This window comes from Bradyrhizobium sp. Y36, from assembly GCF_002531575.1.
Classification (GTDB): Bacteria; Pseudomonadota; Alphaproteobacteria; order Rhizobiales; family Xanthobacteraceae; genus Bradyrhizobium.
On the sequence record NZ_NWTI01000010.1, the window covers coordinates 1 to 57,671 of the forward strand.

Genomic DNA, 57,671 nt, shown 5'->3' on the forward strand with positions numbered 1-57,671 from the left:
ACCGGCGTGCACAGCGTGAACACCGTGATGTTGCAGTTCACCGGACCGAACGTCGCCTGCGGCGACATTCCGCCGCCTTGCTGCATGCCGCCCTGCTGCATACCGCCCTGTGGCATCCCGGCCGCCTGACCGCAGACCGGCGTGCACAGCGTAAAGACGGTAATGTTGCAATCGATCGGGCCGAATGTGGCCTGCGGTGAGGTTCCGCCGCCTTGCGGCATGCCGGCAGGCTGTCCGCAACCCGGCATCATCGTATAGGCTGGATACATCAGAAGATTCCTCCCTGTCCAAATCCCGGTCCAAATTTTTCGATGGTGGGTGTGCACGCCCGCAGTGACGGTCGCTTTGCAACACTTCGGTCTCACCGGCGTCTGCGGTCGCACGGAGGCCCGCAACACAGAGACAACCTTTGCGCGAATTGGTCAAGTGTATCTTTTTTACGGTTCAACCTGTGATTAGATCACGATTTCTCGACGAACGTGCGCGCGACCATCCACGGGACGAACAGCTGGCAAAAAACACCCCTGCGAGGACGGAGCAAAAAAAGCTGATCTATAGGGATTTTTGCGCCACGCTGCCTCGATCTCGCGGCATCACAGGGCAACGCCCCGGCAGGGCGGGCAAATTCTTGAAAGCGGCTCGAGATTCTCAGCCGGGCCGTACACCGATTGGCAAAATTTGGGACAGGACTGCTTATCAATTACAGATTGTGTCTGTGCGATGACAATTCCACTTGTCAACTCGACCACTTCACATGCGTCTAATTGCCCCGGAGCACGTCCCGGTGCTGCCGTTGCTCGCCAGCGGTACAGAAAACCGCAACTCTCGATGCAACGCTAATGCGCCGGTCACACCGCGCAGTAGCGTTCCTGGATGTCCTTATCCGCCAGCAGAGCCGCGGCGCTGCTCTCGTGAACCACTTCGCCCTGGTCGATGATCACGGCGCGATCTGCCAGGCGTAGCGCCCATTCGACGTTCTGCTCGACCAGCAGCAGCGTCTTGCCCTCGTTCCGCAGGCGGCGGAACAGCACGCCCATCTCCTCGACGAGCACCGGCATGATGCCTTCCGACGGCTCGTCGAGCAGGATCATCCTTGGTCTTGCAATCAGCGCCCGCGCGATCGCCAGCATCTGCTGCTCGCCACCCGAGAGCGTGACGCCCTCCTGGTCGAGCCGCTCCTTCAGGCGCGGGAAGGTCTCGGCGATCTCCTCGATCGCGGCGCGCTCCTCGATTTCGCGGCCGGCGGCGACGAGGCCGAGCCGGAGGTTCTCGCGCACCGACAGCCCGGGAACGATGCGGCGCTCCTCGGGCACGTAAGCGAGGCCAAGGTGGAAGCGCTGATGGGCACGCAGCGGCAACAGCTCCCTACCTGCAAAGCGCACGCGCCCCTCGGCCTTCGGCATCAGGCCCATCATCGCCCGCAAGGTCGTGGTCTTGCCGGCGCCGTTGCGGCCGACCAGGGCGACCACCTCTCCCTCCTTCACCTGCAGCGAAATGCCGTGGAGGATGTGGCTCGCGCCATACCAGGCGTGGAGGTTCTCGATGTCGAGCAATGCGGTCTCAGCCATAGCCTTCACTCTGTCCGAGATAGACCCGCCGGACTTCCGGATTGCTCCTGATCTCGTCGGGCGCGCCGTCGGCGAGCAGGCGGCCGTGATGCAGCACCACGACGCGCTTGGACAGGCCCAGCACCATTTTCATCTTGTGCTCGACCAGCAGCACCGTGCGCTTTTCGGCGAGCCGCTCCAGCAGCGCCACCATGTCCTTGGTTTCCTCCGGCCCCATGCCGGCGGTCGGCTCGTCGAGCAGCAGCAATTCCGGCTCGGAGACCAGCGCGATCGCGATCTCCAGCGCCCGCTGCTGGCCGTGCGACAGGAACTTTGCCAGTTCGTTGCGCTTGCCGAGAAGTCCGACCGCATCCAGCGCCGCATCGGCACGCGCATGCAATTCGGTCAGCCGGGCGCGGTTCCGCCAGATGTCGTAGCTCACGGTCAGCGCCTGGGCTGCGACGCGGACATTCTCGTGCACGGACAGGTCCGGAAAGATGTTCGTGATCTGGTAGGAGCGCGAGATGCCCTGATGCACGAAACGGTGCTGCGGCAGGCCGTTCAGCTCGTGTCCCCTGAAATGCAGCTTGCCTGATGTCGGTGTCAGCGCGCCCGAGAGGATGTTGAAGAAGGTGCTCTTGCCGGCACCGTTCGGCCCGATGATGGAGGTGAGCTGGCCGGCCGCGAACGACACGCTGATGCCTTCGAGCGCGACGAAGCCGCCAAAGCGTTTGCCGATCCCTTCGGCGCGAAGCAGCTCGCCGCTCATGGCCGCGCCTTTCCGATGCCGATGACATCCAGCAGCGTGCCCCAGATGCCCTTGGGCAGGAACAGCACGAACAGCACGAAGATCGCACCGACGAAGATCTGCCAATGCGGCGTCCAGAGCGAGATGACGTCCTCCAGGATCAGGAAGCTCGCCGCGCCGACGAAGGGGCCGAAGAAGCTGCGGGCGCCGCCGAGCAGCACCATCATCACGATCATGCCGGAGGTCTGGTAGTGCAGGATGTCCAGCGGCACGATCGACAGATGCAATGCCAGCATGCAGCCGCCGAGCGAGGAGATCGCCCCCGACAACATGAACACGACCAGCTTGCTGCGCTCCACGTCATAGCCGCAGGCCCGCGCGCGCTGCTCGTTCTCGCGAATCGCCTCGATGACGGCCCCGAATGGCGAGTTCAGGATGCGCGACTGGAACCACATCGCCAGCGCCGCGAGGACCATCAGCACGTAGTATTTGTTGACGGGGTCGAGGAAATTGACCTGCAGGCCGAACAGGCTGATGCGGTCGACCGTGAAGCCGCGCAGGCCGTTCTCGCCGCCGGTGAAGGACGCCGCCTGCAGCGCGACGTAATAGACCAGCTGGGCCAAGGCCAGCGTCACCATGGAGAAATAGATGCCGCGCGTGCGCGTCGAGATGACGCCGATCACGGCCGCAAGGCAGGTGCTGAGACCGACGGCGATGGCAACCGCGGCAAACCACGGCACACCATAGCGGCCGATCGCAATGCCGGTGAAATAGGCGCCCGCGCCGAAGAACGCCGCCTGGCCGAACGACAGCAGCCCGGTGTAGCCGAACAAGAGATTGTAGCCCATCACCACGACGCCGTAGATCAGGACGTTGACGGCCAGCGCCTTGGACGGCAGCAGCCAGGGCAACACCGCCAGCACGGCAATCGAGAGCAGCACGCGGTGGTCGAGAACCCGGCCGAACCCTCCCGGCGCAGGCTTGGCGATGACCTCGCCGCTCGGTGGTGACGTCACGCGGTCCTCCCTCTCACGCCGAACAGGCCTTGCGGGCGGATCAGCAGCACCACGGCCATCAGCGCGAACATCACGATGGTCGCCATTTCGGGGGCAAACAGCGCCACCAGGCTGATGGAGATGCCGACCATCAGGCCCGCGACGACCGCCCCGACGATCGAGCCGAGGCCACCGATCACGGTCACCACAAACGCTTCCGCGAGCACGAGCGAGCCCATCTCCGGATTGACGCTGCGCATCGGCCCCGCGAGCACGCCGCCGAGCGCGGCCAGCCCGACACCGAGCCCGAAGATCGCAAGCCAGACCCGTCCGATATCGACACCGAGCACCTGCATGATGACGGGATCGCGCGCGCCCGCGCGCACGATCAGGCCGATGCGCGTCTTCTCCAGCGCCAGCCAGAGCGCCAGCAGCACCACCGCGACCAATACGATGACGAACAGCCGGTAACGCGGAAAGAAGCCGATGCCGAGATCGAGCACGCCGATCAGCTGCGGCGGCGTTGGAAACGGAATGCCGTCGCTGCCGAACACGATGCGCACGCCCTCCACCAGGATGTAGCTGAGGCCGAAGGTGAGCAGCAGCGGATCGTCGATCGAGCGTCCATAGAGCCGGCGGATCAGGACGAACTCGATCAGCATGCCGAAGGCGCCGATCAAGATGGGCGCAAGCAGCAGCCCCCACCAGAAGCTTCCGGTGAGCGACGCCAGATACAGCCCCGCATAGGCGCCGATCATGAACAGCGCGCCATGGGCGAAATTGACCACGCCGAGCATGCCGAACACGATCGTCAGCCCAAGCGCAGTGATCACCAGGACCGCCCCAAGGGCGATCCCGGAGAGAAGCTGCATGATGATCAGCGACAGATCCATCGTCACAGGTCTTAGGTCGCGTGGCCGAGCTCGCTGCAGCTGCGCAGCATGTCGTCGGAGCCGGTGTCGTTGGCGAGAATGGCGAACAGATCGTTCTCGCCAGCCATCGCCGCCTTCTTCTTGGACTCCAGCACCAGCACCGACTGCACCGATTGATGATCGCATTTGCGGTAATGCTGCGGGCCCTTGGTCAGGTCATATTGCAGCTTCTCCAGCGCATCGACGACCTTGTCGGTGTCGGTGCCGCCGGCGGCCTGCATGGCGGCCAGCAGCGATCCGACGCCGGAATAGCCGTAGGCGCCGTAGTCGGTCGGGATCGCACCGCCATTGGCAGCCTTGAACGCGGCGTTGAAGGCGGCGGCCGACTTGCTCTGCGCTTCCAGGCCCCAATAATAATTGGCGCCGCCGACCACGCCCTCGAACACGTCGGGACCGACTGCGAGCCGCTGGTTGTGCAGGATGACCGGGACGACGATCTTCATCTGCTGCTTGACGCCGAAATCCACGGCTTGCTTGATCGCATTGGCCTGGTCGCGGCCGAAATTGGAGATGCAGAGCACGTCAGGCCGCATCGACATCAGGCGCGGCATGAAGGTGGAGTAATCCGCCGCGCCGAACGGATGCAGGATCTCGCCGACATTGTCCGCGCCGATCGCAGCCTGCGCGCGCTTGAACCCGCGCAGCATTTCGTGGCCGTAGGCATAGTCCGCGACGAGATGGGCGACCTTCATCCCCTTCTTCAGCGTCTGCCGCGCCACCGCCGCCGTCGTCATGTGCGGGTTCAGGGCTTCATGGAAGGTGTACTTGCTGAAGTCCTTGGCCTCGTTGATGGTGTCGGACTGGCTGATCGAAACATAGATCACGCCGCGGGCGCGGGTGACCTCGTTGACCGCGAGCTGAACGGCGCTGGAGAGCGCGCCGACCACGGCGTGAACCTTGTCCTTCTCGATCAACTCCAACGTACGGGTCGCGGCTTCGCCGGCATTGAGCTTGTCGTCGCGGACCAGGAGCTCGACCTTGCGGCCGCCGATGCCGCCCTTGTCGTTGACGAGCTTGACGGCGAGCTCGGCGCATTTGACCTGATCCCGCGCTTCCGCGGCGAACGGGCCGGTGAGCGGCGTCGGAAAGCCGATACGGATGGTCTCGTCAGCGGCGCGGCCCAGACGGGGCATGGCGAGCAGCGCCGCGCCGGCCGAGAGGCCGGCAAGCGCGGTGCGGCGGGATATCTTCGACGTTGAGCCGGATTTGGACATGATTTCCTCCAATTGTCTTTTTTCTAGAAACGCTTCAGGGCTTTCAGGACTTTGGCGGGCGTGATCGGGATCGAATTGATCGTCGCATCGAAGGGCGCGAGCGCATCGTTGACGGCGTTGAGCACGCAAGCCGAAGCCGCTGCGGTGCCGGCTTCGCCAACGCCTTTGGCACCGAGCACGGTGTCGGCGGTCGGCGTCTCGACATGGGCGATGACGATGTCGGGCATCTCCATCGGCATCGGCACGAGATAGTCGGCGAGCGAGCCGTTCATGAGCTGGCCGGTGTCGCTGTAACGGCATTCCTCGAACAGCGCCGCGCCCAGGCCCTGCACGATACCGCCGCGGAGCTGCTCGTCGACCAACATCGGGTTGATGACGCGGCCACAATCCTCGACGATGAAATGCCTCAGGAGCTTGACGAGGCCGGTCTCGACATCGACCTCCAGCGCGCAGCCCTGGATGCCGTTGGTGAAGGCAAACGGATAGCCCTGCGGCGCGAAATGGTGGCTGACGGTGAGCTGCGCCTGCGTGCCCGGCGGCAGCGTGTCGGAACGGAAATAGGCGATGCGCGCGATCTCGGCGATCGGCAGGCGCGGCTTGCGCGTCACGGCATCCACGACCTCGCCGTCGACGATGTCGAGCGCCGACGGCTGCTCCTGCAAAATCAGCGCTGCGATCTCCAGGATGTTGCGCTTGAGCGCGCGCGTCGCCTGCAGCGCCGTCTCGCCGCCGATGCCGGCGCCGCGGCAGGCCCAGGTGGCACCGCCATGCGGCGTCACCTCGGTATCCCCCGTGATGACCTTGACGCGCTCCTGCGCGATGCCGAGCTGATCGGCCACGATCTGGCTGATGATCGCTTCGGTGCCCTGCCCCTGCTCGGTGACCGAGATCAGGCAGCGCACCTCGCCCGACGGCGTCAGGCTGAGGATCGCGCCGTCCTGCGAGGAGATGCGCGCCCCGCCGACGCCGTAGAATGCCGGACTGGGATTGGTGATCTCGACGAAGGTCGCAATGCCGATGCCGCGGTAGACGCCGCGCTTGCGCAACGCGGCCTGCTCGGCACGCAAGCCGTCATAGTCCATGATCTCATGCAGGCGCTTCAGGCAGGCCTGATGCGACAGCGCCTCGAAGCGGTAGCCGGTCGGCGAGGTCTGCGGATAGGCATCGTCGGGGATCACGTTCTGCCCACGGATGGCGAAGGGATCGAGGCCGATCTTGCTTGCGGCCATGTCCACCAGCCGCTCCGTGACGGCACAGGCGATGGGATGACCGACGGCGCGGTACTGGCTGGTCTGTACCTTGTTCTGGAAGATCACCTCCAGCGTGGCCCGATAGTTCTTGAACCGATAGGGCGCGCCGATCAGGCGGATCACCTGGTTGCCCTCGACCACGCTGGTGCGCGGGTAGGTCGAGAACGCCCCGATCGCAGTCAGGTCCTCAACGTCCATCGCCAAAATCTCGCCCTTGGCGTCGAGCGCCATGCGGGCGCGGACGCGGTGGTCGCGGGCGTGAATGTCGGAGACGAAGGACTCCATGCGGTCGGCAACGTATTTCACGGGCCGGCCGAGCAGGATCGAGAGACCGACCACCGCCATGTCCTCGTGATAGACGTGCAGCTTCATCCCGAAGGAGCCGCCGATATCGCTGGCGATCACGCGGACACGGGCTTCAGGGATGCCGTAGTGCCGCGAATAGAGATCCTGAAACTGATACGGTGTCTGCGTGCCGTGATGCACGGTCAGCATGCCGGCAGCGGGATCATAATCCGCAACGATCGCACGGGGCTCCAGCGTCACCGCGGTGTGGCGGCCGAACGAAAACTCCTCCTCCACCACATGAGCCGCATGCGCAAAGGCGTCGTCCACGGAGCCGCTGTCGAGCTGGCTGCGGAAGCAGGTGTTATGGGCGCTGCCGGGATTGATCAACGGACCGCCGACTTCGCGCGCGCTGTCGATATCGACGACGACGGGAAGGTCCGCGTAGTCGACCTCGATCAGCTCCAAGGCGTCTTCCGCGATCGCCCGGCTCTCGGCCACGACGGCAACCACGGCCTGCCCGGCCCAGACCACCCGATCCAACGGCAGCGGCAATTGCGGCGCCGAAGTCATGCCCTTGAAGTGATCGAGCGTACCGGTCCAGGGCGCGCAGATCCCGGCGAGATCCGTCCCCGTGGCGACGAGATGCACGCCTTCGAGCGCGCGGGCCTCGTCGGCATGGATCGCAACGATCTTCGCATGCGCATGCGGGCTGCGCAGGAACGCGGCATGGAGCATGCGCGGCAGCTTGAGATCGCTGACATAGCGCCCGCGCCCGGCCAGCAGCCGCTTGGCGTTGGGCCGCGGCACGGAACGGCCGATATAGGAATTCGGGCGATCGAGCGAGGTCAGCGGCGTGCTCATGCTCCGCCTCCGCCAGCGTTGCGCGCCTTCGAGCGTTCCTTGGCCACCGCATCGATGGCATCGACGATGGCCTCATAGCCGGTGCAGCGGCAGTAATTCCCCGACAGCGCGTCGCGGATCTCCTCGCGGCTCGGCTGCGCCACCCGCGACAGCAGCTCCTGCGCATTGACCAGCATGCCCGGCGTGCAGAAGCCGCATTGCAGCGCGTTGCGGCGATGGAATTCAGCCTGCAGGTCCGCGATCACGCCGCGCTCCGACAGCCCTTCGATGGTGTCGATCCTGGCGCCATCGGCCTGCACTGCGAAGACCAGGCAGGAATGCACGGCGCGGCCGTCGAGCTGAACCAGGCAGGCACCGCAGGCGCCCATCTCGCAGCCGGCATGCGTGCCCGTCAGCTCGAGCTTGTCGCGCAGGCAATCGACCAGCGTGTCGCGCGGCGCCACCTCGCAATTCACCTTGCGGCCGTTGACAATGAGGCGGACCCGCACGGTCTCGTCGGCCTCATCCAGCAGGGTTTCGCCGAGGCCGTTCATGCGTCCTCTCCGAGACGTCCGAGCAGGCGGCCCAGCAGAACACGAGCGAGATGCAGCCGCATCGCCGGCGGCACCTCGTCACTCTCGGGCGGCGCAAGATCGCCTTCGAGCGCGCCCTGCGCGGCCGCGATGCGTTCCGCATCGAGACCCGATCCGATCAAGGTCGCCTCGGCGCCCTTCACACGGGTCGGCGTATTGCCGACCGAGAAAAAGGAGATGCGGACGTCATCGATGCGGCGGCCGGTCAACGTCGCCATAATTCCGCAGCCGACCAGCGCATAATCCCCTCGTCGCCGCGCCAGTTCGTCGAACGCGAAGCGCTGATCGGCCTTGAACAGCGGGATGTGGATTGCGGTGATCAGCTCTCCAGGCTGCAACGCCGTCTCGAACAGGTCGATGAAGAAATCGTCGGCCTTGATCCGCCGGCGGCCTGAGGGGCCGGCGATCTCGATCTCGGCATCCAGCGCCAGCGTCATCGCCGGGAATTCGGAGGCGGGATCGGCGAGCGCGACGCTGCCGCCGAAGGTGCCTCGGTTGCGGATCGCGGGATGCGCGACGAAGGGCGCCGCCGCTGCGAGGAGCGGCGCAAACTCGGCAATCAGCGGCTCGCTCAGCATCTCGCAATGGCGCGTCAGCGCGCCAATGCGCAAATGGCCGCCTTCGCGCCTGACGCCACGGAGCTCGTCGATGTGGGTGATGTCGATGAGGAGCCGCGGCGCCTGCAGCCGCAGCGACAGCGCCGGCACGAGGCTCTGGCCGCCGGCAATGAAGCGCGCGTCATCGCCAGCGCGTGCGTGAGCATCCAGCGCCTGGTCGATCGTGGTCGCACGAAAATAGCTGAAAGCCCTCGCCTTCACTACCGTTTCCTCAGAGATCCATCGGCTCATCAGCCGGGATGCCAGATTTGTAACCATCTGGTCTCAAAATCCTGACACGGCGCCCGAGGCCGGTCAACAGGAAATGACCATTTGGTCACAAATGCGCCTTGGGCTATGAAGGCTTTGACACCCGCGATTCAGCGACGAAATGGCCCGAAAGACGCAGAAAACGGCAAAGCGACCGGTTCGGAAGCGGACCGAGACAGGCAGCAAGTCCGCGCCAAAGCGTCGCAACATGCGCGCCCCCGACCGCGAGCGCGCGATCGTGGAGGAAGCCATCCGCTTCTTCGCCGAGCGCGGCTTCGAGGGCCAGACCCGCGAGCTCGCCAAGCGCATGGGCATCACGCATTCGGCGATCTATCGCCACTTCCCGAGCAAGGAAGCCTTGATCGAACGGGTCTACCAGGAGGTCTATCTCAGCCGCTGGTCGGCCGATTGGGGCCCGATGATCCGCGACCGCTCGCTGTCACTCGAAGCGCGGCTCACGCGGTTCTATCTCGACTATGTCGAACGCGTGTTCGAGTACAATTGGGTCCGGATCTTCGTCTTCTCGGGCATGAAGTCGTTCGGCATCACCAGCCGCTATCTCGACATCGTCCGCCGCGAGATCATCGAACCCGCGGCGGCCGAGTTGCGCTTTGAGCTGAAGCTGCCCGACGCGAAGGCACATGCATTGAGCGAGCGCGAAACCGAGCTGTTCTGGGGCCTGCACGGCCGCATCTTCTATCTCGCCATCCGCAAGTTCATCTACGAGACGCCGATCCCGCCCGATCTCGACGCCATCGTCCGCGACGCCGTCCAGACCTTCATGGACGGCGCCAAGACGACCATGCCGAAACTCCTGGTGAGCGGCTAGCTACTTCGCAAGACTCGGCAGATCGAGCCCCTTGTCGCGGGCGCAGTCGATCGCGCTCTCGTAACCGGCATCGGCGTGGCGCATGACGCCGGTGGCGGGGTCGTTCCAGAGCACGCGCTCGATCCGCTTCGCAGCCTCGGGCGTGCCGTCGGCGACGATCACCATGCCGGCGTGCTGGGAATAGCCGATGCCGACGCCGCCGCCATGATGCAGCGAGACCCAGGTCGCGCCGCTGGCGCAGTTGAGCAGCGCGTTCAGCAAGGGCCAATCGGACACCGCATCCGATCCGTCCTTCATCGCTTCGGTCTCGCGGTTGGGGCTTGCCACCGAGCCGCTGTCGAGATGATCGCGCCCGATCACGATCGGCGCCTTCAACTCGCCGCGCGCCACCATCTCGTTGAAGGCAAGGCCGAGGCGATGACGATCGCCGAGACCGACCCAGCAGATCCGCGCCGGCAAGCCCTGGAACTTGATGCGCTCCTTCGCCATGTCGAGCCAGTTGTGCAGGTGCTTGTCGTCAGGCATCAGCTCCTTGACCTTGGCGTCGGTCTTGAAAATGTCCTCGGGATCGCCCGACAGCGCCGCCCAGCGGAACGGCCCGACGCCGCGGCAGAACAGCGGACGGATATAAGCGGGCACGAAGCCGGGGAAGTCGAAGGCGTTCTTCAGGCCCATGTCCTGCGCCATCTGGCGGATGTTGTTGCCGTAGTCGAGCGTCGGAATGCCCCGCGCATGGAAATCCAGCATGGCTTGCACATGCTCGACCATCGACGTCTTTGAGGCGCGCTCCACGGCCTTCGGATCGGAGGCGCGCGTCGCCTCCCAATCGGCGAGCGTCCAGCCCTTCGGCAAGTATCCGTTGATCGGATCATGCGCGCTGGTCTGGTCGGTGACGATGTCGGGCCTGACGCCGCGGCGCACCAGTTCCGGGAAGATCTCCGCGGCATTGCCGAGCAGGCCGACCGAGACCGCCTTCTTCGTCTTCGCAGCTTCGTCCATGATCGCGAGGGCTTCGTCGAGCGTCGCAGCCTGTCGATCGAGATAGCCGGTGCGCAGGCGCATCTCGATGCGGCTCGGCTGGCACTCGACCGCGAGCATCGAGGCGCCGGCCATGGTCGCGGCCAGCGGCTGCGCGCCGCCCATGCCGCCGAGGCCGGCAGTGAGGATCCACTTGCCGGCGAGGCTGCCGCCATAATGGCGACGGCCGACCTCGACAAAGGTCTCGTAGGTGCCCTGCACGATGCCCTGGCTGCCGATGTAGATCCAGGACCCCGCCGTCATCTGGCCGTACATCATCAGGCCCTTGCGATCGAGCTCGTTGAAATGGTCGAGCGTCGCCCAATGCGGCACGATGTTGGAGTTCGCGATCAGCACGCGCGGGGCGTCGGCATGGGTGCGGAACACCCCGACCGGCTTGCCGGACTGCACCAGCAGCGTCTGGTCGCCGTCCAGCTTGCGCAAGGCCGCAACGATCCGGTCAAAGCTCTCCCAGTCGCGCGCGGCGCGGCCGATGCCGCCATAGACCACGAGCTCGCTCGGACGCTCGGCGACGTCAGGGTCGAGATTGTTCATCAGCATGCGCAGGGGCGCTTCCGTCAGCCAGCTCTTGGCGCTGATCTCGCTGCCACGGGGCGCGCGGATGGTGCGGTCGTTGTCCAGTCGGCGGTTCATGCGGGCACCTCTTTAGTCAAGTCTTGGAAACGGATCGGATGAAAGCGCCGCGATCGCCGCGGCCGGCAGCGCGCCGACTTCAATCAGCGCGGCGGCCTTGGCGAGATCGCCGGCCATGTAGCGATCGGCGCCAAGCGCCGGCACCTGCTCGCGAAGCCTGGCGATGACGGCGGCGAGCGGCGCACTGGTCGCATGCGGCGCGCGCAGCGTGATGCCTTGGGCGGCGACCAGAAGCTCGATGCCAAGGATGGCGGCGAGATTGTCGGCCATGTCGGCGAGGCGCCGCGCCGCATGCGCGGCCATCGAGACGTGGTCTTCCTGATTGGCGCTGGTCGGCGTCGAATCGATCGAGCAGGCGAGCGCGCGCTGCTTGTTCTCGGCATAGAGCGCGGCCGCCGTCACCTCGGCGATCATGAAACCGGAATTGATGCCGGGATCGGGGGTGAGAAATGGCGGCAGGCCAAAATTGAGCGCGGGGTCGACCAGCGTCGCAATGCGACGCTCGCTGATCGCACCGATCTCCGACAGCGCCAGCGCGATCGCATCGGCAGCGAACGCCACGGGCTCCGCATGGAAATTGCCGCCGGAGATGATCTCGCCGGTCTCGACCAGCACAAGCGGATTGTCCGTGACGGCGTTGGCCTCGACGATCAGCGTGCGTGCCGCATGCGTGATCAGGTCGAGCGCGGCACCCGCGACCTGCGGCTGGCAGCGCAGGCAATAGGGATCCTGCACGCGTTCGTCGCCGTCGAGATGCGACAGGCGGATGTCGCTACCGTCGAGCAGCGCGGTCAGCGTCGCGGCTGCGGCGATCTGCCCGGCATGGCCGCGCAGCGCCTGGATTTCCGGGCGGAACGGTGCCGTCGACGCCATCGCCGCATCGACCGACAACGCGCCGGTCACGAGCGCGGCGCGGGCCAGCCCAAAAGCGCGCAGCACGCCGGAGACGGCATAGGCCGTCGAGAACTGCGTGCCGTTGATCAGCGCGAGGCCTTCCTTGGGGCCGAGCGTCAGCGGCGCCAGACCCGCGACCGCCAGCGCCTCGCTGCCGGATACGATTGTCCCGTCAACGATGGCCTCCCCCTCGCCGATCATCACCGCTGTCATATGCGCGAGCGGAGCGAGATCGCCGGAGGCACCAACCGAGCCCTGCTGCGGCACCAGCGGAGTGACGCCCCGTGCCAGCATGGCCTGCAATTGCTCGATCACCTCGCGGCGCACGCCGGAGGCGCCGCGTCCGAGCGAGACGATCTTCAGTGCCATCATCAGACGGACGATCGGCTCGGGCGTCGCAGGACCGATCCCGCAACAATGCGACACGATCAAATTGCGCTGGAGCAGCGCGGTCTGGTCGGGCGGGATGCGCTTTGACGCCAGCTTCCCGAACCCGGTGTTGATGCCGTAGACGGGAGCGTCGGCTTGTGCCGCCTTCGCAACAATCTCCGCAGCTGCCTCGACGCGCGGCCAGAACGAGGCATCGAGCACGACGGGCGCGCCAGCGAGCACGCGCGCGAGATCGTCGAGACTGACCGTTCCCGGCTTGACGACGATCGCTGCGCCCTGATCCGTCACTGCCCCCTCCAGACACGACGGTGCAGCGGATTGAATCCGATGCGATAGACGAGTTCGGCGGGCCGCTCGATATCCCAGATCGCGAGGTCGCACCGTTTCCCGGCTTCCAGCGTGCCCGTCTCGTCGAGCACGCCGAGCGCCCGCGCGCCTTCGCGGGTGACGCCGGCAAGGCATTCGGCGACCGTCATCCGGAACAGCGTCGCGCCCATGTTCATCGCCAGCAGCAGCGAGGTCAGCGGCGAGCTGCCGGGATTGCAGTCGGTCGCGAGCGCCATGTGCACGCCATGCTTGCGGAACGCCTCGACCGGCGGCTTCTGCGTCTCGCGGATGAAGTAGAAGGCGCCGGGCAACAGCACCGCGACCGTTTCGGCTTTCGCCATCGCGGCGGCGCCGACTTCGTCGGTATGCTCGAGGTGATCGGCGGACAATGCCGAGAATTTCGCAGCGAGCGCAGCACCGCCGAGGTTGGAGAGCTGATCGGCATGGAGCTTGACAGGCAGTCCGAGGCCCCGTGCTGTCTCGAACACCCGGGCCGTCTGCTCGGCCGAGAACGCGATGCCCTCCATGAAGGCATCGACGGCGTCAGCGAGGCCGGCCTTTGCAACAGCCGGCAGCATCTGCTTGCAGACGAGGTCGATGTAGCGATCCTTGTCGCCGTCTGCCTCCACCGGCAGCGCATGCGCCCCGAGGAAGGAGGTTCGGATGGCAACCGGCCGCTGGCGACTGATGCTGCGCGCGGCCGCGAGCTGCCGCATCTCGGTCTCGGTATCGAGGCCATAGCCGGACTTGATCTCGACCGTGGTGGCGCCCTCACCGATCAGCGCATCGAGCCGCGGCAGTGCGCTCGCGACCAGTTCGGCTTCGCTTGCCTTGCGCGTCGCGGCCACCGTCGAGACGATGCCGCCCCCGGCGCGCGCGATTTCCTCGTAGCTCGCGCCCTTGAGGCGCAGCTCGAATTCGTGCGCGCGATTGCCGCCGTAGACAAGATGAGTGTGGCAATCGACGAGGCCGGGCGTGATCCAGCGTCCTTCGCAATCGATCCGCTCATCCGCGTCCGCACCAGCAGGAAAATCCGCCTCTGCGCCCGCATAGGCGATGCGGCCGCCGCGCGCGGCAATCACACCTTGTTCGATCTCGCCGAGATCAGGACGGTCAGCCTGCATGGTGGCGAGCCGGGCATTGTGCCAGATCCGGTCGAAGCGCTCTGCCATGCCACTGTCCCCTGGTGTGGGATGCTTGACTTATATGTCTAGACATATAATCGTAAGACGGTTCTGTCCAGCCGGCGTGTCATCAATCATGTCCCGACTGCATTTCGCCTCCGCGCTCCTGCCTTCGGGCTGGGCCAATGACGTGCAGGTGGTGATCACCGCCGGCGCGATCGCGGCGGTGACAGCGGACGTGCCCCCCGCTGCTGGCGACGAGCGCCACGCCATCGCGCTTCCGGGACTTTCGAGCCTGCATAGCCACGCCTTCCAGCGCGGCATGGCAGGACTTGCCGAGCAGCGCGGCGACAGCACCGACACCTTCTGGACCTGGCGCGAGACGATGTATCGCTTCGCGCTCGCGATGACCCCGGACGACGTCGCGTCCGTCGCGACGCTGCTTTACGTCGAGATGCTGGAGCAGGGTTTTACCCGCGTCGGCGAATTCCACTATCTGCATCATGACCGCGACGGCTCGTCCTACTCCGATCCCGCGGAGATGGCCGCGCGGATCGCGCAGGCGGCCGAGGCCTCCGGCATTGCGCTCACGCTGCTGCCGACTTTCTATGCGCATGGCTCGTTCGGCGGCGCGGCGCCGCACGACGGCCAGCGCCGCTTCATCTGCTCGATCGATCAATTCGCCGCGCTGATGACGGCATCGCGCAAGGCGATCGGCAAATTACCCGGCGCCAATATCGGCATCGCGCCGCACAGCTTGCGTGCGGTGACGCCGGACGAGCTCGCAGCAATCATTCCGTTGGCCGAGGGCGGGCCGGTGCACATCCATGCCGCCGAGCAGACCCGGGAAGTCGAGGATTGCCTGGCCTGGTCGGGCCGGCGTCCGGTGCAATGGCTGCTGGAGCACGCGCCGGTCGACCGGCGCTGGTGCCTCATTCACGCGACGCACATGACGGATGAGGAAGTTGCGGGGTTCGCGAACACCGGTGCGGTGGCGGGTCTCTGCCCCATCACCGAAGCGAGCCTTGGCGACGGCATCTTCCCCGCACGTGAATTCCTCGCCGCCGGCGGCACCTTCGGCATCGGCACCGATTCCAACGTGCTGGTCGGCGTTGCCGACGAGCTGCGGCAACTCGAATACGGTCAGCGCCTCAAGCATCGCCAGCGCAACGTGCTCTCGCATGGTGCAGGCCGATCAACCGGCCGTACGCTGTTCGATCACGCGCTTGCAGGCGGGGCACAGGCCCTGGCGCAGACGCCGGTCGGCCTCGTCCCCGGCGCGCGCGCCGATATCGTCACGCTCGACGCCACGCATCCATCGCTGGCGGGACGGGCGCACGACGCGCTCATCGACGGCTGGATCTTCGCGGCAGGCGGCGTCGCGATCGATTGCGTCTGGGCCGGTGGCGACAAGGTCGTCGAAGGCGGACAGCACAGGCTGCGCCAGGCGGCGCGCGAACGTTTCAACGCGGCGGTACGGAGGCTCATTGCATGAGCCTTGCGACTGACACGGGCGATCAGCCGACGCTCTACAAGCGGATCCGCGCCGACATCGAGAAGCGCATCCTGACCGGCGAGTGGCCGCCCGGCCATCGCATCCCCTTCGAGCACGAGCTGGTCGCGCGCTACGGCTGCTCGCGCATGACGGTGAACAAGGCGCTGTCGGAGCTCGCCCAGGCTGACCTGATCGAGCGGCGGCGCCGCGCCGGCTCCTTCGTGCGGCGCCCGCAACATCAATCGGCGGTGCTCAAGATCGCCGACATCCGCGCGGAGATCACGGCGCTCGGCCGCGCTTACGGCTATGAGCTGATCGGCCGCAAGCTGCGCAGTGCGACCACCGCCGACCGCGACCGTCTCGGCGTCAAGAAAGCCGGCAAGGTGGTCGCCATCACCTGCCGCCACAGCGCCGACAACGTGCCGTTCGCCGTCGAGGACAGGCTGATCGATCTGTCGTCCGTGCCTGACGCCGCGACCGCGGATTTCTCGCGCGAGCCGCCCGGCTCCTGGCTGCTTCACCACGTTCCATGGACCGAGGCCGAGCACACGATCAGCGCCATCGTCGCGGACGATCGCATGGCGGACGCGCTCGCGATCTCCGTCGGCGCCCCCTGTCTCGTGATCGACCGCTACACCTGGCGCAGCGCCCGCACCATCACCGCCGTGCGCCTGCTCTATCCCGGTGACTCTCACCGCCTTGTCGCGCGATTCAAGGGAGGCTGAGAGGATATGTCGGCACAAATCGTGCAAAGCTTCGGGCAACGGTCCATATGGACCGACATGAAGAGATCAACAGGACGTCAATCCATCGATCGGCAGAGGACGACAATCATGCGTAGTTCGACAGTATTTGCGACAATCATTGCCCTTTCGGCCGCCACCCCCGTGCTCGCCGACGACGTCAAGGTCGGCGTCGGCATCTCCGGATGGACCGGCTTCGCGCCGCTGACGCTGGCGAAGGAAGCCGGCATCTTCAAGAAGAACGGGCTCGACGTCACCATCAAGAAAATCCCGCAGAAGGACCGGCATCTCGCCGTCGCCTCCGGCGACATCCAGTGCGCGGCGACCACGGTCGAGACCTGGATCTCCTGGAACGCCAACGGCGTTGCGACCAAGCAGATCTTCCAGCTCGACAAGAGCTTTGGCGCCGACGGCATGGCCGTGCGCAACGACGTCGCCGCGATCAAGGACCTCAAAGGCAAGACCGTCGCCGCCTCCGCGCCCGGCACCTCGCCTTATTTCGCGCTGGCCTGGATGCTCAAGAAGAACGGCCTCACCGTGAAGGACGTCACCGTCGTCAACCTCGAGCCGGCCGCCGCTGCGCAGGCCTTCGTCTCCGGCCAGAACGACGCCGCGATGACCTATGAGCCGTACCTCTCGACCGTGCGTGCCGCGCCCGACAAGGGCAAGATCATCGCGACCACGCTGGACTATCCGATGGTCATGGACACATTCGGCTGCACGCCGAAATTCCTGACCGAGAATCCCAAGGCCGCCAAGGCGCTCGCCGACAGCTATTTCGAGGCGCTCGACATGATCGCCAAGGATCAGGCCAAGGCCTACGAGATCATGGGCGCCGACGTGAAGCAGACCGGCGAGCAGTTCGGCAACTCGGCGAAATATCTGCGCTGGCAGGACAAGGCCGCCAATCAGAAGTTCTTTGCCGGCGACTTCCTGACCTTCAACAAGGAAGCCGCCGACCTCCTGCTCGAGATCGGCATCATCAAGGCCGCGCCGAAGGTCGAGGACCTCTTCGACGCGAGCTTCATCAAGTAAGTCACTTCAGGAGCTGCCGGCTCCGCCTCGCGGCGGGGCCGGTACGTCTGTTCACCGCCCGGATACTTGCCGATGCGTCCCCTTGATCCCGTTACATCGAAGCAGCGCGTGGCCTATGGCCTTGCGTTCTTCGTGGTGTTCGTCGCCCTCTGGTCGTGGGCGACGTTTGGCGGCTATGTGTCGAAGACCTTTCTCGCCAACCCGCTGACGATGGTGCAGGAAGGCTATGACCTCCTGGCCAAGCAGGGTTTTGTCTTCGACATCGGGATGACGATCTGGCGCGTCGTCGGCGGCTTCGCGCTCGCCGCGGTCATCGCGGTGCCGCTCGGCGTGCTGATGGGGGCCTACAAGCCGGTCGAAGCGTTCCTCGAACCGTTCGTCTCCTTCGCGCGCTATCTGCCCGCCTCCGCCTTCATTCCGCTCCTGATCCTCTGGGCCGGCATCGGGGAGTTGCAGAAGCTACTCGTCATCTTCATCGGCTCTGTCTTCCAGGTCATCCTGATGGTCGCCGTGACCGTCGGCGCCACGCGGCGCGATCTGGTCGAGGCCGCCTATACGCTCGGGGCGGGCGACCGCGGCATCATCCGCCGCGTTCTGCTGCCCTCCTCCGCGCCCGAGATCGCCGAAATCCTGCGGCTGGTGCTGGGCTGGGCCTGGACCTACGTCATCGTCGCCGAGCTGATCGGCTCCTCCTCCGGCATCGGTCACATGATCACCGACAGCCAGGCGCTGCTCAACACCGGACAGATCATCTTCGGCATCATCGTGATCGGGCTGATCGGCCTGCTCTCGGACTTCCTGTTCAAGGCGTTCAACGCCTGGCTGTTTCCGTGGAGGCTCGCATGACGATCCTCAAGGTCGAGCAGGTCTCGCGCACCTTCCCCGCACGCCACGGCAACGCGCCGACCAGGGCGCTGGAGCCGACCGACCTCGTCATCGGCAACAACGACTTCGTCACCATCCTCGGCCCCTCCGGCTGCGGCAAGTCCACACTGCTGCGCATCGTCGCCGGGCTCGACCGTCCGACCAGCGGCCGCGTCACGCTCGACGGGCGCGAGGTCACCGGCCCCGGTGCCGAGCGCGGCATGGTGTTCCAGTCCTACACTCTGTTCCCCTGGCTCACCGTGCGCGAGAATATCGCGTTCGGTCTGCGTGAGCGTGGCGTGTCCGAGGTGGAGCGCCACAAAGTCGCCGACGCCCTCATCCGCCAGGTTGGGCTCACCGGCTTCGAGAACCACTGGCCGAAGCAGCTCTCCGGCGGCATGCAGCAGCGCACGGCGATTGCCCGCGCACTCGCCAACGACCCAAAGATCCTGCTGCTCGACGAGCCGTTCGGCGCGCTCGACAACCAGACCCGCGCGCTGATGCAGGAGATGCTGCTCAGCATCTGGGAGCGCGACCAGAAGACCGTTTTGTTCGTCACCCACGACATCGAGGAAGCCATCTTCCTCGGCAGCCGCGTCATCGTCATGAGCGCGCGCCCCGGCCGGATCAAGGCCGAGATCGTCGTGGACCTGCCGCATCCGCGCTCCTACAAAATCAAGACCACGCCGGAATTCGTCCAGCTCAAGGAGCGGCTGGTCGAGGAAATCCGCACCGAGGCACTGAAGGTCGCCGAACATGCCTGACACCAAGCCGCGCGCCGACGGACAGCGCGTTCTCGCCGACCTCAACGCGCTTCGCGCCATCGGCGCCTACAAGACCGGCGTGCACAAGCCGACCTTCTCCGAGCCGCACAGGCTGTCGCTGGACTGGCTGGTGCGGAAGCTGCCCGACGCCGGCCTCACTGCGGCGATCGACGGCATCGGCAACGTGTTCGGCACCAGCACGAAGGCTGGACCGAAGCTCCTGGCCGGATCGCATCTGGAAAGCCAGAACTATGCCGGCTGGCTCGATGGTCCGCTCGGCGTGGTCTATGCACTCGAAGCGGCCCGCGTGCTCAACGCCGATCCCTCGCTCAACGGTGCGGTCGAAGTCGCCGCATGGTGCGATGAGGAAGGTCATTTCGGCAGCTTCCTCGGCTCGCGCTCCTATGTCGGACAGGTGACCGAGGCCGAGATCGACGCCGCGCGCGACCGCACCAGCGGCCGCACCATGCGCGACGCGCTCGCCGATATGGGGCTCGCCGGCCGCCCGCGCATCGGCGTCGAGCCGGGCCGCCACGTCGGATACCTCGAGGCGCATATCGAGCAGGGCGACACGCTCGAGAGCGGCAAGCTCGCGATCGGCGTCGTCACCTCCATCGTCGGCATCTGGCAGTACCGCATCAATTTCACCGGCGAACAAAATCATGCCGGCACCACGCGCATGGCGGTGCGCAAGGATGCCGGACTGACACTGGCCAAATTCTGCGTTGCGATCGATGAACGTTTTCCGGCCGCGTGCGGTCCCCGCACGGTCTGGACCACCGGCCGCATCACGCTCGATCCGGGCGCGCCGAGCATCATCCCCGGCGGCGCCGAGATGCTGTTCCAGATCCGCGACGACAATCCGGCCGTGATCGCGCGGCTGGAGGAGCTGTTGCGAGCCATGGCGGCCGAGGTCAGTGCGAGGGGACCCTGCTCGGTCAGGGTCGACAAGATCCGCACCGGTGCGCCCGCCATGATGAACCCGGGTATTCAGGATGCGATCGACGCCGCGAGCAAGGCTCTGGCCGGCGGACGCTCCATCCGCATGCCCAGCGGCGCCGGCCACGATGCGCAGATGCTCGCGACCGTCATGCCGGCCGGCATGCTGTTCGTGCCGTCGATCGGCGGCATCAGCCATCACTGGACCGAAAACACCGCGGACGCCGATATCGTCACCGGCGCAGAGGTGTTCGTCGATGCCTGCCGGCGGATTCTCGGCGGCTGATGCCAGCCATGTCTCGACCGGCTCGACCGCGATTGCCGCGGTGCGCCTGCTGCAGGCCGCGATGCTTCGGGTTCGCGCGGTGGACGGATGCCCGCTGTTCCAGCGTGGCGCGGGCAGCTCGATACCGCTGGCGGAGACACAACCTTCCCTGATTGGTGGGGCGATTGCGAGCATCGGCCCCGTGGCCAGCGCGAGGCACGTATCTTGAGCAGGATCGGGCAAAACCCGACCGCTTTGGGAAAGACGCCGGTCGGGCCTCTTGCCTAGAACATGGCCCGCACGTGCGAGAAGGTCCGCCATGTCCAAGAGCCCGAACGGTGCCGCAACGCCCGCCTCGATCGTTGACGCCCTGAAGGCCGTCGCCGGCAATCCGTCAAAGGTCCGCGCGAGCTTCGCCAAGGGCTCGTGCGTTCGCGGCACCTACACCCCGTCGGACCGGGCCGGGGAAGTCACGCGATCGCAGAGTTTTACGAAACCATCGCGCGTTCTGGCGCGCTTCTCGGTGGGCGGCGGCAATCCTGCGGTCGCCGACACCAACAATCTGGTGCTGCGCGGTTTCAGCTTCAAGCTCGGCGACGACGATCACCGCTCCGACATTCTCGTGGAGAGCGCGCCCGTGCATTTTGCGCGAACGCTGGACCAGATGCAGGCTTTCCTCGAGGCCCGCATCCCGGGGCCGGACGGCAAGCCTGACATGGCGAAGGTCAAGGCCTTCTCGGCGGCCAACCCCGAGACGCTCAATCAGGCGAGTTACGTCGCCGCACGCCGGCTGCCCGGAAGCTTTGCCGGCACGACCTATTGGGGCGTGCATGCCTTCCCGGCAACGAACGCGCAAGGCGAGACGCGCTTCATCAAGTTCAAAATCGTCCCGACCGGCGGCGAGATCACGCTGAGCGACGACGAAGCGAGGGCGAAGCCGGCCGACTTCCTGCATGCCGAACTGGGCACACGCATCGCAGCGGGCCATGTCCGCTTCAACGTGATGGCCCTGCTCGACCGCCCCGGCGATCCCGTCATGGATGTGACCATGCGCTGGCCGGATGAGGATAGCCGCGACGAGGTGCGGCTGGGGACGATCGTCATCACGGGATTCGAACCGGGCCCGGCCTGCGACGCCTCCATCTTCAATCCGGCCAATCTCGCCGACGGCATCGGCCACCCACCGGACGAGATCTTCGCGGCGCGGGGCGCGGCCTACGCCATCTCGCTCGCCAAGCGTCGCTGAGGACGGAAGCCCCCCGAATTCACGTTTCGCCGCTCGGAGCACCGAGCGCCTCGCGGCGCCAGAGGGCCGGGCTGACGCCGGCGATCGACGAAAACACCCGCGTGAAGTGACTCTGGTTGGCGAACCCGGCCGAGATCGCGATCTCCGACAGCGGCAGGTCGCGGACGGTCATCAATTGCTTGGCGGCCTTCACGCGCTGATGCAGCAGCCATTGGTGCGGCGGCAGGCCGACGGAGATTCGAAACGCGCGCGAGAAATGGCTGACCGAGAGATCGAGCTCGGCCGCGACCTTCTGCAACGACAGCCTGCCGCCAAGATCCGACTCGAGCCGCTCGCAGGCGCGCTTCGCCTGCCACGGTGCGAGACCGCCGCGCGCGAGCGCGGACGTGCGCTGAAGCCCGCCATAGGCCTGGGCGACGTGAGCGGTCAACCCGAGCATCATGTGGTCGATGAAGAGCTGGTTGGCCTCGTCCGGCCTGCGCAGGCCTTCCTGCAGCGACGCACCGATGTGGCGAATGATTCCATCATCATGCCCGACGCCGGCCTGGCAGTCGAGCTCGTCGACCCGCGGCACTTTGCTCTCTTCGGCGATGCTGTCGAGCGCCGAACGCGGAATGTAGAAAAACAGCGAATGGAACGGCTTGTCGATCACATAGCGCGGATCGCGCGTGAGGTCGTAGAGATAGGTCGTGCCGGCGCGGATGTCCGACCTCATGATGCAGTTGCCGCGCTCCCACAGCTCGCAATCCGGGTAATCCTGCAGCTTCAGGCTGACGAGGAAGGCGTCTTCCGCGGTGAGCGATCCCGACAGACCCCGCACCGGATGATCGTTCCGCGTTTCGGTGACCGCGAGCTCGGCGCTGCGCAGCGAGCGCGTGACCAGGGCAGGCGGCGCCTCCTTCAGGTGCAGGAATTGCCCGAGCTTCGATCCGTAGGCGCCTGCCTGTGCCATTCAATGAGTCCTTCTGTGGAAGTTCACGTGCAGGCCACAGCGTCCTGCGATTTGTGGAGCGGTATTATCCGGCATCCGCAAATGACTGTCCACGCGGCACACGTTGCGAGCACGATCGCCGCGATGCTCGCGTCCCGCGCAGCGGGACGATTTCACAGCAACTTCAACAGGATCTCACGACGCATTGGTTTTCGGCATCCATCACGCGTTTTCACAAACGCACGACAATGCGGCGCGACCTGTCGTCGTACCGCAATCCGCTAGAACGATGTTCCGCCACCGAACCTGAACTCCTGGACGACGTCGTACTTGCCCTTGGTGATCGGCACGGCATAGTCGAAGCGCAGCGGTCCGAACGGGGAGGCCCAGATCAGACCGACACCGACCGACGATCGCACCGTGTTGCCGTCGTCATATTGCAATCCACAGGTCGGACACGCCTTGGTATTGACCTCGCCCGTGGCCGACCACGAGGTGGGCCCCTGATAGCCCCAGAGCGAGCCGGCATCGGCATAGACCGCGCCTTTCAGGCCGACCTCCTTGGGCAGGAACCAGAACGGCATCTGCAGCTCCGCGGACGCGCCCCAATATTTCGTGCCGCCGAGCGCATCGCCGTTGGAGCCGTAGTTGTAGTAGGTGATGTCGCGCGGACCGATGCCGTTCGAGGCGAAGCCGCGCACCAGGTTCGGCCCCATCTGGAAGTGGTCCAGCATGCGCAGATCCTGGTTTCCGAGCTTGCTGAGCAGGCCGCCCTGGAGATGGATCACGCTGACGATCTCGGAGACGAGCGGCGTGTAGTATTTGGTGTCCAGCGCGGTCTTCAGATAAGTGACATCGCCGCCGACTCCGGCGAAATCCTGCCGGAAGTCGACCAGCAAGCCATCCGTCGGATTCTTGGTGTTGTCGAGCGTGTTGTAATTCAGCGTGTAACCGAGCGCCGAGGTCCAGGTCGCGCCGTTCGCCAGCTCCTTCCGGACCGGCAGGCTCGACTCGCCGTCGCCGTAGCAGCCGTAGCCATAAACGCCCGAGCTCGTCGAATTGGTCGGGTCCACGCCGCCCAGGACGTTCTGGATGTAGGCCGGAGTCGGATTGAAGGCCAGCGAGGTGTTGGAGGCGTTGTTGTTGCAGTTGTTGTAGGCGCTGGCGAGCGTGATGCTCTGCTGATAGAGCGAATAGCGCAGCTGGAGCGAGAGGTCTTCGCGCAACGCAAGGCCGATGCGGGGAGAGAAGCCGAGGGTCGTCACCCCGTAACTCGTATAGCTATTCGACTTCTGCTGCTTCCAATAGGTGTCGAAGCCGAGCGCCATCCGATAGTCGAGCAGATAGGGCTCGACGAAGGACAGCGATATGCCGCGCGAATATTGGCCATAGCTGACGGAGGCCTTGGCGTAGAGTCCCTTGCCGAGCAAATTGCGCTCGGAGACGGAGACTTCGGCGAGCGCCCCGTCGCTGGTGGAGTAGCCGCCCGAGATCGAGAAGTCGCCGGTCGATTTCTCCTCCATCTCGACGACCAGGATGACGCGGTCGCTGGAGGAACCTGGCTCGGTGACAATCTTGACGCTCTTGAAGTAATCGAGGTTCTTCAGCCGGCGCTCGGCGCGGTCGACCAGCGCGCGGTTGTAGGCATCTCCTTCCGAAAGGTCGAATTCGCGGCGGATCACGTAGTCGCGCGTGCGGGTGTTGCCGCGCAGGGTGATGCGCTCGATATAGGTGCGCGGGCCTTCGTCGACGTTGAACACGATGGAGACGGTGTGTGCCTCGAAATTGCGGTCGCCGCCGGGACGGACCACGGCAAAGGCATAGCCGCGGCGCGAGGCCTCGATCTGCATCTCCTCGGTCGACTTCTCGACCTGTTCGACGTTGTAGAGTGAGCCGGCACTGACCCGCGAATAGCCGCGGAGCGTAGCCGTGTCGAAATTGGCAATGCTGGAGCGGAACTCGACGGAGCCGATGCGATATTGGGCGCCCTCCTCGATCTTGAAGGTGACGTTGAAGCCCTTCTTCTCCGGATCGTATTCGGTGAGCGCGGCGACCACCTGGACGTCGGCAAAGCCGTTCTTGAGGTAGAAGCGGCGGATCAGGTCGCGGTCGGCTTCGACGCGGTCGGAATCGTAGATGTCACCGCTGGTGAGGAAGCTCAGCAGGTTCGATTCGCGGGTCTTGATGACATCCCTGAGGCGATAGGACGAGAACGCGCTGTTGCCGACGAACTCGATCGACTTGACACCGGTCTTGGCGCCCTCTTCCACCGTGAAGACGAGATCGACACGGTTGTTCGGCTGCTCGATGATCTCAGGGGTGACGCGGACGTCGTAGCGGCCCGAGCGCCGGTAGATTTCGGCGATGCGCAGCGTGTCGGACTGCACCAGCGCGCGCGAAAACGTCCCGCGCGGCTTGGACTGGATTTCCGCCGAGAGTTGCTCGTCCTTGATCTTCTTGTTGCCCTCGAAGGCGACGCGGCCGATCACGGCGTTCTCGACGACCGACACCACGATGCGGCCGCCGGTCCGATCGATCCTCACGTCCTGGAACAGGCCCGTCCCGATCAGCGCCTTGAGCCCGTCATCGATGGCGGGTTGATCGAGGCGGCCGCCGGCCGAGGGCCGGAAGTAGGAGCGGACCGTTTCGGCCTCGACGCGGCGGTTACCTTCAACCACGATCGTCTCGACGCCCTGCGCCGCCGCCGGCTGCGGCAGCAGCACAACCGAAATTGAACCCGCAACCGATAAAACACCCATCGCCACCGCGATCAGCAAGGCCCGCAACACCGACATTCCACACCTCAAGAGCACCTCCTGCTCTGAAACGGGACGGCTGTGGCCGTGATGTGGCTTTGAGATTGCTGGACTGTTTCCGGTCGTTGAATTTGATTGGCGGATCCGCCGCGTGGGCGCGATCGCCATGACGACCGCGCGTGCCTTCCGGCGCGCATGGCCGGCGCCCCGGCCCCTGGCGCGCAGTTCGGCCGCGCGAGCGCACAGCAACATCGCGCAACGCCTGAATTCTTTACAGCCTCTTAAGCCGGTGCGAGAGGCGACCGCATCAGGAATTCGCATGGGGTATTTGCCGATGAATGCGCGTGTCGCGACCACGACCGTACTGGTCGCCCTCCTCGCCTCGACCTTCTCCGCGCAAGCCGCAACCACCGGCAAGCGCGATCGGCAACGGGCGACGTCCAACGCCGTCTACGAATATGGTCCGCGCGGCCCCAACCAGTCCTACCAGTCCGGTCCCCGCACGCGCATCTATGTGAGCACGCGCTCGTGGCTGGACGGCGGGACCGAAGTGCTGCCCGGCGAGCGCAAGTTCACCGACTATGCCACGCCGCCAGGCACCTCCTTCGCGCGAAGCAACAACAACCGGCCGCTCGATCGCCAGCCGCTGAGCCCGGATTCGGACCTCGGCGGATTTGCACAGAGAATTCCAATCGCTTGGTGATCGGATGCTCGTGCGTCCCCGGACGCAGGATGAGGCGGCAGCGGAATTCTCCGACGTCTGCTCGCAGGATGGGCCAGACACGGCTTCGCATTCTCGCGGCTTCATTCGCCCGAGCTTTGCTGAATCTCCACCCTCCAAATCCTAGAGGGCGCAGGGAAGGCCGGGTGCTCAACCAGCACCCGCGGTCTGCTGCGCAATAGGCACACGCAGAAGAACCGCACAGCAGCATACAGGTGTGGCCGATCACGCGGCCTTCCCTGCGCGATGGTCGGACGGCTTATGCCGTGATCTCCCGGGAGCCGAACTTTCCCTCTGGCCTCCCTCGCCGTTCGAATTGGATGATGCCGTCTGCCCGGTTGGGCTCGCGCACATCTTCGATCCGGCTTGACCGTAGCAACGACGGCCAGGACCACACGGTTTTGCCGTACGCGCGTTCGCTGGTCACCATGTTATCTCCCGGCCTTGTCGACGTTGCCGGAAGAACATGGCGAGACGAACTCAACAGCGCCGCTCGTCCGCGCGCGGGTGTCGGGCTCACAGGGACTACCCGCCCTGCCCGTCCCATCTCGCGCCGACGCTGCCGCGTCCACCGCAAGCCCGGCTCGCGAACATGACGACCACACGATCGCCCCTCCTGGTGAGCCGGGATGGGCAACTGATACGACAAAACCGAATTTCGGTAAAGTGGAATATTTTGACGCGCGGGGCTTGACGCGGCGGCGAAACAGGGTCCGACGTGCTGCGCGACGGGACGCCGAGATGCCGCGCAACATCTGTTTACATTCAGCAACATTCAGGCTGCCGAAAGGCCACGATCGGGCGGCTAGTGGGGCCTGTTCGAACCAACCCTTCCGGGCGTCGCGGGCATCGCCCGTGCCCGGCAAGGCCCATGGATCTCAGCCGATTTGATGCCGTTACCCTTGTTCGCTGCCGTTCCCACGCCAACCGCAGAGGAGAACCATCACCCGACGCCGCCCCTGCTGCGCGCCCTTTCGCGCGCCGGATCCGCCTGCATCGCGCTGGCGCTGGGCGTGACATTGGCCGGCTGCGCCGTCGGCCCGGACTATAGCGGACCGCCACAGCTCGACATGCCCGCGCACTGGAGCGCCCAAACGGCGTCGCGCCGGCAGACCGGCACGCTGGATCGCTGGTGGCTGCGCCTGCGCGATCCCCTGCTCGGCCGCCTGATCGAGCAGGCCGTCGAGGCCAACCCCAGCGTCGCCAAGGCCAAGGCGGTCGTGCGCGAGGCGCGCGCGACGGTGCAGCAGACCGGCGCCGGCCTGTTTCCGTCGGTCAGCGGCTCGGCCTCGGTCACCGACAACAAGACCAGCGCGGGCTCCGCCTCGGCGGTCGCCGACACCGCGCCCTACACGCTGCACCAGGCAAGCTTCGATTCGAGCTGGGAGCTCGACCTGTTCGGCGGCACGGCGCGCAGCATCGAGGCGGCGGTGCGTGGAGAGCAATCCGCCGAGCAGGATCTGCGCGACAGCCTCGTCACGCTGATCGGCGACGTCGCCGCCTATTACGTCGAGGCGCGCGGCTACCAGGCAAGGATCGCGCTGGCGCAGCGCACCGCGGTCTCGCAGCGCGACACCGAAAAGCTCACGCGCAGCAAATACGAGGCCGGCAGCGGCAATGCCGTCGATCTCGCCAAGGCGACCGCGCAAGCCGCGAGCACCGAAGCGAACGTCCCGACCTATCGGGCAGCACTTGCCGCCGACATCCACCGGCTCGGTATCCTGCTCGGACGACCGCCCGACGGTGTCGCCGCGCTGATGGCGCGTCGCGCTCCGGTGCCGGCCCCGCGCATGCCGCTGCCCACGGGACTGCCGGCCGATCTGCTCATGAGCCGTCCGGACGTTGCCGGTGCCGAGCGCAAGCTGGCGCAGGCCACCGCCAAGATCGGCGCGGCCGAAGCCGACCGCTATCCCGCGATATCGCTGACCGGCTCGGTCGGCACATCGGCACTGCGCGCCGGCGACCTCGCCAAATATTCCAGCGTGAGCTGGTCGGTCGGGCCTTCGGTCACGGTACCGGTGTTCGACGCCGGCAAGCGGCTGGCCACGGTGAGGATCTCGGAGGCACAACGCGACCAGGCGTTTGCGACGTTCCACTCCACCCTGCTCACAGCGTTCGAGGACGTCGAGAACGCGCTGGTCTCGCTGTCGCAGGAACACATCCGCGCGGCCAAGCTGACCGAAGCGGCGAAGAACTACCGCGAGGCCGCAAGGCTTTCGCGATCGCTGTTCGAGACCGGCAGCGCCAGCTTCATCGACGTGCTGGACGCCGAACGCTCGCTGTATTCAGCCGAGGATTCGCTGATCCAGAGCAAGGTGTCGGCGGCGAAGGACTACATTTCTCTCGCCAAGGCGCTTGGCGGCGGCTGGTCCGACCCGGTCGACACATCGACGCCTGTCATCGTGGACAGCAACACAGGACCCCATTTCCGGGAGACGGTGAAGTGACCGACATCATCACCGCCCAGCGACTGAAGATCGCCGCCGCCCTGCTTGCCGTCATCGCAACCGGCGTCGTGGCGGCCACGCGTTTAACCGGCACGTCGAGCAAGGCGCAATCCTACATCACCGCGCCGGTCGTCGTGAGCGACCTGCGCGAAGAGGTGCTCGCGAGCGGCACGCTCAAGCCGGCCCGGCTGACCGCCGTCGGCGCCCAGGTGTCGGGCCGGATCACCGCGCTCAACGTCCGCGTCGGCGACAGCATCAAGGCCGGCGACGTCATCGCCCAGATCGACCCCGTCACCAAGCAGAACGATCTGCGCAACTCCGAGGCCTCGCTGAAGAACTACCGGGCGCAGAAGGTCGAGAAGGAGGCCGCGCTCGTTCTGGCCGAAGCCAACCTCGCGCGCCAGCAGGCGACGCTGGCGCAGCGCGCGACCTCGCGCAGCGATTTCGACAGCGCGGATTCGACCGTCCGGCAGACCCGCGCCCAGATCGCGGCGCTGGAGGCGCTGATCACGGGTGCCGAAGCCAGCGTCGAGACGGCGCGCGTGAACCTCGACTACACCCGCATCACCGCGCCGATCGACGGCACGGTGCTGGCGACCGTCGTGCAGGAGGGGCAGACGGTCAACGCAGTGCAGTCCGCGCCGACCATCGTCGTGCTCGGCCAGCTCGACACCATGACGGTGCGGGCCGAGATCTCCGAGGCCGACATCGTCAAGGTCAAGCCGGGGCAACAGCTCTATTTCACCATCCTCGGCGACCAGGACCATCGTTACGAAGCCCGGCTGGATCAGATCGAGCCCGCGCCCGAATCGATCAAGAGCGATGCCAGCTTCTCCTCGACCACCACCAGTTCGACATCGAGCTCGAGCTCGTCGAGCTCCACCAGCACCGCCATCTACTACATCGGCGTCTTCAAGGTTCCGAACAAGGACCTCGCGCTGCGGACCTACATGACCGCCGAGGTGCACATCATCACCGGCGAGGCCAAGCGTGTGAAGGTCATCCCCGCGCTCGCGGTGATGCGGAAATCCGACGGCCGCAGCATGGTGCGGACGCTCGCAGCATCCGGCGACGTCCGCGAGCGCGAGGTCAAGACCGGCCTCAACGACCGAACCACGGTGGAGATCAAGTCCGGCCTCGACGAGGGCGAACGCGTGGTCACCGGCGAAGCCAACGAGCAGACCGCATCGCGCGGCATGCCCAGCGGCCCACCCGGCGGGGGAGGTCCGTGACATGACCGGTCCGATCATCGATCTCCAGAACATCCGCCGCGAGTTCGTGGCCGGGGAGAGCGTCGTGGTGGCGCTCGACGATCTCTCGCTGAGCATCCAGCCCGGCGAGATGGTCGCGATCATCGGCCAGTCGGGATCGGGAAAATCGACACTGCTCAACATCCTCGGCTGCCTCGATCGCCCGACATCGGGCGCTTATCGCGTGGCCGGCAAGAACGTGGCGGAGCTGGATGCTGACGCACTGGCGGCGCTGCGGCGCGAGCATTTCGGCTACATCTTCCAGCGCTACCACCTGCTCGGCGATCTCTCCGCCGCCGCGAATGTCGAGATCCCCGCCGTCTATGCCGGCGTGAAGGCGCGCGAAAGACGTGCACGCGCGAATGGGCTGCTGGAGCGGCTGGGCGTCGGCACGAGGGGCGGCCATCGCCCGAACCAGCTTTCCGGCGGCCAGCAGCAGCGCGTTTCGATCGCGCGCGCCCTGATCAACGGCGCGGAAGTCATCCTGGCGGACGAGCCGACCGGCGCGCTCGACCGGCGCAGCGGCGAGGAAGTGCTCAAGATCCTGAAGGAATTGCATCGCGAGGGGCGAACGATCATCATCGTCACCCACGATGCCGATGTCGCGGGCCGGGCCGAGCGCGTCATCGAATTGCGGGACGGCCGGATCGTCGACGACCGCCGCACGCAGGCCGCGGATGCGTCGGATACGGCTGTCGCAGCGCCGCGGTCATCTTCGGCCGGCCGCATCGGCTGGACCGGCGGGTTGCACCGCCTCCGCGAGGCCTCCCGGATGGCGCTGGTGGCGATGGCCGCGCACCGGCTGCGCGCCTTCCTGACCATGCTCGGCATCATCATCGGCATCGCGGCGGTGTCGTCGGTGGTCGCGCTCGGCAACGCCTCGCAGCGCAAGGTGCTGTCGGACATATCGAGCCTCGGCACCAACACGATCGAGGTGTTTCCGGGCAAGGACTTCGGCGATGCCCGCGCCGGCAAGATCAAGACGCTGGTGCTGGGCGATGCCCGCGCGCTCGACCGGCAGGACTTCATTGCGGGGGTCACGCCGACGGTCTCGACCAGCACGACGGTGCGTTATCGCGGCAACGAATCCAACGTGCTGGTGAACGGCGTCGGCGAAAGCTATTTCCAGGTCAAGGGCGCCAAGCTCGCGAAGGGACGCCTGTTCGACGCCGATGCGGTGCGCAACATCGAGCGGCAGGTCGTCATCGACGACAACACCCGCAAGACCTTCTTCGCCGACGACCAGACCTCGGGGATCGGCCGCGTGATCTGGCTCGGCAAGGTGCCGTGCCGCATCGTCGGCGTCATCGCCCAGCAGCAGGGCGGGTTCGGCTCGAACCAGAACCTGTCGGTGTACCTGCCCTACACCACCGTGCAGGCGCAATTCACCGGCGATCGCGCCCTGCGCAGCATCCTGCTGCGGATCAGCGACGAGGTCTCGACCAATCTGGCGCAGGATGCTGTGACCACGCTGCTGACGCAGCGGCACAACACCAGGGATTTCGTCATCCTCAACACCGACGACATCCGCCGCACCATCACCAGCACGACGCAGACGCTGGCCTTCCTCGTGGCCGCGATCGCGGTGATCTCGCTGGTCGTCGGCGGCATCGGCGTGATGAACATCATGCTGGTCTCGGTGTCGGAGCGGATCAGCGAGATCGGCGTGCGCATGGCGGTGGGTGCGCGGCGCAGCGATATCCTGCAGCAGTTCCTGGTGGAGGCGACGCTGATCTCGTCCATCGGCGGCATTGCCGGTATCCTGATCGCGATCCTGCTCGGCACGGCGATCAACATCGCGATGCCGGGATTTCAGGTCACCTATTCCATGTCATCGATCGGCGCGGCATTCCTGACCTCGACCGGGATCGGGGTCGCCTTCGGCTTCTTCCCCGCCCGCCGCGCCGCGTTCCTCGACCCCGTGGTGGCTTTGAGCCGTGACTGATTCTAGGATTGCACCATGACCGTAGTTCTTCGGACGCGACAATCGTCCGCCAATCGGCCAACGATCGGCATCCCCGATGCGGTACCCGTCATGACCAATGGCACGCAAAACATCCTGATCGTCGAAGACGACCAGCAGACCCGCGACCTCATCTCGCGTTACCTGGGCGAGCATTCGTTCGCGGTCGGCGCGGTCACGAACGGCAAGGAGATGGACCGGTATCTGGGGCAGAACAAGGTCGACCTGATCGTGCTCGACCTGATGCTGCCGGGGGAGGACGGGCTCAGCCTGTGCCGCCGCGTGCGCATGGAATCCATGACGCCGATCATCATCCTCACCGCAAAAGGCGAGGACCTCGACCGTATCCTCGGCCTCGAGATGGGGGCCGACGACTATCTGCCAAAGCCGTTCAATCCGCGCGAGCTCGTTGCCAGAATCAACGCCGTGCTGCGCCGGCAATCGAGCGGGCGTGCGACCAGCTCCGCGGCAGCGCGCCTCAAGTTCCACGGCTGGACCATCGATCTTCGCTTGCGGGAATTGCGCGACCCCGAGGGCGCGCAGGTGCCGCTGACCAGCGCCGAGTTCGATCTGCTGCAGGCCTTCTGCGAACGCGCCGGCCGCATCCTCACCCGCGACAATCTCCTGAGCATGACGCGCGGCCGTCCCGGCGGCAGCTTCGGCCGCAGCATCGACGTGCTGGTCAGCCGCTTGCGCCGCAAGCTCGACCGCACCGAAGAGACCTCCGTGATCAAGACCGTCCGCACCGGCGGTTACGTCTTCACGCCGGTGGTGGAGGAAGCATGAGCCGCGCCGCCGACGTCCTCGGGCTGTTCAGCTTCAGGCGGATCAGCGGCCAGATCGCGGCGCTGGTGCTGGTGTCGCTGGTCCTGATCCATGTGCTGATCGCCGGATATTTCCTGCTCAACCGGCCGAAGCTGCTGACCGACACCCCGGTCGAGCAATTCGAGTTGATCGCGCGGATCATCAGCAATACGCCCAGGGCCGAGCGCGCGCTCGTCCTCGACAGCATCAGCCGGACCTTTCCCGCGCTCAAGCTGCAATTGCGCGATAGCGTCTCGACATCCGTTGCGCCCCTGCCGGCGCGAACGCCGCTCCCCGTCCCCTCCGCACTCGGCGGCCGGGCCGAGTTCATTGCCGGCTCCGGCGCGCAAGAGGACCGGGTCTGGTTCTATCTTGCGAGCGACGACGTGCTCGAAGCCACGATCGGATCGCCGAGGATGCCGGCCTTCGTCAGCGGCCTGTGGACCTCGACGCTGCTGTTCCTGGTGGCGAGCATCACGCTGCTCGGCGTCTGGGCCGGCCGCGCGCTGTCCTCGCCGCTGTCGGCGTTTGCGCGCGCGGCGGAGAATTTCAGCCTGAACCGGACCTCGCCGCCGCTGCCCGAGAACGGGCCGGAAGAAATCAAGTCCGCAGCGCGAGCGCTGAACCGCATGCACGAACGCATCAGCGCGCTGATGAACGACCGGACGCGGATGCTCGCCGCCATCAGCCACGACCTGCGCACGCCGATCACGCGGCTGCGGCTGCGCTCGGAATATATCGAGGATCCGGCGCAGCGGACCCAGACCGTGCGCGACCTCGACCAGATGCAGTCGATGCTGGAATCGGTGCTCTCCCTGTTGCGCAGTGAGAGCCCGGTCAAGCCGACGCTGGTCGACGTCGCCGCGCTGCTTCAGATGGTCAGCGAGCAGTTTTCCGATTGCGGCTACGGCGTGAGCTATTCCGGCCCGGACAGGGCCGCCTTCGTCCTGCGACCGGACGAGATCATCCGCGCGGTCACCAACCTCGTGCAGAACGCATCGCGCTTCGGAACCGAAGTCGAGGTCACGCTGTTGGCGTCGGGGGATCAGCTCGTCATCGAGGTGTCCGACAACGGACCGGGCATCCCCGACGAAAGGAAGGCGGCGATGCTGGAGCCCTTCGTGCGCGGTGAGGACGCCCGCACCATGGACGAGACGGCTGGATTTGGCCTCGGCCTGTCGATCGCACAGGCGATCGTGACCGCGCATGGCGGAACGCTGCAGCTGCTCGACAACGCGCCCAAGGGCCTGCGCGTCCGCTTGCAGCTCTCGGGCGTCGGGCGCGACAATTCGAGCGCGCCTTCGTCATAAACGCGCGGCATTCCTCGGGCTTGTCGATCGTCCTGCCCAGCTTCTCCCCGGAGTTCCCATGTCTTCTGCCGACCGGCCGGCGACCCGCCTTGCGACCCGGCTCGCCTTTCTCGTCGCCGGCTTCGGCATCTCGTGCTGGGCGCCGCTGGTGCCGTTCGCGAAGACGCGGCTCGGCGTCGATGACGGCGTGCTCGGGCTGCTGCTGCTCAGCCTCGGCATCGGCTCGGTCGTCGCGATGCTGCTGACCGGAATCCTGAGCGCCCGCTACGGCAGCAGGCCGATCATCGTTGCCGGCGGCTTCGGTCTGGCGCTGGTGCTGCCCCTGCTCGCGGTCGCAAGCGCGCCCGCGACGCTGGCGCTGGCACTGTTCGCCTTTGGCGCCGCGCTCGGCTCGATCGACGTCGCCATGAACATCCACGCCGTGGAGGTGGAGCGCGCCGCGGGGCGCCCGCTGATGTCCGGCTTTCACGCGCTGTTCAGCATCGGGGGCTTCGCCGGATCGGCGCTGATGACGGCGCTGCTCTCGCTGCAATTCGGCACGCTCGCCGGCACGCTGATCTGTTCCGTCCTGATGCTGATCGCGATGGTCGTGACCTGGCCGCGCCTGCTGCATTCGGCACAGGTGCAGGAGGGCCCGCTGTTCGTGCTGCCGCACGGATCGGTGCTGTTGCTGGCGCTGCTCGGCGCCATCACCTTCCTGGTCGAGGGCGCCATGCTCGATTGGGGCGCGCTGCTCGTGATTGGCGCTGGCCTCGTCTCCGAGGCACAGGGCGGATTGGGCTATATCGTGTTCTCGATCGCGATGACGATCGGGCGGCTCGGCGGCGATGCCGTCGTCGCGCGCATCGGGGACCGCGCGACGTTGCTGTGGGGCAGCCTGATCGCCGATCGGCGGTTTTGTGGTCCTGCTCACGGCGTCCGTTGCGGCGGTCGCCATCGCCGGATTCCTGCTGATCGGGCTCGGCGCGTCCAACCTCGTGCCGGTGCTGTTCCGGCGTGCGGCACGGCAGACGGTGATGCCGACGGGGCTTGCGGTCGCGGCGATCACGACCGCCGGCTATGCCGGGATCCTGGTCGGCCCGGCCGGCGTCGGCTTCGTCGCGCGTCTTGGGGGATTGCCCCTGGCATTCTGGCTGCTGGCTGCGCTGATGGGCCTCGTCACGCTGTCCGCGCGCGTCGTCACAAAGGCCGCGCATTCGACCATGGCGAGCTAACCCCTTCCGTTTCAAGCCTAATTCAGGCGGGCCGGAGCGATCCAAGCTCATCCGCGCTGGTCTGCCAGCCATGCGGCTTTCGGCCAGTTTACTGAACGCCTCGTTCTGCTAGACCAGAACAAAATACCTTTTTGACTCCCGTTGCGGGGGCAATGGCACGTGCCAGCTGACAATAACCAAGACTCGGTCGTTTCATTCGGACCATTTCGGCTGTTTCCAAAGTCCCGGCTCCTGGAGAAGGAGGGGGAGCCGCTTCACGTCGGCGGCCGCGCGCTCGATATTCTGATCTTGCTGGCCGAGCGGCCGGGGGAAGTCGTCGACAAGAGAGAGCTGGTCAAGCGCATCTGGGCCGACGTGAATGTCGACGAGGGCAGCCTGCGCTTCCATGTCGCATCGTTGCGCAAGGTGCTCGGCGACACCGGCAAGGCGGCCCGTTATGTGCTCAATGTGCCCGGCCGCGGCTATTGCTTCGTCGCCTCGTTCGCGCAGGCGGCCCCGCAGGTCGCGCCAGTCCCCGCCGACATCGCCCCTCCCCGCTCCCTGCCGGCACAGCTTACGAAGATGGTCGGTCGCGAGGAGGTCATCGAGAAGATCTCGAACGGCCTTGCCCTCCATCGCTTCATGACCGTGGTCGGCCCGGGCGGCATCGGCAAGACCGCCGTCGCCGTCACGGTCGGGCATCGCCGCTCGGCGGATTTCGGCGGCCGCGTCTTCTTCGTCGATTTCAGTCCGCAGCGCGACGCCAGCCATGTCACGACCACCATCGCCTCCGTCCTCGGACTGACCGTCAGCTCCGAGGATCCAACCCCGGCCATCCTGACCTATCTGAAGACCGACCCGTCCTTGCTGATCTTCGACAGTTGCGAGCATGTGCTGGACAATCTGGCACCGTTCGTCGAGCGCGTCGTTCGCGAAGCGCCGCAGCTTCGTGTTCTCGCGACCAGCCGCGAGTCGTTCCGAAGCGAAGGCGAGCGGATTTTCCGGCTGTTCCCGCTGGATTGTCCGCCCGAGCGCGAGGGCCTCGAAGTCGCCGAGGTTCTCGCCTACCCCGCCGCGCAGCTCTTCGTCGAGCGCATCGCGCAGAGCTCGGGTCCGTTTCAGCTTAGCGCCGAAGAGGCGCCGCTCGTCGCCAGCATCTGCCGGCGCCTCGACGGCATCGCGCTGGCGATCGAGCTCGCGGCGGGCCGCGTCAATGCGTATGGCATCGCCGGCACGGCCTCCCTGCTCGACAGCCGCTTTTCGCTGCAATGGCGGGGACGACGCACGGCCGTCCCGCGGCACCAGACGCTCGCCGCGGCGCTCGACTGGAGCTACGACCTGCTGCCTCCGGCGGAGAGCGCGACGCTGCGACGGCTATCGGTGTTTGCCGGGCCGTTCGCGCCGGAGGCCGCCGCCGCGGTCGCCTCCGGCGACGGCCTCAGCATGTCCGAGACGCTGGAGGCGATCGACAGCCTGGTCACCAAATCGCTGATCTCGCCGTCCGGGTCGCGGGCGCTGCGCTATCGCCTGCTGGACACCACGCGCACCTACGCGCTCGGCAAGCTGAACGAGCTCGGCGAAAGCAGGCAGTTCGCGCGGCGCCATGCGGAGCATTTTCGCGACTTCTTCGAGCGCGCGGGGACCGACACGTCGACGCCGCTGCCGGAATGGCTGAGCACCTATGGCGGCGAGCTGGACAATGTGCGCGCGGCGCTGGACTGGGCCTTCGCGGCGGGCGGCGATGCGAGACTCGGCATCGCGCTGACGGCGACCGCGGTGCCTCTGTGGGTCCGTCTGTCGCTGTTCGCCGAGTGCCGTGAGCGCTGCCGGACGGCACTGGCGGCGCTCGGCGACGACGGCGGCAACGACCGCATCCGCATGCAGCTGCTGTCGGCGCTCGGCTGGTCGCTGATGTATGGCGAGGGCCGCGCGCGCGAAGCGCGCCCGATCCTCGAGACGACCCTCGAGCTGGCCGAGAGCCTCGACGACAAGGATTTCCGGCTGCGCGCGCTCTGGGGCCTGTGCATCGACCAGTTCAACAACGGTCAGTTCGGCAAGGCGCGTGCACTCGCAGACCGTTTTGCCCACGCCGCGGCGAATTCTTCCGACGACACCGACCTCATGCTGGGTGACCGCCTGATGGCCGTCGCGCTGCACTATCTCGGCGACCAGAACGAGGCGCGGCAGCATATCGATCGGGTCAACGCCTCGCTGCATGTGCTGGTGGAGAAGCCGAAAATCTTCCCGCTCGACCTCAGGATATCGACGCAATATTTCCGGGCCCGCATCCTCTGGCTTCAAGGCCTCGCCGACCAGGCCCAGGCGCTGACCGCCAACAACATCGAGGAAGGCCGTGCCAACGGCCACGCACTGACCTTCTGCAGCGTGCTGGGGCAGGCCGCCTGCCCGATCGCGTTCTGGTCCGGCGATTTCGACGCCGCCGAGCGTCACGGCGCCGAGCTGCTCGAACACACCGAGCGCCACGCGATCCGGCCGTGGGGCCTGTGGGCACGGGCCTTCAACGCCGCAGTCGTGGCGAGGCGCGGCGACATCGCGACGGGCCTGCCGCTGCTGCGCGAAGAGCTCAATCGTGCCGGCGATGCGCGCTTTCTGCCGCGCTTTCTGCCTTTGCTCGCCGAGCTCGCCGCGTGTTTACTGGAAGCCGGACAGGTCGACCGCGGCCTCGACGTGATCGAGGACGTCCTGATCCGTTGCGACGACCGGCAGGAGCGCTGGTATCTGCCGGAGCTGATCCGCATCAAGGCAGAATTGATGCTCAGAAGCGCGCGTCATGCGGGAGACGCCGAGGCGCGCTTTCGCGAGGCGATCGACATTGCCGCCCAGCAGGGCGCGCGCTTCTGGGAGCTGCGCTGCGCGACCAGCCTCGCGCGATTCATGATCGGAGCCGGCCGGCGTGCGGACGCCAAGGCGGTTCTCGAGAATGTCACCGGGTCATTCGCCGAGGGGGCCGATTTCTCCGACCTGCGCATGGCCCGCGAGCTGACGGTGCAATTGCGCGCCTGACAGTTTGCTGCGACCCGATCCAAAGCGCGATGAGATTTGGATGAACTGTCATCGCGCTTTGGATCGTTGTTTGCGCATGATCCTTCCCGAAAGCCGCTTCGCGCTTTTACGGATCATGCTTTGGACCCTTTTTCCGTTCCGATAAAATCGGAACGGGGGCGCCGGATTCTTGTTTTGACGCGTTTTCTTGACGCGAACCGGTACCCACTTCGCTCGAAAACGCTCTAGCCTCCCACCGCAGCCGCGCGGCGCGGCAGCTTCCAGTCGGGCCGGATGAAGTGGCAGGTGTAGCCGTCCGGATAGCGTTCGAGATAATCCTGATGCTCGGGCTCGGCTTCCCAGAACTCGGCTGCGGGCGCGACCTCGGTCACCACCTTGCCCGGCCACAGGCCGGACGCCTCGACATCGGCAATGGTGTCCTCGGCGATGCGCCTCTGCTCGTCGCTCGAATAGAAGATCGCCGAGCGGTAGCTCGTGCCGAGATCATTGCCCTGACGGTTGAGCGTGGTGGGATCATGGATCTGGAAGAAGAACTCGAGCATGGTCCGGAAGCTGGTCTTGGCGGGATTGAAGATGATCTCGATCGCCTCGGCGTGGCCTTCGTGATTGCGGTAAGTGGCGTTCTTGACCTGCCCGCCGGTGTAGCCGACGCGCGTGGAGATCACGCCCGGCTGCTTGCGGATGAGGTCCTGCATGCCCCAGAAGCAGCCCCCGGCCAAAACTGCGCGCTCTGTCGTCATTTGGTGCTCCATCAATTTGGTTGAGATACTCAGCGCTCGTCCGCAGCCTGATGCAAGCGCGGATCGTCATGGTCGTCGTGATAGTCGAGGCCAAGCGGCCCGATGGCCGAGACCTGCGTGACGTATTCGCCTGATTTCGCCCAATGGAAATGCCAGGTCTCGCCGGGCAGCACGATCACGCTGCCCGGCGGATAGGCCTTGACCTTGTCACCATCAAAATGCTCGCCGAGCCCGATGTAGAACACGCCCGACATGACCGTGTAGATGCGGTCCTCCGGATGCTTGTGCGGCATCAGCCTGATGCCGCCGGGCACCTTGACCCGGACCACATAGGGTCCGGGTTCACTGGGATGGCCGACCATCACGGCCAGCCGTGCGCCCGGCGGAAAAGCAGGGAAAGGCTGCCATGCGATGTCCTCCGGCAGGATCGCCCGGAACCTGTCTTCATCCGGCTGGTGTCGACGCGGCACATCTTGACGCAACATGGCGGCATTCCCTCCGGTCGCTCAGCCCAGTTTGGCGTCGAGCGTGATTGCGGCGTTGAGCACCTTCGAGACCGGGCAGTTCTTCTCGGCCTCGCCGGCGATCTTGGCAAAGCCTGCATCGTCGAGGTTCGGCACCTTGGCACGCAGGGTAAGCGCCGACTTGCTGATCTTGAAGCCCTTGCCTTCGGGCTCGAGCGTGATGGCGGCTTCGGTCGAGAGCTCGTCCGGCGTGAAGCCGGCCATCTGGAGACCGAAGGCCAGCGCCATGGTAAAACATCCGGCGTGAGCCGCCGCGATCAACTCCTCGGGATTGGTCCCCTTCTCGTTCTCGAAGCGGGTCTTGAACGAATAGGGCGTCTGCGCGAGCACCCCGGATTCGCTCGTCAGATGACCGGTCCCATCGCGACCGGTGCCCTTCCAGACTGCCGTTGCCTTGCGGATCATCTCAATTCTCCTTGTTTGATGTCAGTACCGGTACTGCGTACCGTTGGAAGGCGACTTCGGCGTGACCGCCTGTCCCCGTTCCAACCTGTCGAGCGCCACAGCGGTTCCGCCAAATCCCGTTCCGACGTATCTGGAACGGGATTTGATGCTGATGTGACGCGGCTTCCTCGCGCGGAGCCCGGCATCCAATTCGCTCGAAGACGCTTCAGCGGCCGATCTGTCCGACGTGAAAACCCAGCCGGTTCTCGACGTCGCCGGCGCGATGGAAGCCGCGCGCCATCAGCGCCTTGATGCGGGTCTGGCTCGCAGGTCGGTCGAGCGCGGCCAGGAACGCGTCCCATTCCGGCTTGATCTCGACATCCGGCGGCAGGCTCGCGACATCGACCAGGCGCTTGGTCTCGGCGATTGCCTCCTTGTCGAAAGACGCGATCCGCATCGCCAGCGCCTCGACGAAACCGTCGAGCTCGGCATCCGGCATCGACCGGTTCACATAGCCGTAGCGCTCGGCGAGATCGCCATCAATGTCGTCGGCGCCGAGCAGCACTTCGAGCGCGCGGCCACGACCCATCAGCCGCGGCACCGCGCCATCGGTCCGCCGCCAGGCACAAGGCCTGCACCGACCTCCCATTGCGACAGGATCGCCTTCTCGCGACTGGCAAAGCGCATGTCGCTCGCGAGCGCGAGCTCGCTGCCGACACCGGTCGCACGGCCCCGGATCAGGGCGATGGAGACGACCGGCGCGCGGCTGAGACGCACCAACGTGTCAGGCAGCGACTGCAGGCCCGTCGGCCCCGGCGGAACCGCGCGCGACTCCTCCGGCGGCGCGAGGAAGTCGTAATGCGTGATGAAGAAGCCTTCGACGGCGCTGTCGAACACCACCACCTTCACCTCCGGATCGGTTTCGATCGCGGTAACGATGTCGCTGAGCAGCGGAAGATGCCTCGGGCCGAAGATATTGACCGGCGGCATGTCGAAGGTGACACGCCAGTAGGTCGGCAGGTGGCGCTCCAGGCGGATCTCGTCGGTCGTGAAAGTACGTTCGGGGCGGTTCATGGTCGCAACTCCTGGTGCGGGCTGATTTCAGATCGACTGACGCAGCGGCCGGAACGCGGTGCGCATTTCCGAAGTGAACAGCGCGGGCTGCTCCCAGGCCGCGAAATGGCCACCCTTGTCGAGGCGGTTGTAGTGCATCAGTTTGGGATAGGCCTTCTCGGCCCAGCTGCGCGGCGCGGCGTAGATCTCGTCCGGGAACACGCTGACGGCGACCGGGATCTTGACGTGCTTGGGCGCGAAGAACACCAGCTTGTTCTCCCAGTACAGCCGCGCCGAGGAGACGGCGGTGTTGGTGAGCCAGTACAGCGTGATGTTGTCGACGACGTCGTCGCGCGTCAGGCCTTCCGTTTTGCCGTCGAACACCCGTGCGATCATCGCGGCGCTGCGCGCATCGTGATCGAGCATCCAGGACGCAAGGCCCGCCGGCGAATCCACGAGGCCAAGAAGCGTCTGCGGCCGGTTCGACATCTCGATGGCATAGCCTAGGCCGTGCTTGTAGAAATCGTCGAGCTGGTCGTAGGCAATGCGCTCCTCGGTCGAGAGGTTCGACGGCCGCGTCCCGTCGGGCTGCAACGCCTTGGCGATGTCGTCAGGGACCGTCGCCGGCATGTTGGTGTGAATGCCGAGCAGCTCCGGCGGAGCGATCAGCGCCATCTGCTCGGTGACGGCATTGCCCCAGTCGCCGCCTTGCGCGACATAACGGTTGTAGCCGAGGCGCTTCATCAGCACGATCCAGGCCCGCGCGATGCGCTGGGGATCCCAGCCCAGCGTCGCCGGCTTGCCGGAGAAGCCGTGGCCCGGCAGCGAGGGGATCACGAGATCGAACGCGTCGGCCGCCGTTCCGCCATGCGCGGTCGGATCGGTGAGCGGGCCGATGATCTTCATCTGCTCGATGATCGAGCCGGGCCAGCCATGTGTGACAATCATCGGCAGCGCATTCTCGTGCCGGGAACGGGCGTGAATGAAATGGACGTCGACGCCGTCGATCTCGGTGACGAATTGCGGCAGCGCGTTCAGCCGCGCCTCCATCCGGCGCCAGTCGTAATCGCTCTGCCAGTAGCGCACGAGCTGCTGGACCGTCGTCAATTGCACGCCCTGCGACTGGTCGGCAACGATTTCCCGGTCCGGCCACCGCGTCGCCGCGAGGCGACGGCGCAGGTCAAGCAGATCCGCTTCGGGCACATTGACCTGGAACGGTCGGATCGCGTCACTCACCGCCGCCTTTGCGGAATGCAGCGGCAGCAGGCTCGACACACTGGCGGCGACCGCGGTCATCGCGGCCTGGCCCAGCAATTGGCGACGATCGGGGTTGAGGATGTCAACGCGTGCTTGCGTGGTCATTTTGAATCTCCCTTGCTTTGGTCGGTGACGCTGACCGAATTTGAAATTCGACGTGTCGGCTCGTGTGCAGAGAGACTGGCGCAGGCGCTTCCGATTTGCTTGTTATGGATTGTTAGAGCGCGTTAGCCTTTGCGAGTCTGCGCGGTTGAGGGGATCGACGGGCGCTGTCGCAAGGCGCGGCGATACAACGCAAACGGCGCGCGATGAGGACGTCATCGCGCGCCGTGACCATGACGTGCAGCGGCTTCAGGCTGGCAGCGTTTGACCGGCCTGCTCGCGAACGACGTAGTCGGCGTACCACTCCGCCCAATTCTCGTCGTGCCCGCCGGTCCGCTTCTCGTGCTCGCCATGCGCCACTGCGGCGCGACGCAGGGCCGCGGCAAGATCGGTCGATGAAGCGAACGCGGTGCCGCCCCCCGCGATGCGCCCCGGCAGCCGTGTCGTGACTTCCTGGAACAGCCAGCCGTTGCCGTCGGGATCGCTGAACGAGGCGAACGAGCTGTAGCTGCCGCGCTTCGGGTCGGCGCCGCTGACGCGAACGCTGCCGAACAGATATGGCTCGTCGGGACCGGCATGGGCATCGCCGGCACCGTGGAACGGCTCGCTGACCACGATGCCGCGATCGAGCAGATCCTTTCGGGCGGCGTCGAGATCGGAGACGATCAGATACAGCCCGCGTGCCGAACCGGGAGCCGCAGCCGTGACGTTCCTGCCGAAGATCACCGAGCACGCCGATCCCGGCGGCGTGAACTGGATCACACGCCAGTCGGCGCCCGAAGTGAAATCAGCGTCCAGTCGCCAGCCGAGACGCGCGTAGAACGCCTTGGCGCGGTCGACATCGGACACCGGGATCACGATGACCTCGAGCTTCATGTCAACGCTGCGCGATGTCGAGGGACTGGTCCCGGTTTCGCGGTCGATTTCGATGATGGTCATGTCGAACTCCCTGATGTGAGACGCACTTGCAAGCACGATCGGCACTCAATCGGCGGTCGGCATCGCGATGGTCACCCGTGTGCCGCCCTGCCCTGCCTCGCCATGCAAGCGCGCGTGGATGCTGCGTGCGAGCCCTTCGAGGATGCGGCTGCCGGTGCCCTGAAGCGGGCCGGTCGCGCCAATTCCGTTGTCGGCCACCGTGTAGAGCCAGGCGCCGTCACGATGGACCACGTCGATGCGGATCACTGCGCCGCTCCTGTTGGGAAAAGCGTGCTTTGCCGCATTCGTGACCAGCTCGGTCAGCATCAGCGCGAGCCGATGGCACTGCGCAGCCGGCAATGTGCCGCTTTCGATGGCAGCCTCGCAGCGAATGCCCGCCGGCTCCAGCACCGCTTCGGAGAGCGCTCCGCACAGATTTTCGAAAAAGGGCGCGACGGACACTATCGAGGGGTCATCATTGTCGGACAGGAGCTGATAGAGCCTGCCGAAGGCAACGATGCGCCGCTCGAGCCGGTCCACCGCCAGCGATACATCCCCTCTGCCTGCGCGCGTGAAATCGCGGCGAACTGACGCACCGAGCAGAGTCAGCGTGTTCTTCATGCGATGGTGGGACTCCCGCAGCACGAGCTCCCAATCACGCGCCTGATCATCGAGACTGGCGACGAATTGAGATCGAACGACGTGGTCGTTCGGCCGAGCACCGATACCGGACATCATGGCCTCCCCGTTGAAATAGGATCTAACGCGAAGGCCATACTGGATGCATCGCACTTGTTTAGCTCGTTAGACGTTGCAAGATTCTGTTATGAAGGACGGTGCAGGCACCGGGTCAGCGCCCGGTCGATCGCTGCCAATGGGACTGCCGAGCTCGCCCGGACGTGCCCAAAACTGCTGCTTTTGGGTGAGATTGCCGGGATCGCCTCCATGCAATCCGCCGACGGCCACGCGATTTCGCCACTTTCGGCCAGTTTACTGGACGGTGCGTTCTGGTAGTTCAAAGTGCGGATTTCAGTCCTTTCACCGGAATTACTCGCCAGTGCCAGACACCAACGAGCAGGATTCGGCTATTGCTTTCGGGCCCTTCCGCTTGTTCGCAAAATCGCGATTGCTCGAAAAGGACGGCGTCCCGCATCATCTCGGCGGCCGCGCGCTCGATATCCTGATCTGCCTCGCCGAGCGAGCCGGCGAGGTCGTCGACAAGCGGGAGTTGATCAAGCGCGTCTGGGCCGACGTGAATGTCGACGAAGGCAGCCTGCGTTTCCACATCACGACGTTGCGCAAGGCCTTGAACGATAAGGCCTTGAACGACAAGGCCCTGGGCGATGCCGGCGAAGGTTCCCGCTACGTGATCAACGTCCCCGGACGCGGCTATTGCTTCGCGGCCCCGCTGCTGCGGGCCGCGCCACCGGAGATCCGGACCGGCGATCCCGCCGCTGCGCCCCGCTCGCTGCCGGCGCCGCTCGCCAAGATGATCGGGCGGGACGATGCGGTCGCGAAGATTTCGGCCGAGCTTGCGCTGCATCGTTTTGTCACAATCGTCGGCCCGGGCGGAATCGGCAAGACGTCGGTCGCACTTGCCGTCGCCCATGCCGAGCTTGCAGCCTTCGATGGCCAGGTGCGTTTCGTCGACTTCGGCGCACTGACGGATGTCGGGCTCGTTCCCGGGACGATCGTGGCCGCGCTGGGCCTCACCGTGAATTCGGACGACCCCGTGCCGGGCTTGCTGGCCTTCCTGCGCAGCCGGCGGATGCTGCTGGTGTTCGACAGCTGCGAGCACATCCTCGACGAGCTCGCCCCTCTGGCCGAACGCCTCGTCCTGGAGGCGCCGGGGCTGCATATCCTGGCCACCAGCCGGGAATCCCTTCGCACCGAAGGTGAGCGCGTCCATCGGCTGTTTCCGCTGGATTGCCCGCCGCAGCGCGACGGGCTCGGCATCGCTGACATCCTTGCCTATCCCGCAAGCCAGCTCTTCGTGGAACGCATTGCGGAGAGCCTGAGCGAATTCGAGCTCAGCGAGGAGGATGCTCCGCTGGTCGCCGAGATTTGCCGGCGGCTGGACGGCATTGCGCTCGCGATCGAGCTCGCAGCCGGACGTGTCAACGCCTATGGTATAGCAGGAACCGCCTCGCTGCTGGACAGCCGCTTTTCGCTGCTGTGGCGAGGACGGCGCACCGCGATTCCGCGGCACCAGACCCTGAGCGCGGCGCTCGCCTGGAGCTACGATCTGCTGCCACCGGCCGAAAGCGCGACGCTGCGCGGATTGTCGGTGTTCGTCGGGTCGTTCACGCTGGAGGCCGCGCTGGCCGTCGCGTCCTGCCAGGACATCAGCGAGCCCGAGGCGGTGGAAGCGATCTCGAACCTGCTCTCCAAATCGCTGATTGCGACCTCGCCCGCGGAGCGTCGGCTGCGCTATCGCCTGCTCGACACCACCCGCGCCTTCGTCGCCGACAAGCTCGCCGAGAACGGGGAAACGGACCGCGTCGCGCGCGCCCATGCCGAATATTTCCGCGACTTCCTGCGCGACATCGCGCTCAAATCCACGGGCATGCAGAGCGCGGGTGGTTTCCTTCCCTATGCGGATCACCTGCCCAATGTCCGGGCCGCGCTGAGCTGGAGCTTTTCGGACGGCGGCGACCGGACGATCGGAATCGATCTTGCGGCTTCGGCCGCCCAGTTCTTCCTCGAGCTGACTTTGCTGACCGAGTGCTATCGCTGGACGCAGCAGGCCCTTGCCTCGCTCGAAACCGACACGATCGACAGCCGCCAAGAGATGACGCTGCAGGCCGCGCTCGGCGTCTCCGTGATGTTCACGCAGGGCAATACCGAAGCGGTTCGCACGGCTTTCACGCGCAGCCTCCAGCTTGCCCGGGAGCTCGAGGACCTGCACTGCCAGCTCTGGCTGCTGCGCGGATTGCATATCTACCTGACCAGGGTCGGCGATTTTCACGGTGCGCTCGGCACCGGCGAGCAGGGTGAGAGCGTTGCGCGAAAGCTGAACGACTCCGCCAGCACGCTGAACGTGGAGTGGATGCTCGGTGTCGCGCATCATTTGATCGGCAACCAGGACAAGGCCGTGCAGTTCTGCGCGAGCGCGATGGTGCATAATCCCGGCTCGCAGCGGCTGAATATCGGGCATCTCGGATACGACGACCGCATCGTGGCGCTGGTGGCGCTGGCGCGCGGACTGTGGCTGACGGGCCGGCCGGAGCGTGCGATCGAGGCGGCCCGATACACGGTGCGCGAGGCCGAGCTGCTCGAACAGCCGCTCACGCTCGGCATCTCCCTGATCTGGACGATCTACGTGTTCCTCTGGGTCGGCGACTGGGCCAACGCCGAAATTCTGATCGAGCGGCTGATCGATCATTCCGCGCGGCACTTCCTCGGCCCCTATCACGCGGTCGGCATCGGCCAGAAGGGCGAGTTGCTGCTGCGACGCGGCGACGTGGACGGGGGCATCGAGCAACTCCGCCGCAGCCAGGCCACGCTCTACGCAACACGGCACCGGATCATGACAACGGTGTTTGCGACGGCGCTTGCGGAGGGACTCGCCTCCCAGAATCAGCCCGACGAGGCCCTGCAGACGATCAATGCGGCCATTGCCCAGGTCCCCGATCATGGCGAATCCTTTGACATGCCGGAAATGCTCCGGATCAAGGCCGACATCCTCGCCGGGATGGGCAATGCCGCGGAGGCCGAGAGCACCTTGCGCAAATCGCTCGATCTGTCCCGGCGCCAATGCGCGGTCGGCTGGGAGCTTCGCGGGGCGATCAGCCTCAGCCGGATCTGGCAGCGGGCCGGCAAGGCCGGCGACGCGCGCGCCCTGCTCACCCCGCTCGTCGCGCGCTACGAGGAGGGCTTCGAGACGCGCGATCTGATCGCCGCCAGGGCGTTGCTGGTCGCCCTGAATTGAGAGCATCTTCAACGAGATACCGCCATCCCGCCCGCTCGCAACTCCTAACAACTTCTAACACGCCAAGCCGCATCGGCCCCGCCATGGTGGAAACACTGCACGGTGGATATGGCGGGACATGGCGCTTCTTGATGATGTAATCGATGCCAGCGGTGGAATAGCCCGCTGGAACAGCTTGAACCGGTTCACGCTCCACCTTTCCGTCGGCGGAACGCTATTTTCCAACGCCGGACATGCCGGGGAATTCAAGGACGTGACGGCAGAGGGCTCGCCCCGGACGCAGTCGGTCCGCTTCACCGGCATTACCGGCGGGGAATATTCCGGCTCCTTTCAGCCCGACGCGGTCACCATCGAGAGCCCGGATGGCGAAGTCCTGCGGACCTGGCGCAACCCGAGCCTCGCGTTCCCCGAGGCCAGTCCGCCTGCGCTTGCGGACGAGCTGCATCTCGTCTTCTTCTGCGGCGTGACGATCTGGAATTATTTGACCAACCCGTTCCTGCTCGCCCATGAGGATGTCGTGGTGGACGAGCTGCCGCCCTGGCAAGAGGGTAGCGAAACGTGGCGGCGGCTGCGGGCGCGATTCCCCTCGCACATCATCACGCTCGCGCCGGAACAGATCTACTATTTCGACGAGAGCGCCCTGCAGCGGCGTACGGATCACGATCTCTTCGGAATGAAGGTCGCACATTCCTCCTGGGCTCACGACAGCTTCGGCGGCATCGTGGTGCCGACACTTCGACGCATTCAGACGTTGCGGCCGGATGGAACCGTGATCGCAAGGCCCGTGCTCATGGACGTCGAGATCTTCGACGCCGTCTTCGAATAGCGGCGGCGCGCGCGAGCCCGACGACGGCCCACAGCTCTCAACGTCCAACGAACTGCCTTATCGGAGCCTGCGGCGGGCTGTCGCACGCGGTGCGCGCGCACAAAATCTAACAGATCCTAATCACCACTAACGAGCGTCCTGGCCAGCTCACGCCTATCCTCCGAGCATGGAAAGCATTGAGTTTGCGCGTTTGCCGATCGTCGCAAACAGCCGCAAAGCCTGGAGAGGACGAACGATGTCGAGCAACTTGCACCCTGCGCATGTCTGGATCGATCTTCCGGCCGGCGCGCGGGATCACGAGGTTCTTCGCCCCACACCGGTCATTGCCCGGGAAAGCCACATCGCGGGAATGGAGCTGCGGCGTGTCAGGGTCAACGCCCTGCCAAAATGGCGGCTGCGGCGGGTCGAGCAATTTATCGCGAATCATTTCGACCGCTACATCAGCCTGGCCGAGCTCGCCAATGTCGCCGGCCTGTCCAGGATGCATTTTGCAGCCCAGTTCCGTGCCGCGACCGGCTACCGTCCCCGCGAATATCTGCTGCATCACCGGACCAAGCATGCCAAGACGCTGCTCGCAACCACCGAGCTGCCATTGGCGGAGATCGCGCTGGCGGTCGGCTTCAGCACCCAGGCGCATTTTTCGACTGTCTTCAAGCGCATCAGTGGCGAGTCTCCGGCGCGCTGGCGTCTTGCCAGCAAAGGGGAGCGGCCCGCGGTCGAAGCCCCCTCACCGCGTCGTCCTTCCCCGGAGCGGGATTGGATGGCCAGCGCAGCCGCTTGAGTGTCGGCCAGCTCGCGCCCTCTCCTCCCGGGCCTGCGAGCTTCTCGGGGCCGCCCTGATCCCACACAGGACGGCCCCTCTTTCCTGCTCGATCCCTGTCAGCCGCGCAGAGCCGGGACACGAGACCGAAATACTGCCTCTCGCCTACGCTGGATCGAACGCGCGGATCGGCGGTAGATTGCCGGTGAACTTCTCGACCTCCACCGTCGTCAGCTGGCCGGTGCAGCCTTGCGCCAGCGACGAGGTGCCGACGTCGCGGGTGAGCACGTTCGGATTGCCGTGCACGCAGAGCGGCGCTTCGTCTTCGGGATCCATCGGATCGTACCAGGCGCCGGTCGGAAGCTGCACGACGCCGGGCGCGATGCCGTCGGTGACGTGGACCGCGGCAAGGCAGGCGCCGCGCGCGTTGAACAGGCGGATGATGTCGCCGTCCGTGATGCCGCGCGCGTTGGCGTCAACAGGGTTCATGCGCGCGACCTCACGGCCGCGATGTTTGGCGGCAAGCGAATGCCCGCCGAAATCGAGCTGGCTGTGCAGGCGGGTCACCGGCTGGTTGGCGACGAGGAAGCACGGCGCGCCAGGTTTGGGCATGTCGGACTTCTCCAGCCAGACCGGATGGCCTGGACAATCCGCATCGCCATGGCCGGCGATCTTGGCTGAGAAGATCTCGATGCGACCGCTCGGTGTTGGCAGCGCGTGATTGACCGGATCTTCACGAAAACGACGCAGCCGGCCGCCGTCGTCGGGCTGCTGCGGCACGACCAGGCTGCCGCGCGCCCAGAACTCCTCGAAGCTCGGTGCCTCCAGGCCGCGCCTCGCAAGCGAGGCGCGGGTCGGCTCGTAGAGATGCTCCAGCCATTGCCGCGACGTGCGTCCCTCGGTGAAGGGCTCGCGCGCTCCGAGACGCTCGGCGAGATCAGCGAAGATGTCGAAATCGTCGCGCGCCAGGCCGAACGGCTCGGCGATGCGGTGCATCGCGACCATCAGGGGATCGTTGGTGGAATAGCCGATGTCCTCGCGCTCCAGCGTCATCGTCGCGGGCAGCACGATGTCGGCGTGACGCGCCGTCGCGGTCCAGGCGAGCTCGTGCACGACGAAGGTGTCGAGTTGCGCAAAGGCCTTGCGCAGGCGGTTGATGTCCTGGTGATGGTGGAACGGATTGCCGCCGGCCCAATAGACGAGACGAATGTCCGGATAGGTGCGCGTCTCGCCGTTGTAGCGATATGTCGTGCCGGGATTGAGCAGCATGTCGGCGATGCGCGCCACCGGTATGAAATCGGCAACGCCGTTGCGGCCCTGCCCCAGCGTCGGCCCCGGCACGTCGTTCACGCGGCGGCCGTAATAGCCGATCGCCCCCAGCGAATAAGCGTAGCCGCCGCCGGCAAGACCGATCTGGCCGAGGGCTGCCGCCAGCACCATGCCCATCCACACCGGCTGCTCGCCATGCTCGGCGCGCTGCAGCGAATGCGAGACGATGATCAGCGTGCGCTTGCCGGCGGCGCGGCGCGCCAGCTTGCGGACGGTGTTCGCATCGACGCCCGAGATCGCGGCGGCCCATTCGGCGTGCTTGGCTTGGCCGTCGCTCTCGCCCATGAGATAGCGCAGGAAGACGGGCCAGCCCTCGGTGTAGCGATCGAGGAAGGCCTGGTCGTGCAGACCTTCGCTGACCAGCGTGTGGACGATGCCGAGCATCAGCGCGGTGTCGGTGCCGGGCACGCAGCTCATCCATTCGGCGCCGGCTTCCACCGGCAGATCGTCGCGGAGCGGGCTGACCAGGACGAACTCGCAGCCCCGCTTGCGCGCCGCCTCCATCGCGCCGCGCTCGACATGCTTGCTGATCGAGCCGCCGGCCACCATCGAGTTCTTCAGCGCCATGCCCCCGAACGCCAGCACGATCTCGGTCTCTGTCGCGATCTGCTCCCAGGTGACGTTGCGCTTGGTGATGTCCTCATAGCCCGCCAAAATCTGCGGCAGCAGCACCGAGGAAGCGCCGGACGAGTAGGTGTTCACCGAGCGCACATAGCCGCCCAGCGCGATGTTGAGGAAGCGATGCACCTGGCTCTGGGCGTGATGGAAGCGGCCTGCGCTCGACCAGCCATAGGAGCCGCCGAACACGGCGCCGGGACCACGCGTGTCGCGGATGCGGCCGAGCTCGTCGCCGAGCAGGTCGAGCGCCTTTTCCCAGCTGACGGATACGAACTCGTCGCGGCCGCGGCGATCGTCCGGACCGGGTCCACGCTCGAGCCAGCCGCGGCGAATCGCCGGCTGGGCGATGCGCGCCTGGTGGCGCAGCGCGCCGGGGAAATTGTCGATGATGCCGTTGGGATCGGGATCGCCCGCATAGGCCCGAACCTCGAGCCCGGCCGCGCCCTGACGCGCCGAAAACACGCCCCAATGCGAGGTGTGCGGCTTGAAGCCGTCGGAAAGGTCCAGACCGGGGTCGGGGAAGCCAATCGTATCGTCCATCGTCTGATCCTTGTTCCGGCGGCGCCTGCAATCGGGGTGGTACTATACCGATCCGGCCCGAACGTCGTCGAGATCAGCCTTGACGGAAACGCTGGGCTGCCCCGCGCAGAGCCCGGCCGCCGGCCGCCTCGCGAGGAACGAAAGCTTCCGCAGCTTCATTGAAATTGCAGACAAGGCCGCGGACCGGCATGGGCAAGATATTGATCAGCGTCGACGTCGTGGGCTGGCCGATTGTCGTCGCCCTTGCGGTCTATGTGATCACGCTATGGCGACCTGCACTCCGGACGTGCACTCCAATGCGGGCATCCAGCGGCGGCCGCCCCCAGCATCGGTGGCCACATCACTCGCCGGCGCAGCAATCCACCAGAAGCTCCCAGATCCGCTGCGCCTCACCGCGTTCGTATGCGTCCGGCATCTTCTCGCCACTGGGCTGTCCGTAGCCGGCGATGGCGCGGACGTCGCGAGGCACGATCCACCGCTCCGTGATCGGGTCGTACCATTTTCCAATGTTCAGCCCAGTCACGGCGATCGACTCTCAGATATGATCAACAGTCGAGCGAGGCGCCTGCCACGGCTTCATTCGAGCCATTCGGCGACGCGTCATACAATTTACCAATCGTGAGCGCGCAGGATCGTTCCCCCTCTTTGGGCTCATCCCGGCCGGGCTGGATGAAGCGTGCGCGGATGCCGCTCGTGCAGCAGCCGCGCAAGCTCCTCACGCTCGGTCGCGCGCCCCTTCATGGCCGCCTCGAACAGCGCCTCCTGGATGTCGCGCGGCATGTCGCCCCACACCTCCATCGCCGCGCGTCCGAGCAGGCCCGCAAGATGATCAACACCGTCGTTCATTCGGCTCTCCTGGTCTCAACATGGAATGGAACAGCTGCGGACGTCGAGCGTTCCAGTGCCATCATTGTAAAAAGGAGGCGTCGTTTATGGGTTTCTTCACCAAGGACATCAAGACCATGGAAGACCTGCTGCTGCACGGGCTGCAGGACATCTATTACGCCGAGCAGCAGATCCTGAAGGCGCTGCCAGACATGATCGAGAAGGCAACCAACAAGGATCTCGTTGCCGGCTTGAAGGCGCATCTGGACGAGACCAACAAGCAGGTCGAGCGGCTCGACAAGGTGTTCGCCAAGCTCGGCAAGGAGCCCAGCGGCACGCAATGCCCGGCGATCGACGGCCTCATCAAGGAGGCCGACGCGACCGCCGGCGAGATCGAGGACAAGGCGGTGCTCGACGCGGCGATCGTCGCCAATGCGCAGGCCGTGGAGCACTACGAGATGTGCCGCTACGGCACGCTGATCGCCTGGGCCGAAGAGCTAGGCCACGACGACATCGTGCGCTTCCTCACGACCAATCTCAACGAGGAGAAGGCTGCCAACACCAAGCTGAACACGGTGGCGCTTCGCAAGGGCGTCAACGCCAAGGCGTCGAACGCAGCCTGATCGACGTGCGACCAAGGCTGAGCCCGAGGACCTGGCGGCCCGGCGCGTGGGCCGCCATGGTCTATCGGACTAGACGGGGCCGATCTGCGGCGCCACGCTTTGCATGTCGCCCGATCGGCCGCGACGGTAGAGGTGCCCCGGCTCTGCCCACAGAAACCCATTCGAGAACGGCACACCGGCATAGACCGCGGCAAGCCGGCGGTTGCCGCCGTCGGCATCGTCACGACCGTCGAGCACGTCGCGAAAAATCCTGGCGATCTCGACCATGTCGCAATCCTGCGGCGACAGGCGCAGCGAGCCGACCTTGCTCTCGCGCAAGATGCCGGCGTCCCCCAGCAGATTGGCGCAGGTGTGCGACAGGGTCTGCACGCCGTTGATGGTCAGGAAGTCCTGCTGCTCCAGCGTGTTCAGAAGAAGCCCATCCGGGTCCTTCTCACAGACGAAGCGGCAATTGTCCTTGGCGAGCTTGTGAAGGCGCGCGTGATAGCAGCGGGCTGAGATGGCCAGCGGCACCCTGCCGAACGCGAACACCTCGGTCGTGACATCGGGAATGGCCTTCGCGATCGTCGCCACCGAGGCCAACGGCAATTCCGGCGGCAGACAGATGCGCTTCGCCCCGTGCGCGGCGTGGAAGGCCGCGCTCGCCTCGTTGTAGATGTTGACGAAGGGCCCGATGGCGTGCGGCCGGCCTGCGAGCGCCCTGAGGCAGGTCAGATCATTCACCTCGACCATGGCGCCTTCGACCGCCGCGAGCTCTTCGGTCTGGCGCCGCTCGCGCCGCAGCGAGACCAGGATCAGCGAGCCCAGCAGCACCTGCTTGCCCGCGCTCTGCAGACGTTCGACCACGGCCGGGATGTGGTCGGCGAAGAACGGCGAGCGCTTGGAGCAGACGATCTCGCCGACCGAGACGACATCGACCGGCGCTTCGTCGGCGATGCGGAAATAGAAGTCGCGCCAGCGTTCCGGCGCCCAATTGTACAGAACTGGACCGAGGCTGAGTTGCATCGCTGGATCTCACAAATTCGAAAAGATTAGCGCCAGGTCTTACGATAGGCGCCGAGCGTGGAGGCCTGTCCCTCGGTGAATGGTTTCAGGCTCGCAATGTCGGTCTCGCTCCCGCTTTCGAGCGCCGCGAGCGCATGACGGAAATGCCGCACCACGCTTTCGACATAGGCACGGCCGCGCTGGCGGCCCTCGATCTTGAGCGCCGTCACGCCGGCATTGCGCATGCCCCTGAGCAGCGTCGTGGCATCCAGGCTGACGGGATCCTCGAAAATGTAGCCGGCGCCCTGCGCGGTCGAGAAGCGGCCCTTGCACAGCGTCGGATAGCCCGCAGGCTCGCTCACGGCGAAGCGGTTGATGGCGAAGCCGCCGAGGCTGGACTTGGTCCCGTCCGCGGTCTGTTCGTAGGTCACGTGGCTTGGAGGGGAGCAGACACCCTGCATGTTCGGCGATTTGCCGGTCGCATAGGACGACAGCGAGCAGCGCCCCTCGGCCATCACGCAGAGGCCGCCGAACACGAAAACTTCGGTCTCGCAGGCCGACTCCCGGGTGATCTCGGCGATCTCGGGGACGCTGAGGACACGCGGCAGCACGACGCGCTTTGCGCCGAAGGTTTCGGCATAGAAGGCGATGGCATCGGGATTTGCGGCCGCGGCCTGAACCGAGACATGAAGACGCTGGTTCGGATGGCGCCGCGCCGTGTAGTCCATCAAGCCGATGTCGGCGAGGATCAGCGCATCGGCGCCGGCACTCACGGCATCGTCCACCGCGCGATGCCAGAGCTCGACGGCGGAGGCGCGCGGGAAGGTGTTGATGGCCACCAGGACCCTCGCCCCGCGGCCATGCGCCAGCGCGATGCTCTTGCGCATCTCGTCGCGGCTGAAATTCAGCCCCGGAAAATTGCGCGCGTTGGTCTCGTCGTTGAAGCCGCAATAGATCGCGTCGGCGCCGGCATCGATCGCGCTTCTCAGCGCCGCCGGCGTGCCGGCAGGACAGATCAGTTCCATCATCTCAACTGCTCGCTTGCCCGGATGAACCGATCACGTGGCCGCGGGCAGCCTCGAACGCACGCCTCACCGGCACTCCCAGCGGGCCGAACAGCGAGGACGCTTCAGCGGCGAGATCGAGCTGGGCGTCGTCGATCGCATTGCGCAGCGCCAGCACCGCCTCGACATCGCCCTCGATGACCAGCTCGCGCGAGAACATCAGGGCATCGCCGTCAACCCGGCCTTCGAGCAGAGCCAGCAGATTGGCGAATGAGGCCGAGATCCGCGCATCCAGTCCCGGCGGCAAATCACGCACGACGGACAGGCGCGGCGGCGTCGCCTCGACCACGAAGGCAAACGGCAGGTCGATCGGCCTGATGCCGAAGCGCGCACGCGCGTGAGGGCCGAGCCGGTCGAATAGTGCAGGATTGCGCCGATGAATCCGCTGCAGGACACCGCCGAGAACGAGCTGCAACGGCAGCAGAGGCAGAGGACGCATGGCCAATGCGACGAGCGGCGGAATCGTCGGCAACGGGCCGGGCGATGCGGCGGATGGATCATTCATGCCCCCACATCTGGACGGATTGCATGCCGCTGTATTTGAGCGGGAACAATGAAGACCAAAAACAGGCCGGCTAGCTGTGACTTTTTGGGAGCTCGCTCAGTTGCAACGTGATGTGCCGCGCTTTCGCGACCTCTCCGACTTCCTGCGCTTCATCGAAAGCCGGGGGCAGTTGCGACGCATTCGCGAAAAGGTCTCCGTCGTCCACGAGATCACGGAGATTCACCGGCGTGTGCTTGGGGCACACGGACCGGCATTATTGTTCGAGCAGCCCGTCAAGGCCGATGGCCGTCCCTCGGAGATGCCGCTCCTCACCAATCTGTTCGGAACGGTGGAGCGGATCGCATGGGGCATGGGGATCGCGCCCGAGCGTCTCGAGCAACTCGGCGAGCTGATGGCCGAGCTGCGCGCGCCGCGACCGCCGCACAGCATCAGGGATGCCTTCGACAAGCTCCCGCTTGCCCGCGCCGCGCTGGCGACGCGCCCGCGCACACGCGCGGCTGCGCCGGTGCAGGACTGCGTCACGATGGGGCCCGACATCGATCTTGCGAGATTGCCGGTCCAGATCTGCTGGCCGGGCGAGCCGGCGCCGCTGATCACCTGGCCGCTCGTGATCACCGTGCCGCCGGACTCCGCAACGGCCGACCAGGAGGAGAATGTCGGCGTCTACCGCATGCAAGTGCTCGGCCGCGACCGCGCCATCATCCGCTGGCTCGCGCATCGCGGCGGCGCGCGGCATCACCAGCAATGGAAGGCGATCGGGCGCGACATGCCGGTCGCGATCGTCATCGGCGCCGATCCCGCCACCATCCTGGCCGCGGTGCTGCCGTTGCCCGAGACCATGTCGGAGCTGCGCTTCGCCGGCATCCTGCGCGGCGAACGGCCCGACCTCGCACCCTGCCTCACAGTGCCCCTCGCGATCCCGGCCGAGGCCGAGATCGTCATCGAGGGTTTTGTCTCCGCGACCGAAACCGCGCCCGAGGGTCCCTATGGCGATCACACCGGATATTACAATTCCGTCGAGGAATTTCCGGTGATGCGGGTGACGGCCATCACCAGCCGGCGTCAGCCCGTGTACCTCTCGACCTTCACGGGCCGACCGCCGGACGAGCCGTCGCGGATCGGCGAGGCGCTCAACCGCCTGTTCGTGCCGCTGGTCCGTCAGCAATTCCCTGAAGTGACCGACTGCTTTCTGCCGCCGGAGGCCTGCTCCTATCGCATCGCTGTCGCGTCGATCAAGAAGCGCTATCCCGGGCAGGCGCGACGGCTGATGCTGGGCCTATGGTCGATGCTGCCGCAGTTCAGCTACACCAAGCTCTTGATCGTGGTCGACGACGACATCGACATCCGCGATTGGCAGGCTGTGATGTGGGCCGTCTCGACGCGCAGCGACGCCTCGCGCGATCTCGTGACGCTCACCGACACGCCGATCGACTATCTCGACTTCGCCTCGCCGAAGTCAGGCCTCGGCGGCAAGCTCGGCATCGACGCCACCACCAAGATTCCGCCGGAGACGGATCGGGAATGGGGCATTCCGCTGGCCATGGATCCAGCCGTGGTCGCGCGCGTCGATGCGATGTGGGCGGCACTGGGCCTGTCCGGCATACCCGCTCGCGCCCCGGTGCTCACATGAGCGGGCGGCAGGGCATCATCATCGGCATCAGCGGCGCCTCGGGCGCAGCGATCGGCGTGCGCATCGTCGAGCTGCTGGCCGACAATCCGCATTACGCGGTGCATCTCGTGGTCTCGCCCGCGGCGGAGCGAACGCTGAGCGAGGAAGTGGGGCGCGATGCGCTGGCGCGGCTGCGCGCGCGCGCTTTCCGCGACCATTCCTATCAGGACATCGGCGCGGCGATCGCCAGCGGATCCTATCCGGTCGCCGGCATGATCGTCGCGCCCTGCTCGATCCGTACGCTCTCGGCCATCGCCTGGGGGCAGCTAGACAATCTTCTGGCGCGCGCGGCCGACGTGCAGCTCAAGGAACGGCGCCGGCTGGTGCTGCTGGTTCGCGAGAGCCCGCTGCATCTCGGCCATTTGCGCACGATGCTGCAGGCAACCGAGATCGGTGCGATCATTGCGCCGCCGATGCCGGCCTTCTATCTCAGGCCACAATCGCTGGACGAGGTGATCGACCAGATCGCCGCCCGGGCGATCAACCTGCTCGACCTGCCACGGCTTCGCGCACCCGCAAGGATCTGGTGCGGCCCGGGTGCCGAGAGCGCGTAGCCGGCGGCTCGGCCTTGGTCACCGCCGCCTTGCCGGATCAGTTCACCTCGGCAAAGCCGAGCGACGACTTCACACCCGGCGAGATCATCGAAGGCTGCCAGGGCGGCTCGAACGTCATGGTGACGTCGACCGTATCCACGCCCGGAACGAGGCACGCGCTGTTGGCGACGCCCTCCTTGAGAAAGGACGCAGCGGGACAGCCGCGTG

The 57,671-nt window shown here is 65.9% G+C and carries 47 protein-coding genes and 3 pseudogenes (1 of these 50 running past the window's edge); 22 read left to right on the plus strand and 28 right to left on the minus strand.

What is annotated here, in order from left to right:
- From CO669_RS18060 to CO669_RS18100, 9 genes are all read right to left on the minus strand, one after another.
- Nucleotides 1–269: hypothetical protein (locus CO669_RS18060; protein WP_143278685.1), on the minus strand; the 269-nt coding region annotated here is incomplete at its 3' end.
- 579 nt (nt 270–848) lie between these two features.
- A complete protein-coding gene (locus tag CO669_RS18065) occupies nt 849–1,568 on the minus strand; it encodes an ABC transporter ATP-binding protein (protein ID WP_097661223.1) in 720 nt (239 codons plus the stop codon).
- Nucleotides 1,561–2,316: an ABC transporter ATP-binding protein gene (locus CO669_RS18070; protein ID WP_097661225.1), complete on the minus strand. Its 756-nt coding sequence runs from the start codon at nt 2,314–2,316 to the stop codon at nt 1,561–1,563. The genes CO669_RS18065 and CO669_RS18070 overlap by 8 nt, the downstream gene beginning before the upstream one ends.
- Nucleotides 2,313–3,311: a branched-chain amino acid ABC transporter permease gene (locus tag CO669_RS18075; protein WP_097661227.1), complete on the minus strand. Its 999-nt coding sequence runs from the start codon at nt 3,309–3,311 to the stop codon at nt 2,313–2,315. Before CO669_RS18075 ends, CO669_RS18070 begins: the two co-directional genes overlap by 4 nt.
- Entirely contained in the window at nt 3,308–4,183 is an 876-nt protein-coding gene (locus CO669_RS18080) for a branched-chain amino acid ABC transporter permease (RefSeq protein ID WP_198964085.1), read from the minus strand. Before CO669_RS18080 ends, CO669_RS18075 begins: the two co-directional genes overlap by 4 nt.
- A gap of 11 nt (nt 4,184–4,194) precedes the next feature.
- Complete coding sequence (locus CO669_RS18085; RefSeq protein WP_097661230.1) at nt 4,195–5,436, minus strand: ABC transporter substrate-binding protein; 1,242 nt, start codon at nt 5,434–5,436, stop codon at nt 4,195–4,197.
- Nucleotides 5,437–5,459: 23 nt separating this feature from the next.
- Entirely contained in the window at nt 5,460–7,835 is a 2,376-nt protein-coding gene (locus CO669_RS18090; protein ID WP_097661232.1) for a xanthine dehydrogenase family protein molybdopterin-binding subunit, read from the minus strand.
- Nucleotides 7,832–8,368: a (2Fe-2S)-binding protein gene (locus CO669_RS18095; RefSeq protein ID WP_097661233.1), complete on the minus strand. Its 537-nt coding sequence runs from the start codon at nt 8,366–8,368 to the stop codon at nt 7,832–7,834. Before CO669_RS18095 ends, CO669_RS18090 begins: the two co-directional genes overlap by 4 nt.
- On the minus strand, nt 8,365–9,225 hold the full coding sequence (locus CO669_RS18100) for an FAD binding domain-containing protein (RefSeq protein WP_097661234.1): 861 nt from the start codon (nt 9,223–9,225) through the stop codon (nt 8,365–8,367). The genes CO669_RS18095 and CO669_RS18100 overlap by 4 nt, the downstream gene beginning before the upstream one ends.
- Nucleotides 9,226–9,481: 256 nt before the next feature.
- On the opposite strand from CO669_RS18100, the gene CO669_RS18105 reads away from it, so the two are divergent.
- Entirely contained in the window at nt 9,482–10,102 is a 621-nt protein-coding gene (locus CO669_RS18105) for a TetR/AcrR family transcriptional regulator (RefSeq protein WP_198964086.1), read from the plus strand.
- Here the strand turns inward: CO669_RS18105 and hutU are convergent, their stop codons facing one another.
- From hutU to hutI, 3 genes are read right to left on the minus strand one after another with little or no spacing between them, the layout of a single operon-like run.
- Complete coding sequence (gene hutU, locus CO669_RS18110; RefSeq protein ID WP_097661238.1) at nt 10,103–11,773, minus strand: urocanate hydratase; 1,671 nt, start codon at nt 11,771–11,773, stop codon at nt 10,103–10,105.
- 12 nt (nt 11,774–11,785) lie between these two features.
- Nucleotides 11,786–13,345: a histidine ammonia-lyase gene (hutH, locus tag CO669_RS18115; protein ID WP_097661240.1), complete on the minus strand. Its 1,560-nt coding sequence runs from the start codon at nt 13,343–13,345 to the stop codon at nt 11,786–11,788.
- Nucleotides 13,342–14,556 (minus strand): imidazolonepropionase, encoded by a 1,215-nt coding sequence (gene hutI, locus CO669_RS18120; RefSeq protein ID WP_097661241.1) that lies wholly within the window; start codon nt 14,554–14,556, stop codon nt 13,342–13,344. The genes hutH and hutI overlap by 4 nt, the downstream gene beginning before the upstream one ends.
- 88 nt (nt 14,557–14,644) lie before the next feature.
- Between hutI and CO669_RS18125 the strand changes: the two genes are divergently transcribed.
- The 7 genes from CO669_RS18125 (at nt 14,645) to CO669_RS18160 (ending at nt 21,859) form a co-directional block, all read left to right on the plus strand.
- Entirely contained in the window at nt 14,645–16,003 is a 1,359-nt protein-coding gene (locus tag CO669_RS18125; RefSeq protein WP_097661242.1) for a formimidoylglutamate deiminase, read from the plus strand.
- Nucleotides 16,000–16,728, plus strand: a complete 729-nt coding sequence (hutC, locus tag CO669_RS18130; protein WP_097661243.1) for a histidine utilization transcriptional repressor HutC — start codon at nt 16,000–16,002, stop codon at nt 16,726–16,728. The genes CO669_RS18125 and hutC overlap by 4 nt, the downstream gene beginning before the upstream one ends.
- A gap of 108 nt (nt 16,729–16,836) precedes the next feature.
- Entirely contained in the window at nt 16,837–17,781 is a 945-nt protein-coding gene (locus tag CO669_RS18135) for an ABC transporter substrate-binding protein (protein ID WP_097661244.1), read from the plus strand.
- A gap of 72 nt (nt 17,782–17,853) precedes the next feature.
- Nucleotides 17,854–18,627, plus strand: a complete 774-nt coding sequence (locus tag CO669_RS18140) for an ABC transporter permease (protein WP_097661245.1) — start codon at nt 17,854–17,856, stop codon at nt 18,625–18,627.
- Nucleotides 18,624–19,409, plus strand: coding sequence for an ABC transporter ATP-binding protein (locus CO669_RS18145; RefSeq protein ID WP_198964087.1), 786 nt, complete (start codon nt 18,624–18,626; stop codon nt 19,407–19,409). Before CO669_RS18140 ends, CO669_RS18145 begins: the two co-directional genes overlap by 4 nt.
- The gene (locus CO669_RS18150; protein WP_097661249.1) at nt 19,402–20,634 is read left to right on the plus strand and encodes a Zn-dependent hydrolase; all 1,233 of its coding nucleotides are present in this window, start codon (nt 19,402–19,404) and stop codon (nt 20,632–20,634) included. The genes CO669_RS18145 and CO669_RS18150 overlap by 8 nt, the downstream gene beginning before the upstream one ends.
- A 298-nt stretch (nt 20,635–20,932) precedes the next feature.
- Nucleotides 20,933–21,859, plus strand: coding sequence for a catalase family peroxidase (locus tag CO669_RS18160; RefSeq protein ID WP_097661251.1), 927 nt, complete (start codon nt 20,933–20,935; stop codon nt 21,857–21,859).
- A gap of 19 nt (nt 21,860–21,878) precedes the next feature.
- Here CO669_RS18160 and CO669_RS18165 read toward each other — a convergent pair whose 3' ends face one another.
- Both CO669_RS18165 and bamA read right to left on the minus strand, forming a co-directional pair.
- Nucleotides 21,879–22,811, minus strand: a complete 933-nt coding sequence (locus CO669_RS18165; protein WP_097661254.1) for a helix-turn-helix domain-containing protein — start codon at nt 22,809–22,811, stop codon at nt 21,879–21,881.
- A 260-nt stretch (nt 22,812–23,071) separates the two neighbouring features.
- The gene (bamA, locus tag CO669_RS18170) at nt 23,072–25,585 is read right to left on the minus strand and encodes an outer membrane protein assembly factor BamA (RefSeq protein ID WP_097661256.1); all 2,514 of its coding nucleotides are present in this window, start codon (nt 25,583–25,585) and stop codon (nt 23,072–23,074) included.
- 280 nt (nt 25,586–25,865) lie between these two features.
- On the opposite strand from bamA, the gene CO669_RS18175 reads away from it, so the two are divergent.
- The 8 genes and pseudogenes from CO669_RS18175 (at nt 25,866) to CO669_RS18215 (ending at nt 38,258) form a co-directional block, all read left to right on the plus strand.
- On the plus strand, nt 25,866–26,249 hold the full coding sequence (locus CO669_RS18175) for a hypothetical protein (RefSeq protein WP_097661258.1): 384 nt from the start codon (nt 25,866–25,868) through the stop codon (nt 26,247–26,249).
- A 908-nt stretch (nt 26,250–27,157) separates the two neighbouring features.
- Nucleotides 27,158–28,714: an efflux transporter outer membrane subunit gene (locus CO669_RS18185; RefSeq protein ID WP_502694491.1), complete on the plus strand. Its 1,557-nt coding sequence runs from the start codon at nt 27,158–27,160 to the stop codon at nt 28,712–28,714.
- On the plus strand, nt 28,711–29,946 hold the full coding sequence (locus CO669_RS18190; protein ID WP_097661260.1) for an efflux RND transporter periplasmic adaptor subunit: 1,236 nt from the start codon (nt 28,711–28,713) through the stop codon (nt 29,944–29,946). Before CO669_RS18185 ends, CO669_RS18190 begins: the two co-directional genes overlap by 4 nt.
- A gap of 1 nt (nt 29,947) precedes the next feature.
- On the plus strand, nt 29,948–31,909 hold the full coding sequence (locus tag CO669_RS18195; RefSeq protein ID WP_097661261.1) for a MacB family efflux pump subunit: 1,962 nt from the start codon (nt 29,948–29,950) through the stop codon (nt 31,907–31,909).
- A 90-nt stretch (nt 31,910–31,999) separates the two neighbouring features.
- The gene (locus CO669_RS18200) at nt 32,000–32,713 is read left to right on the plus strand and encodes a response regulator (protein ID WP_143278692.1); all 714 of its coding nucleotides are present in this window, start codon (nt 32,000–32,002) and stop codon (nt 32,711–32,713) included.
- Complete coding sequence (locus tag CO669_RS18205) at nt 32,710–34,041, plus strand: ATP-binding protein (protein ID WP_097661264.1); 1,332 nt, start codon at nt 32,710–32,712, stop codon at nt 34,039–34,041. The genes CO669_RS18200 and CO669_RS18205 overlap by 4 nt, the downstream gene beginning before the upstream one ends.
- A 58-nt stretch (nt 34,042–34,099) precedes the next feature.
- Nucleotides 34,100–35,255: pseudogene (locus tag CO669_RS18210) on the plus strand (MFS transporter).
- A gap of 159 nt (nt 35,256–35,414) precedes the next feature.
- Entirely contained in the window at nt 35,415–38,258 is a 2,844-nt protein-coding gene (locus CO669_RS18215) for an ATP-binding protein (protein ID WP_097661266.1), read from the plus strand.
- Nucleotides 38,259–38,482: 224 nt separating this feature from the next.
- Here the strand turns inward: CO669_RS18215 and msrA are convergent, their stop codons facing one another.
- The 7 genes and pseudogenes from msrA to CO669_RS18250 all read right to left on the minus strand — a co-directional run bounded on the left by msrA (nt 38,483) and on the right by CO669_RS18250 (nt 43,971).
- Nucleotides 38,483–38,998: a peptide-methionine (S)-S-oxide reductase MsrA gene (msrA, locus tag CO669_RS18220; protein WP_097661268.1), complete on the minus strand. Its 516-nt coding sequence runs from the start codon at nt 38,996–38,998 to the stop codon at nt 38,483–38,485.
- A 29-nt stretch (nt 38,999–39,027) separates the two neighbouring features.
- Complete coding sequence (locus CO669_RS18225) at nt 39,028–39,483, minus strand: cupin domain-containing protein (RefSeq protein WP_198964088.1); 456 nt, start codon at nt 39,481–39,483, stop codon at nt 39,028–39,030.
- Nucleotides 39,484–39,504: 21 nt separating this feature from the next.
- Nucleotides 39,505–39,927, minus strand: coding sequence for an OsmC family protein (locus CO669_RS18230; RefSeq protein ID WP_097661270.1), 423 nt, complete (start codon nt 39,925–39,927; stop codon nt 39,505–39,507).
- Between the two features lie 205 nt (nt 39,928–40,132).
- Nucleotides 40,133–40,980: pseudogene (locus CO669_RS18235) on the minus strand (enoyl-CoA hydratase/isomerase family protein).
- A 27-nt stretch (nt 40,981–41,007) separates the two neighbouring features.
- Nucleotides 41,008–42,321: an epoxide hydrolase family protein gene (locus CO669_RS18240; protein WP_097661272.1), complete on the minus strand. Its 1,314-nt coding sequence runs from the start codon at nt 42,319–42,321 to the stop codon at nt 41,008–41,010.
- A gap of 246 nt (nt 42,322–42,567) precedes the next feature.
- Nucleotides 42,568–43,257, minus strand: a complete 690-nt coding sequence (locus tag CO669_RS18245) for a VOC family protein (protein ID WP_097661459.1) — start codon at nt 43,255–43,257, stop codon at nt 42,568–42,570.
- Nucleotides 43,258–43,302: 45 nt separating this feature from the next.
- Nucleotides 43,303–43,971 (minus strand): sensor histidine kinase, encoded by a 669-nt coding sequence (locus CO669_RS18250; protein ID WP_097661460.1) that lies wholly within the window; start codon nt 43,969–43,971, stop codon nt 43,303–43,305.
- Nucleotides 43,972–44,293: 322 nt separating this feature from the next.
- Here CO669_RS18250 and CO669_RS18255 point away from each other — a divergent pair, with 322 nt between their 5' ends.
- From CO669_RS18255 to CO669_RS18265, 3 genes and pseudogenes are all read left to right on the plus strand, one after another.
- Nucleotides 44,294–47,167: an ATP-binding protein gene (locus CO669_RS18255; RefSeq protein WP_097661273.1), complete on the plus strand. Its 2,874-nt coding sequence runs from the start codon at nt 44,294–44,296 to the stop codon at nt 47,165–47,167.
- A gap of 118 nt (nt 47,168–47,285) precedes the next feature.
- Complete coding sequence (locus tag CO669_RS18260; protein WP_097661274.1) at nt 47,286–47,993, plus strand: hypothetical protein; 708 nt, start codon at nt 47,286–47,288, stop codon at nt 47,991–47,993.
- 337 nt (nt 47,994–48,330) lie between these two features.
- Nucleotides 48,331–48,774: pseudogene (locus CO669_RS18265) on the plus strand (helix-turn-helix domain-containing protein); the annotation flags it as partial.
- A 144-nt stretch (nt 48,775–48,918) separates the two neighbouring features.
- Here the strand turns inward: CO669_RS18265 and CO669_RS18270 are convergent.
- The 3 genes from CO669_RS18270 to CO669_RS18280 form a co-directional block, all read right to left on the minus strand.
- Nucleotides 48,919–51,240: a molybdopterin guanine dinucleotide-containing S/N-oxide reductase gene (locus CO669_RS18270; protein WP_097661277.1), complete on the minus strand. Its 2,322-nt coding sequence runs from the start codon at nt 51,238–51,240 to the stop codon at nt 48,919–48,921.
- A gap of 340 nt (nt 51,241–51,580) precedes the next feature.
- Nucleotides 51,581–51,763, minus strand: a complete 183-nt coding sequence (locus CO669_RS18275) for a hypothetical protein (RefSeq protein ID WP_097661279.1) — start codon at nt 51,761–51,763, stop codon at nt 51,581–51,583.
- A gap of 128 nt (nt 51,764–51,891) precedes the next feature.
- Entirely contained in the window at nt 51,892–52,086 is a 195-nt protein-coding gene (locus CO669_RS18280; RefSeq protein ID WP_097661281.1) for a hypothetical protein, read from the minus strand.
- Nucleotides 52,087–52,172: 86 nt separating this feature from the next.
- On the opposite strand from CO669_RS18280, the gene CO669_RS18285 reads away from it, so the two are divergent.
- Nucleotides 52,173–52,688, plus strand: a complete 516-nt coding sequence (locus CO669_RS18285; RefSeq protein WP_097661282.1) for a YciE/YciF ferroxidase family protein — start codon at nt 52,173–52,175, stop codon at nt 52,686–52,688.
- A 69-nt stretch (nt 52,689–52,757) separates the two neighbouring features.
- Here CO669_RS18285 and ubiV read toward each other — a convergent pair whose 3' ends face one another.
- The 3 genes from ubiV to ubiT are packed head-to-tail and all read right to left on the minus strand — an operon-like array spanning nt 52,758 to nt 55,175.
- Nucleotides 52,758–53,693 (minus strand): ubiquinone anaerobic biosynthesis protein UbiV, encoded by a 936-nt coding sequence (gene ubiV / locus CO669_RS18290; protein WP_097661284.1) that lies wholly within the window; start codon nt 53,691–53,693, stop codon nt 52,758–52,760.
- A gap of 26 nt (nt 53,694–53,719) precedes the next feature.
- Nucleotides 53,720–54,697 (minus strand): ubiquinone anaerobic biosynthesis protein UbiU, encoded by a 978-nt coding sequence (ubiU, locus tag CO669_RS18295; RefSeq protein ID WP_198964096.1) that lies wholly within the window; start codon nt 54,695–54,697, stop codon nt 53,720–53,722.
- A 4-nt stretch (nt 54,698–54,701) separates the two neighbouring features.
- Nucleotides 54,702–55,175 (minus strand): ubiquinone anaerobic biosynthesis accessory factor UbiT, encoded by a 474-nt coding sequence (gene ubiT, locus CO669_RS18300; protein WP_245444350.1) that lies wholly within the window; start codon nt 55,173–55,175, stop codon nt 54,702–54,704.
- Nucleotides 55,176–55,341: 166 nt separating this feature from the next.
- On the opposite strand from ubiT, the gene CO669_RS18305 reads away from it, so the two are divergent.
- Nucleotides 55,342–56,871 (plus strand): UbiD family decarboxylase, encoded by a 1,530-nt coding sequence (locus CO669_RS18305; RefSeq protein WP_198964089.1) that lies wholly within the window; start codon nt 55,342–55,344, stop codon nt 56,869–56,871.
- Nucleotides 56,868–57,464, plus strand: coding sequence for a UbiX family flavin prenyltransferase (locus CO669_RS18310; protein WP_097661291.1), 597 nt, complete (start codon nt 56,868–56,870; stop codon nt 57,462–57,464). The genes CO669_RS18305 and CO669_RS18310 overlap by 4 nt, the downstream gene beginning before the upstream one ends.
- A gap of 37 nt (nt 57,465–57,501) precedes the next feature.
- On the opposite strand, the gene CO669_RS18315 is transcribed toward CO669_RS18310, so the two are convergent.
- Nucleotides 57,502–57,671: the 3' portion of a metal-sulfur cluster assembly factor gene (locus tag CO669_RS18315; protein ID WP_097661293.1), read on the minus strand. Its footprint extends 154 nt past the window's final position; the window shows 170 of its 324 coding nt (coding positions 155–324); its start codon lies beyond the right edge, outside the window; its stop codon occupies nt 57,502–57,504.

What these genes read in the sequence shown, in the direction of transcription:
- CO669_RS18065 (WP_097661223.1), bottom strand. Translation starts at nt 1,568, where the DNA reads ATGGCTGAGACCGCATTGCTCGACATCGAGAACCTCCACGCCTGGTAT.
- CO669_RS18070 (WP_097661225.1), bottom strand. Translation starts at nt 2,316, where the DNA reads ATGAGCGGCGAGCTGCTTCGCGCCGAAGGGATCGGCAAACGCTTTGGC.
- CO669_RS18080 (WP_198964085.1), bottom strand. Translation starts at nt 4,183, where the DNA reads ATGGATCTGTCGCTGATCATCATGCAGCTTCTCTCCGGGATCGCCCTT.
- CO669_RS18085 (WP_097661230.1), bottom strand. Translation starts at nt 5,436, where the DNA reads ATGTCCAAATCCGGCTCAACGTCGAAGATATCCCGCCGCACCGCGCTT.
- CO669_RS18090 (WP_097661232.1), bottom strand. Translation starts at nt 7,835, where the DNA reads ATGAGCACGCCGCTGACCTCGCTCGATCGCCCGAATTCCTATATCGGC.
- CO669_RS18095 (WP_097661233.1), bottom strand. Translation starts at nt 8,368, where the DNA reads ATGAACGGCCTCGGCGAAACCCTGCTGGATGAGGCCGACGAGACCGTG.
- CO669_RS18105 (WP_198964086.1), top strand. Translation starts at nt 9,482, where the DNA reads ATGCGCGCCCCCGACCGCGAGCGCGCGATCGTGGAGGAAGCCATCCGC.
- hutU (WP_097661238.1), bottom strand. Translation starts at nt 11,773, where the DNA reads ATGAACCGCCGACTGGACAACGACCGCACCATCCGCGCGCCCCGTGGC.
- hutI (WP_097661241.1), bottom strand. Translation starts at nt 14,556, where the DNA reads ATGGCAGAGCGCTTCGACCGGATCTGGCACAATGCCCGGCTCGCCACC.
- CO669_RS18125 (WP_097661242.1), top strand. Translation starts at nt 14,645, where the DNA reads ATGTCCCGACTGCATTTCGCCTCCGCGCTCCTGCCTTCGGGCTGGGCC.
- hutC (WP_097661243.1), top strand. Translation starts at nt 16,000, where the DNA reads ATGAGCCTTGCGACTGACACGGGCGATCAGCCGACGCTCTACAAGCGG.
- CO669_RS18135 (WP_097661244.1), top strand. Translation starts at nt 16,837, where the DNA reads ATGCGTAGTTCGACAGTATTTGCGACAATCATTGCCCTTTCGGCCGCC.
- CO669_RS18140 (WP_097661245.1), top strand. Translation starts at nt 17,854, where the DNA reads ATGCGTCCCCTTGATCCCGTTACATCGAAGCAGCGCGTGGCCTATGGC.
- CO669_RS18145 (WP_198964087.1), top strand. Translation starts at nt 18,624, where the DNA reads ATGACGATCCTCAAGGTCGAGCAGGTCTCGCGCACCTTCCCCGCACGC.
- CO669_RS18150 (WP_097661249.1), top strand. Translation starts at nt 19,402, where the DNA reads ATGCCTGACACCAAGCCGCGCGCCGACGGACAGCGCGTTCTCGCCGAC.
- CO669_RS18160 (WP_097661251.1), top strand. Translation starts at nt 20,933, where the DNA reads ATGTCCAAGAGCCCGAACGGTGCCGCAACGCCCGCCTCGATCGTTGAC.
- CO669_RS18165 (WP_097661254.1), bottom strand. Translation starts at nt 22,811, where the DNA reads ATGGCACAGGCAGGCGCCTACGGATCGAAGCTCGGGCAATTCCTGCAC.
- bamA (WP_097661256.1), bottom strand. Translation starts at nt 25,585, where the DNA reads ATGTCGGTGTTGCGGGCCTTGCTGATCGCGGTGGCGATGGGTGTTTTA.
- CO669_RS18175 (WP_097661258.1), top strand. Translation starts at nt 25,866, where the DNA reads ATGGGGTATTTGCCGATGAATGCGCGTGTCGCGACCACGACCGTACTG.
- CO669_RS18185 (WP_502694491.1), top strand. Translation starts at nt 27,158, where the DNA reads ATGCCGTTACCCTTGTTCGCTGCCGTTCCCACGCCAACCGCAGAGGAG.
- CO669_RS18195 (WP_097661261.1), top strand. Translation starts at nt 29,948, where the DNA reads ATGACCGGTCCGATCATCGATCTCCAGAACATCCGCCGCGAGTTCGTG.
- CO669_RS18200 (WP_143278692.1), top strand. Translation starts at nt 32,000, where the DNA reads ATGACCAATGGCACGCAAAACATCCTGATCGTCGAAGACGACCAGCAG.
- CO669_RS18205 (WP_097661264.1), top strand. Translation starts at nt 32,710, where the DNA reads ATGAGCCGCGCCGCCGACGTCCTCGGGCTGTTCAGCTTCAGGCGGATC.
- msrA (WP_097661268.1), bottom strand. Translation starts at nt 38,998, where the DNA reads ATGACGACAGAGCGCGCAGTTTTGGCCGGGGGCTGCTTCTGGGGCATG.
- CO669_RS18225 (WP_198964088.1), bottom strand. Translation starts at nt 39,483, where the DNA reads ATGTTGCGTCAAGATGTGCCGCGTCGACACCAGCCGGATGAAGACAGG.
- CO669_RS18230 (WP_097661270.1), bottom strand. Translation starts at nt 39,927, where the DNA reads ATGATCCGCAAGGCAACGGCAGTCTGGAAGGGCACCGGTCGCGATGGG.
- CO669_RS18240 (WP_097661272.1), bottom strand. Translation starts at nt 42,321, where the DNA reads ATGACCACGCAAGCACGCGTTGACATCCTCAACCCCGATCGTCGCCAA.
- CO669_RS18245 (WP_097661459.1), bottom strand. Translation starts at nt 43,257, where the DNA reads ATGACCATCATCGAAATCGACCGCGAAACCGGGACCAGTCCCTCGACA.
- CO669_RS18250 (WP_097661460.1), bottom strand. Translation starts at nt 43,971, where the DNA reads ATGTCCGGTATCGGTGCTCGGCCGAACGACCACGTCGTTCGATCTCAA.
- CO669_RS18260 (WP_097661274.1), top strand. Translation starts at nt 47,286, where the DNA reads ATGGCGCTTCTTGATGATGTAATCGATGCCAGCGGTGGAATAGCCCGC.
- CO669_RS18270 (WP_097661277.1), bottom strand. Translation starts at nt 51,240, where the DNA reads ATGGACGATACGATTGGCTTCCCCGACCCCGGTCTGGACCTTTCCGAC.
- CO669_RS18280 (WP_097661281.1), bottom strand. Translation starts at nt 52,086, where the DNA reads ATGAACGACGGTGTTGATCATCTTGCGGGCCTGCTCGGACGCGCGGCG.
- CO669_RS18285 (WP_097661282.1), top strand. Translation starts at nt 52,173, where the DNA reads ATGGGTTTCTTCACCAAGGACATCAAGACCATGGAAGACCTGCTGCTG.
- ubiV (WP_097661284.1), bottom strand. Translation starts at nt 53,693, where the DNA reads ATGCAACTCAGCCTCGGTCCAGTTCTGTACAATTGGGCGCCGGAACGC.
- ubiU (WP_198964096.1), bottom strand. Translation starts at nt 54,697, where the DNA reads ATGGAACTGATCTGTCCTGCCGGCACGCCGGCGGCGCTGAGAAGCGCG.
- ubiT (WP_245444350.1), bottom strand. Translation starts at nt 55,175, where the DNA reads ATGCGTCCTCTGCCTCTGCTGCCGTTGCAGCTCGTTCTCGGCGGTGTC.
- CO669_RS18310 (WP_097661291.1), top strand. Translation starts at nt 56,868, where the DNA reads ATGAGCGGGCGGCAGGGCATCATCATCGGCATCAGCGGCGCCTCGGGC.